The 57,671-nt window shown below is 61.5% G+C and carries 48 protein-coding genes and 1 pseudogene (1 of these 49 cut by a window edge); 11 read left to right on the top strand and 38 right to left on the bottom strand.

Annotated elements, in window-relative coordinates; genetic code table 11:
* Window positions 1-1,157: the 5' portion of an HSP90 family protein gene (locus HGSM_RS04125; protein WP_019147480.1), read on the bottom strand. It extends 784 nt beyond the left edge of the window; the window shows 1,157 of its 1,941 coding nt (coding positions 1-1,157); the start codon lies at window positions 1,155-1,157; its stop codon lies off the left edge, out of view.
* A 521-nt stretch (window positions 1,158-1,678) separates the two neighbouring features.
* Between HGSM_RS04125 and HGSM_RS13590 the strand changes: the two genes are divergently transcribed.
* On the top strand, window positions 1,679-2,281 hold the full coding sequence (locus tag HGSM_RS13590) for a DivIVA domain-containing protein (protein ID WP_195891336.1): 603 nt from the start codon (window positions 1,679-1,681) through the stop codon (window positions 2,279-2,281).
* Window positions 2,282-2,454: 173 nt separating this feature from the next.
* Here HGSM_RS13590 and HGSM_RS04115 read toward each other — a convergent pair whose 3' ends face one another.
* The 4 genes and pseudogenes from HGSM_RS04115 to HGSM_RS04100 form a co-directional block, all read right to left on the bottom strand.
* Window positions 2,455-3,990, bottom strand: coding sequence for a dihydrolipoamide acetyltransferase family protein (locus tag HGSM_RS04115; RefSeq protein ID WP_019147478.1), 1,536 nt, complete (start codon window positions 3,988-3,990; stop codon window positions 2,455-2,457).
* A 22-nt stretch (window positions 3,991-4,012) separates the two neighbouring features.
* Complete coding sequence (locus HGSM_RS04110; protein ID WP_019147477.1) at window positions 4,013-5,041, bottom strand: alpha-ketoacid dehydrogenase subunit beta; 1,029 nt, start codon at window positions 5,039-5,041, stop codon at window positions 4,013-4,015.
* Window positions 5,038-6,192, bottom strand: a complete 1,155-nt coding sequence (gene pdhA, locus HGSM_RS04105; protein WP_019147476.1) for a pyruvate dehydrogenase (acetyl-transferring) E1 component subunit alpha — start codon at window positions 6,190-6,192, stop codon at window positions 5,038-5,040. Before pdhA ends, HGSM_RS04110 begins: the two co-directional genes overlap by 4 nt.
* Window positions 6,193-6,453: 261 nt before the next feature.
* Window positions 6,454-6,837, bottom strand: a pseudogene (locus tag HGSM_RS04100) (VOC family protein).
* Window positions 6,838-7,104: 267 nt separating this feature from the next.
* Here HGSM_RS04100 and HGSM_RS04095 point away from each other — a divergent pair.
* A complete protein-coding gene (locus HGSM_RS04095) occupies window positions 7,105-8,010 on the top strand; it encodes an ABC transporter ATP-binding protein (protein ID WP_040594632.1) in 906 nt (301 codons plus the stop codon).
* Window positions 8,007-9,590, top strand: coding sequence for an ABC transporter permease (locus HGSM_RS04090; RefSeq protein ID WP_019147472.1), 1,584 nt, complete (start codon window positions 8,007-8,009; stop codon window positions 9,588-9,590). Before HGSM_RS04095 ends, HGSM_RS04090 begins: the two co-directional genes overlap by 4 nt.
* Before the next feature lie 31 nt (window positions 9,591-9,621).
* On the opposite strand, the gene HGSM_RS04085 is transcribed toward HGSM_RS04090, so the two are convergent.
* Entirely contained in the window at window positions 9,622-10,278 is a 657-nt protein-coding gene (locus HGSM_RS04085) for a cysteine hydrolase family protein (RefSeq protein ID WP_019147471.1), read from the bottom strand.
* 14 nt (window positions 10,279-10,292) lie between these two features.
* Window positions 10,293-11,396, bottom strand: a complete 1,104-nt coding sequence (locus HGSM_RS04080; RefSeq protein ID WP_019147470.1) for a histidinol-phosphate transaminase — start codon at window positions 11,394-11,396, stop codon at window positions 10,293-10,295.
* A 76-nt stretch (window positions 11,397-11,472) separates the two neighbouring features.
* Here HGSM_RS04080 and HGSM_RS04075 point away from each other — a divergent pair, with 76 nt between their 5' ends.
* The gene (locus tag HGSM_RS04075; protein WP_019147469.1) at window positions 11,473-11,880 is read left to right on the top strand and encodes a phage holin family protein; all 408 of its coding nucleotides are present in this window, start codon (window positions 11,473-11,475) and stop codon (window positions 11,878-11,880) included.
* Between the two features lie 513 nt (window positions 11,881-12,393).
* Here the strand turns inward: HGSM_RS04075 and HGSM_RS04065 are convergent.
* Window positions 12,394-13,383 carry an LLM class flavin-dependent oxidoreductase gene (locus HGSM_RS04065; RefSeq protein ID WP_019147467.1) on the bottom strand — a complete coding sequence of 330 codons (990 nt, stop codon included), beginning with the start codon at window positions 13,381-13,383 and terminating at the stop codon, window positions 12,394-12,396.
* Window positions 13,384-13,489: 106 nt separating this feature from the next.
* Between HGSM_RS04065 and HGSM_RS04060 the strand changes: the two genes are divergently transcribed.
* A complete protein-coding gene (locus HGSM_RS04060; protein ID WP_019147466.1) occupies window positions 13,490-14,080 on the top strand; it encodes a dienelactone hydrolase family protein in 591 nt (196 codons plus the stop codon).
* Between the two features lie 12 nt (window positions 14,081-14,092).
* Here the strand turns inward: HGSM_RS04060 and HGSM_RS04055 are convergent, their stop codons facing one another.
* The 3 genes from HGSM_RS04055 to HGSM_RS04045 all read right to left on the bottom strand — a co-directional run bounded on the left by HGSM_RS04055 (window position 14,093) and on the right by HGSM_RS04045 (window position 16,704).
* Window positions 14,093-15,499 (bottom strand): alpha/beta fold hydrolase, encoded by a 1,407-nt coding sequence (locus HGSM_RS04055; protein ID WP_019147465.1) that lies wholly within the window; start codon window positions 15,497-15,499, stop codon window positions 14,093-14,095.
* A gap of 29 nt (window positions 15,500-15,528) precedes the next feature.
* Window positions 15,529-15,768, bottom strand: a complete 240-nt coding sequence (locus HGSM_RS04050) for a hypothetical protein (RefSeq protein WP_019147464.1) — start codon at window positions 15,766-15,768, stop codon at window positions 15,529-15,531.
* 108 nt (window positions 15,769-15,876) lie between these two features.
* On the bottom strand, window positions 15,877-16,704 hold the full coding sequence (locus HGSM_RS04045; protein WP_019147463.1) for a YwiC-like family protein: 828 nt from the start codon (window positions 16,702-16,704) through the stop codon (window positions 15,877-15,879).
* A 103-nt stretch (window positions 16,705-16,807) separates the two neighbouring features.
* Between HGSM_RS04045 and purB the strand changes: the two genes are divergently transcribed.
* Entirely contained in the window at window positions 16,808-18,250 is a 1,443-nt protein-coding gene (gene purB, locus HGSM_RS04040) for an adenylosuccinate lyase (RefSeq protein WP_019147462.1), read from the top strand.
* 497 nt (window positions 18,251-18,747) lie between these two features.
* On the opposite strand, the gene HGSM_RS04035 is transcribed toward purB, so the two are convergent.
* The 15 genes from HGSM_RS04035 to HGSM_RS03965 form a co-directional block, all read right to left on the bottom strand.
* A complete protein-coding gene (locus HGSM_RS04035; RefSeq protein WP_019147461.1) occupies window positions 18,748-19,899 on the bottom strand; it encodes a class II aldolase/adducin family protein in 1,152 nt (383 codons plus the stop codon).
* Between the two features lie 23 nt (window positions 19,900-19,922).
* On the bottom strand, window positions 19,923-20,807 hold the full coding sequence (gene lsrF / locus HGSM_RS04030) for a 3-hydroxy-5-phosphonooxypentane-2,4-dione thiolase (RefSeq protein ID WP_019147460.1): 885 nt from the start codon (window positions 20,805-20,807) through the stop codon (window positions 19,923-19,925).
* 199 nt (window positions 20,808-21,006) lie between these two features.
* A complete protein-coding gene (locus HGSM_RS04025; RefSeq protein ID WP_019147459.1) occupies window positions 21,007-21,390 on the bottom strand; it encodes a cupin domain-containing protein in 384 nt (127 codons plus the stop codon).
* Window positions 21,391-21,402: 12 nt separating this feature from the next.
* Window positions 21,403-22,962 carry an autoinducer-2 kinase gene (lsrK, locus tag HGSM_RS04020; RefSeq protein ID WP_040594301.1) on the bottom strand — a complete coding sequence of 520 codons (1,560 nt, stop codon included), beginning with the start codon at window positions 22,960-22,962 and terminating at the stop codon, window positions 21,403-21,405.
* Window positions 22,963-22,964: 2 nt separating this feature from the next.
* A complete protein-coding gene (locus tag HGSM_RS04015) occupies window positions 22,965-23,930 on the bottom strand; it encodes a sugar-binding transcriptional regulator (RefSeq protein ID WP_019147457.1) in 966 nt (321 codons plus the stop codon).
* A gap of 59 nt (window positions 23,931-23,989) precedes the next feature.
* Window positions 23,990-25,021: an autoinducer 2 ABC transporter substrate-binding protein LsrB gene (gene lsrB / locus HGSM_RS04010; RefSeq protein WP_019147456.1), complete on the bottom strand. Its 1,032-nt coding sequence runs from the start codon at window positions 25,019-25,021 to the stop codon at window positions 23,990-23,992.
* A 137-nt stretch (window positions 25,022-25,158) separates the two neighbouring features.
* On the bottom strand, window positions 25,159-26,193 hold the full coding sequence (locus HGSM_RS04005) for an ABC transporter permease subunit (RefSeq protein ID WP_019147455.1): 1,035 nt from the start codon (window positions 26,191-26,193) through the stop codon (window positions 25,159-25,161).
* Complete coding sequence (locus tag HGSM_RS04000; RefSeq protein WP_019147454.1) at window positions 26,193-27,218, bottom strand: ABC transporter permease; 1,026 nt, start codon at window positions 27,216-27,218, stop codon at window positions 26,193-26,195. The genes HGSM_RS04005 and HGSM_RS04000 overlap by 1 nt, the downstream gene beginning before the upstream one ends.
* Window positions 27,215-28,735: a sugar ABC transporter ATP-binding protein gene (locus tag HGSM_RS03995; protein WP_040594298.1), complete on the bottom strand. Its 1,521-nt coding sequence runs from the start codon at window positions 28,733-28,735 to the stop codon at window positions 27,215-27,217. Before HGSM_RS03995 ends, HGSM_RS04000 begins: the two co-directional genes overlap by 4 nt.
* Window positions 28,736-29,159: 424 nt before the next feature.
* The gene (locus HGSM_RS03990; protein ID WP_019147452.1) at window positions 29,160-31,430 is read right to left on the bottom strand and encodes a glycoside hydrolase family 31 protein; all 2,271 of its coding nucleotides are present in this window, start codon (window positions 31,428-31,430) and stop codon (window positions 29,160-29,162) included.
* A 7-nt stretch (window positions 31,431-31,437) separates the two neighbouring features.
* A complete protein-coding gene (locus tag HGSM_RS03985) occupies window positions 31,438-32,616 on the bottom strand; it encodes a glycoside hydrolase family 15 protein (protein WP_019147451.1) in 1,179 nt (392 codons plus the stop codon).
* 69 nt (window positions 32,617-32,685) lie between these two features.
* On the bottom strand, window positions 32,686-33,972 hold the full coding sequence (locus tag HGSM_RS03980) for an ABC transporter substrate-binding protein (protein ID WP_230197478.1): 1,287 nt from the start codon (window positions 33,970-33,972) through the stop codon (window positions 32,686-32,688).
* Between the two features lie 261 nt (window positions 33,973-34,233).
* Window positions 34,234-35,133, bottom strand: a complete 900-nt coding sequence (locus tag HGSM_RS03975; protein WP_019147449.1) for a carbohydrate ABC transporter permease — start codon at window positions 35,131-35,133, stop codon at window positions 34,234-34,236.
* Complete coding sequence (locus HGSM_RS03970) at window positions 35,126-36,046, bottom strand: carbohydrate ABC transporter permease (protein ID WP_019147448.1); 921 nt, start codon at window positions 36,044-36,046, stop codon at window positions 35,126-35,128. Before HGSM_RS03970 ends, HGSM_RS03975 begins: the two co-directional genes overlap by 8 nt.
* Window positions 36,043-37,260 carry an ROK family transcriptional regulator gene (locus HGSM_RS03965; protein ID WP_019147447.1) on the bottom strand — a complete coding sequence of 406 codons (1,218 nt, stop codon included), beginning with the start codon at window positions 37,258-37,260 and terminating at the stop codon, window positions 36,043-36,045. The genes HGSM_RS03970 and HGSM_RS03965 overlap by 4 nt, the downstream gene beginning before the upstream one ends.
* Window positions 37,261-37,666: 406 nt before the next feature.
* On the opposite strand from HGSM_RS03965, the gene HGSM_RS03960 reads away from it, so the two are divergent.
* The 3 genes from HGSM_RS03960 (at window position 37,667) to HGSM_RS03950 (ending at window position 40,220) form a co-directional block, all read left to right on the top strand.
* On the top strand, window positions 37,667-38,344 hold the full coding sequence (locus HGSM_RS03960) for a hypothetical protein (RefSeq protein WP_019147446.1): 678 nt from the start codon (window positions 37,667-37,669) through the stop codon (window positions 38,342-38,344).
* A 315-nt stretch (window positions 38,345-38,659) separates the two neighbouring features.
* Complete coding sequence (locus tag HGSM_RS03955; RefSeq protein ID WP_019147445.1) at window positions 38,660-39,511, top strand: PhzF family phenazine biosynthesis protein; 852 nt, start codon at window positions 38,660-38,662, stop codon at window positions 39,509-39,511.
* Between the two features lie 64 nt (window positions 39,512-39,575).
* The gene (locus HGSM_RS03950; RefSeq protein WP_019147444.1) at window positions 39,576-40,220 is read left to right on the top strand and encodes a DUF5701 family protein; all 645 of its coding nucleotides are present in this window, start codon (window positions 39,576-39,578) and stop codon (window positions 40,218-40,220) included.
* Here the strand turns inward: HGSM_RS03950 and HGSM_RS03945 are convergent.
* The 12 genes from HGSM_RS03945 to HGSM_RS13585 form a co-directional block, all read right to left on the bottom strand.
* On the bottom strand, window positions 40,178-41,542 hold the full coding sequence (locus tag HGSM_RS03945) for an MFS transporter (protein WP_019147443.1): 1,365 nt from the start codon (window positions 41,540-41,542) through the stop codon (window positions 40,178-40,180). The genes HGSM_RS03950 and HGSM_RS03945 overlap by 43 nt on opposite strands.
* Window positions 41,543-41,835: 293 nt before the next feature.
* Entirely contained in the window at window positions 41,836-42,696 is an 861-nt protein-coding gene (locus HGSM_RS03940; protein ID WP_040594294.1) for an HpcH/HpaI aldolase/citrate lyase family protein, read from the bottom strand.
* Window positions 42,693-43,913: a CaiB/BaiF CoA transferase family protein gene (locus HGSM_RS03935; RefSeq protein WP_019147441.1), complete on the bottom strand. Its 1,221-nt coding sequence runs from the start codon at window positions 43,911-43,913 to the stop codon at window positions 42,693-42,695. The genes HGSM_RS03940 and HGSM_RS03935 overlap by 4 nt, the downstream gene beginning before the upstream one ends.
* Before the next feature lie 10 nt (window positions 43,914-43,923).
* Window positions 43,924-46,032: an SUMF1/EgtB/PvdO family nonheme iron enzyme gene (locus tag HGSM_RS03930; RefSeq protein ID WP_019147440.1), complete on the bottom strand. Its 2,109-nt coding sequence runs from the start codon at window positions 46,030-46,032 to the stop codon at window positions 43,924-43,926.
* A gap of 2 nt (window positions 46,033-46,034) precedes the next feature.
* Window positions 46,035-46,949 (bottom strand): ribokinase, encoded by a 915-nt coding sequence (locus HGSM_RS03925; RefSeq protein ID WP_019147439.1) that lies wholly within the window; start codon window positions 46,947-46,949, stop codon window positions 46,035-46,037.
* An 8-nt stretch (window positions 46,950-46,957) separates the two neighbouring features.
* Window positions 46,958-48,355, bottom strand: coding sequence for an ADP-ribosylglycohydrolase family protein (locus HGSM_RS03920; protein ID WP_019147438.1), 1,398 nt, complete (start codon window positions 48,353-48,355; stop codon window positions 46,958-46,960).
* The gene (locus tag HGSM_RS03915; RefSeq protein ID WP_019147437.1) at window positions 48,352-49,515 is read right to left on the bottom strand and encodes an ADP-ribosylglycohydrolase family protein; all 1,164 of its coding nucleotides are present in this window, start codon (window positions 49,513-49,515) and stop codon (window positions 48,352-48,354) included. Before HGSM_RS03915 ends, HGSM_RS03920 begins: the two co-directional genes overlap by 4 nt.
* A 105-nt stretch (window positions 49,516-49,620) precedes the next feature.
* On the bottom strand, window positions 49,621-50,916 hold the full coding sequence (locus HGSM_RS03910; protein ID WP_019147436.1) for an ABC transporter substrate-binding protein: 1,296 nt from the start codon (window positions 50,914-50,916) through the stop codon (window positions 49,621-49,623).
* Between the two features lie 130 nt (window positions 50,917-51,046).
* The gene (locus HGSM_RS03905; RefSeq protein WP_019147435.1) at window positions 51,047-51,946 is read right to left on the bottom strand and encodes a carbohydrate ABC transporter permease; all 900 of its coding nucleotides are present in this window, start codon (window positions 51,944-51,946) and stop codon (window positions 51,047-51,049) included.
* On the bottom strand, window positions 51,943-52,908 hold the full coding sequence (locus HGSM_RS03900) for a carbohydrate ABC transporter permease (RefSeq protein WP_019147434.1): 966 nt from the start codon (window positions 52,906-52,908) through the stop codon (window positions 51,943-51,945). The genes HGSM_RS03905 and HGSM_RS03900 overlap by 4 nt, the downstream gene beginning before the upstream one ends.
* A 10-nt stretch (window positions 52,909-52,918) precedes the next feature.
* Window positions 52,919-53,941, bottom strand: a complete 1,023-nt coding sequence (locus HGSM_RS03895; RefSeq protein ID WP_019147433.1) for a LacI family DNA-binding transcriptional regulator — start codon at window positions 53,939-53,941, stop codon at window positions 52,919-52,921.
* A 218-nt stretch (window positions 53,942-54,159) separates the two neighbouring features.
* Window positions 54,160-55,542, bottom strand: coding sequence for a glutamyl-tRNA reductase (locus HGSM_RS13585; RefSeq protein WP_230197477.1), 1,383 nt, complete (start codon window positions 55,540-55,542; stop codon window positions 54,160-54,162).
* A gap of 346 nt (window positions 55,543-55,888) precedes the next feature.
* Between HGSM_RS13585 and HGSM_RS03885 the strand changes: the two genes are divergently transcribed.
* Together HGSM_RS03885 and HGSM_RS03880 are read left to right on the top strand one after the other, a co-directional pair.
* Window positions 55,889-56,983, top strand: coding sequence for an ATP-binding protein (locus HGSM_RS03885; protein ID WP_019147431.1), 1,095 nt, complete (start codon window positions 55,889-55,891; stop codon window positions 56,981-56,983).
* 246 nt (window positions 56,984-57,229) lie between these two features.
* The gene (locus HGSM_RS03880; RefSeq protein WP_019147430.1) at window positions 57,230-57,619 is read left to right on the top strand and encodes an SHOCT domain-containing protein; all 390 of its coding nucleotides are present in this window, start codon (window positions 57,230-57,232) and stop codon (window positions 57,617-57,619) included.
* Window positions 57,620-57,671: the final 52 nt, after the last annotated feature.

The raw sequence follows: 57,671 nt of genomic DNA, 5'->3' as shown, positions 1-57,671 counted from the left end.
ATCTGGCGCAGCGACACGTGGTGCACGGACACCAACTCGGCCAGGGTTTCGGGGCTCTGCTCGGCCTGCCGAGCGACCCACGCCGTGATCGCCCGGCCGATCGCCTCCTGCGTCTCGGTGAGGGCCTCGCCCGCAATGATCTGCTCGCGCGACGCCGTGGGCGTCAGATGGTCCGTGGACAGGACCGCGTGCACGAAACCGGCCCATGTGGGTAGCACATCGGGCACCCGCTCGGCGAGCAGCATGCTGCTGAGGTACATGCGCGCGTTCGCGGCGGCGCCCGGCGGCGGTGCGAACGGCAGCACGTACGCCACGCCGCTCGTGCCCGTGGATGGCACGTCCAGCGGGATGACCGCGAGCGGTTCGGCGCCCAGAATCTCGCGCCCATACCCCGCGACCTCCGACCACTGGTCACGCAGGGGCGCCAGGAACGGCGCCTGCCGCGCGATCCGCTCCGGGCCGTTCTCCCCGATGACCTCGATGGGGATCGGCAGGAACTCTGCGAACGTGGCGGCGAGCTCGCGCACCACGGGTCCGCGCAGGAGATCGTCCCCGCCCGCGCTCTGTCCACTTGCTTCACGCCCCGACTGGCGCGCAGCGTGCCGCGCCAGCGTCACCGTGGTGCCAAACGGCACCAGCTCGCTCTGCTCGGGATCAAGTTCCGTAATCTCGAACGTGCCGTCAAGACGCCCCACCCATTCGATCGCCGGAAATCCTCTGCCATCAGGGGAAATTCGCCGCGATCGCGACAGAATCGAGATATCCGAGGACACCATAAAGCACGACAGCAGCCCAATCCCGAACTGCCCCAAATAACCCTCGCGCCGCAGCCCGATCTCGCTATCCCGCTTGGACGACCGCCCCACCGTGGCCAGCAGCTCCGCTGCTTCGGCCGCGGTTAGGCCGATCCCGTTGTCCTGGAATGTGAAGGGCGTGTTGTTCGTGGCCGGCCGGATTGTGATCCGTGGTTCAACCAGATTTTCGACGAGTGTGGTCACCTTTTCTTGCGCCACACCCGCCCCAGCCTGGTGCGCCGCCGCGATAGCGTCCACGCCGTTTTGGATGAGTTCACGCAGGTACACGCGCGGGCTCGAATAGATGTGGCGGGAAAGCAGTTCGATGACGCCGGACAGGTCCACTTGGAACGGACGAGACACACGGTCCCCTTTGCGATGGATGCTTGCAGGTGAGTTCGAGCGTGCCCGCCCGTAGCTGAGCACGCCTCACCACACTATTGTGCCGGGCACCCCTGACAGTTGCCCGTACCAGACATTGGCGCTGTCGACCCACCACATTCCGCCACCTGACCCCTCCCCCCAGCCCCTCCACCCGCGAGTGCCGCCCATATGCAGCGAGTGCCGTCCAACGCCAGGCCCGGCCCCCACGCGCGAGTGCCGGGTTTTGTAGTCGAGTGCCGGTACGCGGATGCGGCACTCGCCTACAAAACCCGGCACTCGCGGCGAATGGCCGCGGCGCTGAGCGGCACTCGCGGTGAATGGATGTCGGTTGAGCGGCACTCGCGGTGAATCGCCGCACCGCTGGGCAGCGCTCACTCAAGTTAGAGGCACGCCTTCCTTCCCGATATATGCACCGATTCTGCGTGTACCTTTGAAGCATCTACAGGCTCTCGCCGGCACCGATGCCGGCCATCACCTCGCCGGAGGCCACCATGGCTGGAATGACCGCGTCAATGATCCTCAACCAGAAGTTCACAGTGACCAAGTTCCGCGAGGGCTACGACATGAGTGAGGTCGACAGTTTCCTAGACGAGCTTGGGCTGGTCGCCGAGACACGCGAACCCGCCGAACTTGAGGCCAAGCTCCGCGCAATCCCCGCGAAGCGCTTCCAGGTGACCAAGTTCCAGAATGGCTACGACATGATCGAGGTTGACGAGTTCCTCGACGCAGTGGAGGCCGGGTTCACCGAACGTCTGCGGGAGCTGCACGCGGGAGCCGCCTCCGGAACGGGAAGCCTCGGGGCGTCCGGCTCCGAACCCTTTAGCCAGCCCGTCCGAGTCCCGCTCTCCGTCGCGGACCTCCACGAGCCCAAATTCACGGTGACCAAGTTCCGTGAAGGCTACAAAAAGCAGGACGTGGACGACTTCCTCGAGGAGCTACGGCGCAGCGTAGCCCGCGCAACCGCCATCGAACTCCAGAGCATCCCTGACCGGATCCTCAATGCTCAGTTCGAAGTGGTCAAGTTCTTCAAGGAAGGCTACGACATGCTGGAGGTCGACGACTTCCTGGACGCAATCGGTACGAAGGCACGAAACTCCCGCTGACGGGGACCCAACCCAGCACCGGCTCCACGCCACCCCCCCAACGCTGGGCCCCGGCCACCCCAACGTGCGAGTGCCGCCCATATGCATCGAGTGCCGTCGCGCGGGGACGGCACTCGACACCGTTGAACGGCACTCACGGTGAATGGATGTCGGTAGAGACCTGAGACCTCCCGCTAGCCCCAGACCAACCCACGCGAAGGTTCCTCGAGCACGGCAGCCACGTCGGCTAGCGTGCGGGCGCCGAGTTCGCCATCCACCAGGCGGTGGTCGAAGCTCAGCGCGAGCTGCGTGACCCAACGCTTCTTGATCTTGCCCTTGTGCACCCACGGCTGTTCGCGGATCGCGCCGAACGCGAGGATCGCGGACTCGCCTGGGTTGAGGATCGGCGTTCCGGTGTCGATTCCGAAGACGCCCACGTTCGTGATCGTGATGGTTCCGTCCATCATGTCTGCCGCCGGGGTCTTCCCGGAGCGCGCGGTTGCGGTCAGGTCCGAAATACCTTGGGCCAGGCCCTTGAGCCCGAGCCGGTGCGCGTTCTTGATGTTTGGCACGATCAGCCCACGCGGGGTCGCTGCGGCGATGCCCAGGTTCACGTAGTGCTTGTACACGATCTCCTGGTTCTCATCGTCCCAGCTCGCGTTGATCTCGGGGTGCCGGGACACGGCAAGTAACAGCGCCTTGGCGGCGATCAGCAGCGGGGTCACGCGCACATCGGAAAACTCGCGGTCCTCGCGCAGCGCCTTGACCAGCCGCATCGTTTTGGTGACGTCAACAGTGTGGAACACGGTGACGTGGGGCGCCGTGAACGCCGAGGACACCATTGCCTCTGCGGTGCGCCGGCGGACCGACTTCACGGGGACGCGCGTTTGGCGGCCGTCGTGCGTAACCGTTCCAGACGCCAGCCACGGTGAGTCGTCGCCCTCGTAGGTGGTCAGCGCGCGTGCCGACGTGGCAGCCGACGCCGCGAGCACATCCTCACGGGTGATGAGTCCGCCCGGTCCGGTGGGGTCCACCGAGTTGAGCTCGATTCCGAGGTCTCGCGCAAGCTTTCGCACTGGCGGCTTGGTCCGCACTGCCTCATTCCCCGCCGGCTTGTTGACCGTCAGCGAGTCCGCTGCGCCCGTGCGGCGCGGACGCCGCTTGGTGGAGCCGTGGCTGATGCCGTAGCCCACGAGCACGGAACCCGATTCCTCGGGTTCTTCAATTTTCGACGATAGAGCATCTTCCAGCGCCGCTCCACCTTGGGCAGTGGCTGGCGCAGTGGTGGCCGGCTGGGTGGGCTGCGCCAGCAGCTCCGCAGCCTGCGCGGAACCATCGTTCCCAGCGCGTTCGCTGGCGTCGAGTTCCTCCGCCGTGGACTCGTCCAGCGGGGTGTCCTGTGTGGTGAGGTTTTCTGCACCCACCGCGTCGGGCGCTGGAACGGAAGCAGAATCGTCGTTAATTTCAGGCGCCGCGGCGCCGTGTGGGTCGGTGTCCACCACCATGATGATGGTGCCCACATCGATGAGGTCACCCTCTGCACCGATCAGTTCGGTGACCACTCCGGCGAACGGGGAAGGCAACTCAACGAGCGACTTGGCGGTCTCGACCTCGAGGATGACCTGGTTGACGGTTACTGTGTCGCCGACCTTGATCTTCCACTCCACGATCTCGGCCTCGGTCAGGCCCTCGCCCGCATCGGGCATTGGAAAACGTTCGTACGTTGGCATCAAGAAATCCTTGGCTTAGCAATCAGTAGGCGAGCACACGGTCAACCGAATCGAGGATTCGGTCGAGCGATGGGATGTAGTCGTGCTCCAGTTTGGCCACGGGGTACGGGTTGTGGAACCCGCCCACGCGCAGCACGGGCGCCTGGAGTTCGTAGAAGCAGCGTTCCGTGACTCGGGCGGCAACCTCCGCGCCCGGGCCCATGTAGGTGACGGCCTCGTGGACAACCACGCAGCGGCCGGTCTTCTTAACGGAGGCGACCACGGTGTCGGTGTCGAGCGGGGAAATCGCACGCAGGTCGATGACCTCGATGCTCGTGCCCTCGGCAGCTGCGGCCTCTGCCGCGCGCAGCGCGGTGGCGACGGTTGGACCATACGCAACCAGCGTGACGTCAGTACCGGTGCGAGCCACCACGGCCTTGTTCAGGGTGTCGGAGCCGATCGGAGTGGACAGGTCCACTGGGCCCTTCTCCCAGTAGCGGCCCTTGGGCTCAAAGAAGAGCACGGGGTCGGGGCTCGCAATGGCCTCCTGGATCATGGTGTACGCGTCCTGGGCAGAGCCCGGCGAGACCACACGCAGGCCAGGAGTGTGCGCGAACAGCGCCTCGGGGCTCTCCGAGTGGTGCTCGACCGCACCAATGCCACCCGCAAATGGAACGCGGATGACCACAGGAAGGTTCAGACGCCCCTTGGAGCGGTAGTGCATCTTGGCAAGCTGCGTGGTGATCTGGTCAAAGCCAGGGAAGATGAAGCCGTCGAACTGGATCTCGCACACCGGGCGATAACCGCGCATGGCCAGGCCGATCGCGGTTCCGATGATGCCGGACTCGGCGAGTGGCGTGTCCACTACGCGGTCCTCACCGAACTCGGCCTGCAGGCCCTCGGTCACGCGGAACACTCCGCCGAGCGGGCCGATGTCCTCGCCCATGAGCAGGACGCGCTCATCCTTGGCCATCGCTGCGCGAAGGCCGGCGTTGATCGCCTTGGCGAACGGGAGAGGCTTGGCGGAGTTTGGGGCTGGGGCCGCCTGTGGGGCTGGGACGGTCGCGGTCATCGTGCTCCTCCGGAGGTATCCATGAAGCTGGCTTCGTACTGCGCAAACCACTCGCGGTCCTCACGCACCAGAGCGTTGTCGGTGGCGTACACGTGGTCAAAGATGGAGGTGCTCTCGGGCCGGCCAAGTGACTTCACGTAGCCGCGAATGTACTCGCCGAAACCCTCGAGTTCGGCGGCAAGCGCTGTCTCGTCGGTGTCGTTCCAGGCGTTCTCCGACTCCAACAGGGCCTTGACCCGGGCGATGGGATCGCGGTCGCGCCAGTGCTGCTCCTCCTCGCGGGTGCGGTACTTGGTGGGATCGTCGGACGTGGTGTGGGCACCCATTCGGTAGGTCAGGGCCTCGATCAGCACGGGGCCCTCGCCCGAACGTGCGTGGTCCAGAGCCCAGCGTGCTGCAGCGAAGCTTGCCAGCACGTCGTTGCCATCCACGCGAATTCCCGGCACCCCAAAGCCCTCACCGCGGGTGTAGAGCTCGCCCTTGAACTGCTTGGAGTTGGGCACGGAGATGGCCCACTGGTTGTTCTGTACAAAGAACACGATCGGTGCGTTGTTCACGGCCGCGAACCCGAGGGCCTCGGACACGTCGCCCTGGGAGGTCGCGCCGTCACCGAGGTACACCATCACGGCCTCGTCGCCTGCCGCACGACCCACCTTGGCGTCCCGCTGGAGCCCCATGGCGTAACCGGTTGCGTGCAGCGCGTGCGAACCGATGACCAGCGTGTACAGGTGGAAGTTCTTCTCAAACGAGTCCCAGCCACCGTGGTCCACGCCGCGGAAGAGCTGGAGGATCTTGGCCAAGTCCATGCCACGCGTGTGCGCCACGCCGTGCTCACGGTAGGACGGGAAGACCATGTCTGTGGGGCGGAGCGCGTGGCCTGAGCCGATCTGCGCGGCTTCCTGGCCGAGCAGCGGCGCATACAGTGCGAGTTCCCCTTGGCGCTGCAGCGCGGTGGCCTCGGCATCGAAGCGGCGCGCGAGCATCATGTCCTTGTAGAAGGTGCGCAGGTCATCGAGCGTCAGGTCCGAGACCTGTGCGCGCAGGGTCGCGTTCTCTTCAGTGATGACGCGGTGCCCCTGCGGGTCGATGAGTTGCAGTGGCGCATGTTCGTCGGTGCTGCTGAGTCCTGGTGTGCTCAGAAGGTCCGTCATGCGATCTCCTTTTATTGTGGCTTCCCCACAAAAACCGGGCGCGAGCGCCGCCTTGTGAGCAGCTACTCGCTTGGAGATTGCTGGAAGCCTACGAATCCGTAGCCTACGCCAGCGTAACTTACGGCACCGTAGGTTTCATAGGGAACCACTCGCACAACGTTGGGAACGGTTTTTGTAGGTCAACCACAAAGCCGTGGCGACAAAGCGTCACTTTGGCGCTTTTTGGAGACCAGCCGTGGTGCCAAACGCACAACGGCCACCTCAGTCCTCAAAGAGGCAGAACAGGTGACCCACGGGGTCAACCATGACCCGCACGCCCTCATCAAACTGGGTATCTGCCACGCGCGCACCGCAGGATTCCGCCCGCGCTACAGCATCTTCTAAGTCGGAAACCCACAAATCGAGGTGGATTTGCATCTACTGGTGTTCCGCCGCGCTCGGCCAGGTCGGCGCCACATACAGGGGCTCCAACTGGATGGAAAGAAACGACCGCTTCTTTCCCGGCGGCACGAGCATCGCCCAGGTCGGGTCCGAGTGTTCGGAAATTTCCCACCCTAGGAACTCCGCATAGAAGCGCGCCAACTCCGTGGGATCGGGCGCATCGAGAACGGGCGTCAATGCCTTCACAAATCCAAGTTCAGCCATGGATTTCACGCTACCGCCGCCGCCTCACCCACGCACCCGCTGCTCTCCCTTCCCCGCCACCTCCCCATCTCCCCAGCTCCCCAGCTCCCCGCCACCCTCCGCCAACTCTCTCCGGCGGGATAAGACGGGGAACAAGGGCAGGGCGGGGAGTCAGGATCTCAGTGAAGCGCAGCAAACCTAGGACCTCGGCGAATGGCGAGAAAGGCCTAAGATGTGAAGTGTGAGCGCGGGTTCACCGCGAACGTGAAGAGGCTCGTGGAGGAACCCATGACTACGCCGATCATTTCCACAGAGTCCCTGGTCAAGACCTTCGGTGCCACGCCCGCGCTGGACGGCCTCGATCTCGACGTCGTCCCCGGCGAGGTTCACGGCTTCCTCGGCCCCAACGGCGCAGGCAAATCCACAACCATCCGTGTGCTCTTGGGCCTCATCAAGGCCACGTCCGGCAACGTCTCCCTGTTTGGCAAGGACCCCTGGCAGAACGCCGTCGCCCTGCACAGCCGCCTCGCCTACGTTCCCGGCGACGTCGCGCTGTGGCCCAACATGACCGGCGGGGAAACTATTGATTTCCTGGCCAATCTACGAGGCGGACTGGACGAGACCAAACGCAAGGAACTCGTCGAAAAATTCGATTTTGACCCGAGCAAGCGGGGCCGCACCTATTCCAAGGGGAACCGGCAGAAGGTCGCGATTATCGCGGCGCTCGCCAGCAACGCCGAGCTGCTGGTTCTGGATGAGCCCACGAGCGGGCTGGACCCGCTCATGGAGTCGGTTTTCCAGGCCGAGATTCGTGCTGTGCGCGCCGAGGGCCGCACCGTGCTGCTCTCCACACACATCCTGTCGGAGGCGGAGGAGTTGGCGGATCGGATCTCGATCATCCGTGATGGCCGGATCGTGGAGTCTGGCACGCTCGCCCAGATGCGCTACCACTCCATGACCACGGTGCGCGCCACCCTCCCAGAGAGTCAGATTTTCGACGATTCACTGGACTTCCTGCAGGACGTCACCATTGACGGAAACTCGTTTAGCGGGCTTATCAGCAATGATGCGCTTCCGCAGGGTCTGCGGAGGCTGTCGGACTTGAAGGTGCAGTCGCTGACTGTGGCGCCGCCCTCGCTTGAGGACCTTTTCCAAAAGCACTACGAGGGTCCGGACGGGCAGGCCACCCGATGATCGGTGTAAAGCCGCAGGTCAAGCGGATCATAGAGTCCGATCGCCTCAAGATCATGCCATTTGTGGCGATTGCAGTGATGCTCTCAGTGTCCTCCCTGCTGGGATACGCGGTGATCCTGCCGGATCTGGCTGATAGGCAGAACCTGGCCGCGATGATCGGGGCGAACCCCGCGTTCAACATCCTGTTTGGACGCGCCACTGACCTCACTACAACCGATGGCTTCAACGCGTGGCGCATCCTCGCCTTGGGCTCGATGTTTGCCGCGCTCATGACTATCTTTCTGGTCATCCGTAACACCCGTGGCGCGGAGGAGGGCGGGCAGGGTGAGCTCGTCGCCTCGCTCCCCGTGGCCAGGACCAGCAGGCTCGCGAGCGCGCTGATTGCCGCGTCCATCGCGTCCGTACTGCTTGGAACCGTCACCTTCCTCGTCTCCTTGCTTGTGGGAGGCGGTGCGCTGCCCACGGCGCTGATCTGCGCGGGCTTTGCACTGTCAGGAATGATGTTTGCCGGAGTGGCCGGGCTCGCCGCGCAGGTTGGCGCTCAGGCGCCCACCGCTACCGGGTTGGCCGTTGGCCTCCTAGGGATCGCATACGTGGTGCGAGGGTACTCGGATGCGTCAGCAGACATGGAATGGCTCACCTGGGCCTCCCCACTCGGATGGATCTCCGAGACCCGGCCTGCAGGCGAGAACCGCTGGTGGCCGCTCGCCTTGTGCGTACTGTTCATTGCCGCGACCTACACTGCTGCGCTTGCGATGGAGCGCCGCAGAGACTTCGGCGGCGCGCTCCTCGCGCAGAAGCCGGGTCCGGAACGGGCCCGAGGGCTCAGCACATCACTCGTGGGTTTCCTCACCCGCATCAACGTGGGTTCCTGGCTGGGCTGGCTGGCGGCACTAGCGCTCGTGGGCTACATGTTTGGCAACATCGGCGCAACGGTGGGCCAGACACTGTCCCGGAACCCCGCCATGGCCGAGTACCTGGCACGCGGAGCAGTCACCGAGGAGCAGGCCTCCCTGGGGTTCATTTCCATGATCCTGTCGATCCTCGGAATGCTCGCAGCCGTTGCAGGAATTGGCGTGTTCACGCGGATGCACCGCGAGGAAATTGGGCACCGGCTCGAGGTAGTTCTGGCCACGCGCGTGCACCGGGGAACCTACCTTGGTATCACCGCGCTGATTGCCCTCTTGACCACTGGGCTGTGCCTCGTGGTGGCGGGTGGCACCATGGCCTTCGCGGTCTCGCGAGGGGATGCGACGGTGTCCGGTTCGGTGGTGTTCCAGCAGGCTCTGGTGACGATCCCGGCCTCGTGGCTGGTGCTCTCGGTGGGAGCACTGGGCGTTGCGCTGGGCACGCGCACCGCGTTCCTGGGCTGGGTTGCCGTGGTGGTGAGCTTTGCCATCACAATGTTTGGCCCCATGTTCAAGGCGCCCCAGTGGCTGATGAACCTCAGCCCCTACGACCACATCCCGGCCATGGCCGCGACCAACCCGGATCTGGCTCCTGCGTGGTGGCTACTCGGGATAACGGCTCTCGTGTTTGCCGCAGCGTTTGCGGTGTTCCGCAGGCGTGACGTCGCCTAAAGCGGCTAGCCCGCCTAGCAGGCGGACCAACTCAGCCGAAGAAGCCCTGCTCCAGTTCGTCAACGGTCAGGGGCACTACACCGATCGCGACCATATCGCTTATTCGCTCTGGTGTTACCGCGGACGTTGCGTCCGTGACGATGGCGGCGCGGTAGTCCAGTTCGGTCGCATCAAAGAGGGAAGCCCTGGGGCAGTTGGGGAAGTTGCAGCCGGCTACCACCACGGTGTCTACGCCGAGGCCGCGCAGGATCGCATCGAGGTTGGTGCGGTGGAACGCCGACCAGCGGGGCTTCCACACCACAAGCTCTTGCTCACCGATGCGTTGGGCCTCTCCGTTCATGAGTTGCTCGGGCTTGAGCCGAACATCCACTGGGAGAAGGCTGCGGGGGATGTCGGCGCCTTCAGTGTGTGGTTGCACAACCCGTTCGCCGGCGTCGAAGCGCGTCCGGCGCACAGTGTCCACGTCTTCGCCGTGGTAGAGCCGAATTGCGTGGACGATGGGACGCCCCGCGCGGCGGAACACCTTGGTGAGCCTTTCGATCTCGCTCAGCCGGTCTTTGGTTCCAGCAACCCCCAACGGGCCGTCATCAAGGAAATCGTTCTGTACGTCAATAACCACGAGCGCAGCCGAATCGAGGTGTGGGGTGGTGTGCGGATCTCGGTTGGTGTCGAGCATGGTGCGGGTCATCCTTCCTGCGCTAACTACAGCCACTCCTGCGCGAGTTCGAGGAACAGATCGGTTGCTTCCGGTTCGCCAACACTCACGCGGATGCCTTCGCCTGCGAACGGGCGGACGAGCAGACCTCGCGCAGTGCACTCTGCGGCGATGGAAATGGTTCTCTCCCCCAACTGTAGCCAGACAAAGTTGGCTTGCGAATCGGGGATGTTCCAGCCTTGCGCGCGAAGTCCCTCTTGGAGCCGTGTCCGCTCCGCCACCAGTGCATCAACGCGAGCAAAGAGCTCGTCTCGTGCTTCCAACGACGAGATCACTGCCCGCTGTGCCACAAGGTTCACGCCAAACGGGGTGGCCGCCGCGCGGATTCCCGCGGCAACGCGAGGTCGGGCCACGGCGTAACCCACGCGAAGCCCGGCAAGCCCGTAGGCCTTGGAGAAGGTCCGCAGAACCACGACGTTCGAGTGGGCTTCAAGTGCCGCCAGAGCGTCGAGTGCATCATCCATCCGGACAAACTCAAGGTACGCCTCGTCCAACACCACAACGACGTCCCGCGGCACCTTGGCCAGGAACTCCATCACAGCGCTGTGAGTCACGGACGGTCCGGTTGGGTTGTTCGGGGTGCACACTAGGACGACCTTGGTGCGTTCGGTGACTGCCGCGGCCATGGCGTCGAGGTCCAGCTCACCGGTGTCTTTGAGGTCCACAGGCACGCTTGTTCCGCCAGCAACCGACACCACAATGGGGTACGCCTCAAAGGAACGCCACGGGAAGATGACCTCGTCCCCTTGGTCCACCACTGCCTCAAGGATGTGCGCTAGGACCGCGACCGATCCCGTGCCAAACACGATGTTTTCTGAGGTGATTTCACCGCGTGCACGCGCCTTCTCGCTCGCAGTCTCGTTGAGGAACGTGGCCAGCGCCTCCGCGATCTCGGTGTTCCCCATGTCTGGGTAGCGGTTGATCTCAGCTGCTGCGTCTACGATCGCCGCAACCACTGAAGGCAGCGGCGGGTACGGGTTTTCGTTAGACGAAACCTTGTACGCGGACGCACCAACAGGGATGCGGGCGCCGGGCACGTAGGCGGGGAGGGAGGTGATAGCGGACCTGAGTTGCACACGCGAGTCATTCACGGTTTCAGTCTCTCACCCACACAAGTTTTTCGGGATAACCGTTCGCTTTCTGGTCGTGAACTGGCACGATTACTGTATGGATTTTCTCAAACGACTTCTCGTGACCGCCGTGGCGTTCTGGCTCACCACGATCTTCTTGGGTAACCACTTTGATGTGGTCGGCGAGTTCCAGGTGGTCGCAGGCCAGGACTTCATCAACCGCAGCGCCGTGTTCATCACCGTTGCGCTGATCTTTGCGCTGGTCAACATGATCGTCAAACCGATCACCACGTTCCTGTCTTTCCCACTCATTGTGCTGACGCTCGGACTGTTCACGCTGGTCATTAACGCCGCGATGATTCTGCTGACCGCTTGGCTGACCGAGTCCACGAGCTGGGGCATCCAGGTGGATGGTTTCTGGTGGGCTCTGCTCGCCGCCGTTCTTATCAGCTTCATGTCCGCGGTGGGACGCTCGATCCTCGGTCTGGACAAGCCCAAGCGTTGAGTTTCAACCGATAAAGACGCGGTGGGTGGCGGCAAACTTTCATTTGCCGCCACCCACCGCGTTTTTCTGTGGAGACTCGCTAGCGAGCCTCACTTTCAAGGGATCCTTGCGGACAGAGAGTCCCGCTGTCAGAGAGTTTCGAGTGCTCGCGTTGCCTCTTCCGCGCTGAGCTCGCCGTTCATTTGGCGCACCAAAATGTCGAGAACAGACGTCTCGTTTGCGCTCGTATTAGGCGCCCCAATTTTCGACGATTGAGTCGCCCACGTAGCAGAGTGCCGACCCAGCGTGGTCTCGTTACCCGCGTATGCCACCCGAAACTTTCCTTCCAACGCACAGTGAGTGCCGAGGGCGGTCCTGGCAGTGGTCTCCGCCCCTCGGCCTCCCAATAGTTGCGCATTTGCGCTGGTCAGAACATGGGTTGAGGTACCCGGACCCGCGGGAACTTGGGGGCTTCGGGCGAGCGCTTGAGATTCCCTGCCCTGGCTATGGTCAAATCGGACACTCAGAGTGCAACTACTTCTCGCGCATGGCCTCGCCAAAGAGCTCGACGGACTGGATTCGTTCAGACACATCTGCCGCTTGGTGGGTCACAATGATCTCGTCCACCCCGGTTTCGCGTGCGAAGCGTTCGGCCCAATCTCCGGTTTCCTGAGCGGTTCCGATCGCGGTGTACTTGAGCATGTTTCGCACCTGCATTCCCTGCGGGGAATCAAGGATCTGGTCCAAGTCCTCATCCGACAAGGTAGAGGCTATTTCGGGACGCAAGAACATCGTCTTTAATCTCAGGCGCAGCATCTCGCGGAAGATGTCGTGCGCGCGCTGCGCGCTTTGAGAAGCAACTACATTCATTGCCGCGATCGCGTATGGCTGGTCGAGGTGTTCGGACGGGCGGAACTCGCGGCGGTACGCCGCGAGCGCATCGGTCAATGCGGCTGGGGCGAAGTGCGAGGCAAACGCGTATGGGAGGCCAAGCGCGGCCGCTAGCTTAGCGCCAAACAGCGATGAGCCAAGGATGTAGAGCGGGACGTGTGTGCCGCGGCCAGGTGTGGCATTGACGCCCTCGATGAGCGTGGCGTCGTTGAGGTAGCCCTGGAGCTCCTGGACATCCTGCGGGAAAGTATCGGCGTCGTGCGGGGTGCGGCGCAGTGCGCGCAAGGTGTTGAGGTCTCCGCCGGGTGCGCGACCGAGGCCGAGGTCAATGCGGCCCGGGTGGAGTTCAGCGAGTGTGCCGAACTGCTCCGCAATGGTGAGCGGCGAGTGATTGGGCAGCATGACGCCACCGGACCCGAGGCGGATCGTGGAGGTTTGGGTGGCCACGTGGGCGATCAACACGCTCGTGGCCGACGATGCGATCGTCTTCATGTTGTGGTGCTCGGCGTACCACACTCGCTCGTAGCCGGTACGTTCGGCGGCTTGGGCAACACCCACTATCGCGCTGAGCGCGTCCGCAGTGGTCTGGTTCGGGGCAATCGGGGCTAGGTCAAGTAAGGAGTAGCGGGTCATACCGGATGCAACCGGCTGCGGAATGCAGGTATTCCGTGAGGTGCGATGGTAGTCGCTCCCCACTGCACGCAATGCGCATCGCACCCTCACGAGATAGCGTTTCCACATGGCTAACATCGTGTTGTTTCACCACGCCCAAGGGCTGACAGACGGGCTGAAGCGGATGGCCGCCGCGTTTGAACGCGCCGGGCACACCATGTTCGCTCCCGACCTGTATGAAGGCAAGACGTTCCCTACAGTGGATGACGGCGTTGCGTTTGCCGAGTCGACCGGTTTTGACGTGATCAACGCGCGCGCCGATGCGGCGCTGGCTGCAGCGCCGCATTCCACAGCCCCTCATCCACGTGTGTACATGGGATTCTCCATGGGAGCAGAGTCCGCCGCTCGACACGCACAAGCAGATCCCCAGACCGCCGGCCTCATCCTTATGCACGCGGCGATCGATCCGGCGTGGATGCCTTCGCCTTGGCCCGCCGGCCTCCCCATCCAAGTCCACGCGTGCGACCAAGACCCGTGGATGGAGTTCGATGCGCTCGCCGCGCTACGCACCGAAACCGAGAAGAGCCGTCCCGTGGAGGTCTACCTCTACCCCGGCGAAACCCACCTGTTCACCGACGATTCCGTGCCCGAATACAACGCCGTGTACGCCCAGCTTGCCCGGACCCGGCTGCTGAGGTTCCTCGAAGAAGTCAGTTAGCAGCTGGGCCAGCTAGTTCGACCCTGGCCTTCGGGCACGCAACAGTTGAGGGTATTCACCAAAAGGGGTCTCGTATAGAGAGGTCTCTACCTTCGCCCCGGGTCGCCACAAATAGCTGCTAATCCTTTCAGAGACGTCCTGCACTTTCATTGAGTTCCGGTTTGCCTGCGCATAGACATCTGCGGCGACCTCAACATCATGGGGTCCTCCCTCTTCTGGCTTAGTCACATTGCCCCGGACCGTGACGTGGTTGCCGTTACCTCGTGTGATTTTTCCATCGAGCTTAGGAACCCCATCCTTGTTGTTCTCGATGTTTAACGTGGTCACGCTACTGGGCATCTTGAGGTTGGGGACTGGGGATTCAGAAGTGACAACCGCCTTCACGTTATAGCGACTCTGATACGTGGGTAACGAAGCAATCGCGCTGGCAATGAGCCCACCTTGACTGTGTCCGAAGAGAACGATGGGATCCTGAGGGGAAACCCCAGCCGCCTTGAGCGCTGCATCGACTGCTCTAATACCGTCGCTCTCGTCTCCAGCGAGAGTATCCAGCGCCGAGCCTAAGTGCATTGCGGAATCTTTTCCGTAAGGCCCCCACTCCTGGGTGCCAGGAATCAGCGCGACCCAGCGAACTGTTCCATCATGATCGGTCATCTTGGTTACTTGGATCTTGTCTTTGTCTTCGCCCTTATACAGGGAAATAAAACTCGCAAACAAGTCCGAAGGCGTCCTAAGGATTTGGGGTTTTACCTGGGATATCGTCTGCCAGGCAGGGCGGAAATCGGGTTTCCGGGATGGCTGGAACCACTCCATCCTCTTGACGTCTGTAAGAAAGGGAAGAAGAGCGCCGTAAACGGCGGTATTCACCTTGCTCTCGAGGGCGGGGAAGAGATACTGGTAAAGCCTCCACGAACTGTCGTATAGAGCAGTACCGAAGCGCGTGCCCCGCCCCAACTGCTCGCCGCACTTCCCTGGGCGCGGAACAAACTGGTACACAAATGGATCGGACCACGTCAGGGTAGTGTTGCCCCACACCTCAGAAACTCTCGTGTCCGAGCGCTCGTACTCTTGGATGGCCATGCGCACAACTTCACGGATGCTTTCCGCGCGCACAGACAGCTTTCCCACCCTGTTCTTGAGTTCCGACACACTCCTGCGCAGGCTGTGCATCCACTCGATCTGCTGAGGTGTGGGGTAGTCCTGCGCCAAGGTTTCGGCATCGCTCAGTTCGCGCCTGCGTGTCCACGCGTCGCGTTCTAGATCAGCCCATTCGGAGAGCAGAGCTCCAGAGAACACGTCGAGTGCCCGTTCAGCCAGTTGCGCACTATCCAACGCCTTGGAGAGCGTGGCGGTGACTCCGGCGAGCACATCTGAGTCGAAGCACAGCCCTTTGCCCGCAAAGACCTCGACCCCGTGCACAGTGGCACCCGATTGCTTGGGGATTTCCGCTAGAACGGGATTTCTGAGAACAGCGCCGAAACTTCCCTTGAGATCGCCTGTATCTCCTGGCGTAATAACTCCGTTTCCCTGACCGCCTGCCATGTGTCCTCCCGGAACGTCTGCGAGTTCGGGGAAATCCAGGCTTCGGAATCCGCACTTGCGCGGCGCAGCGCCTCGATCGACTCGCGCAGATGACCGCCGGCAGCCTCAAGCTTCAACCGGGCATCAAGCCCTCTTGTTGTCCACATGGGTCCCCCTTGAATAAGAAATCAACAGGGACAATCAGAACCCATCTCCCGAGCCGCACACCCACGGCCATGGAAAATACCGATCAAACCGGTGATAGCGGCGAGGCACTAGAACGTGTGGGAAACCGCGAACAGCAAGATGCCTGCAAGGGCAAGAGAGGCAAATACCTCGCCCACCCCAACCTGCTTAGGCGTTGCCCGAGTCCGCGGCACCCACACCGCCCGGACCGCGAGCGCCACAAAGAACGCCGTCAACAGGACCGTCCCAAGCACGGAGGCGCTCTCGCGCCACTGCGAGACGGTGAGGTGGAGGACTGACGGAAGCAAGATCGTCGTGAAGTGATAGGCGTAAGACGCCAGGAGGTAGCGGCGCGAGCCGCGTTCCCGGATCACCGTTTTGACGTATAGAACGGTGCCAAAGAAGTACGTGAACACTATCGCGACCAGGCACAACGTGGCGGAAGCGAAGGCGACCTCGGGGTGCGCGCCGACCTGCGCTGCCACTGGCAGCATGAGGCAGGCGGCCGCAACGGTGAGGAGGTCGTTGAGGAGTGAGCGGTCGCGCCTGCGGTAGGAGCACCACAGCGAAATGGCGAGGAGCGGGGCGAACGCGGGCGCCCACCACAGAAGGGCAGGTTGGAAGGCAATGGTGAGGCCGCCGGCGAGGGCAGTTGCGATCGCATAGGCGCGCAGCGGCGGGACGTACTTGGATTTGAAGTGTGACTTGAACCAGAGACCCGCTGCGAAAAACGCAAAGTAGCCGAGGAACCACGCCACCGCGAGCAGGAGATGGAGTGGGCGAAACCCGGAGACAGCGGCGCCGATGACCAGTGGCATCGCGAGCATTGCCCACGCGCCGTGCTGGTCGGGGACCCAGCCGGGGGTGCGGCGGCGTCGCTTCTTGGGCTGAGTCTGAGACTTGGTATCGTGTGCCACGCCTTCATCCTGACACACGGCTTGGCGGTGTCAGAATCAGGTGACTGGGCGTCAGATCCGGACGCCCGAGCACTCCCCCGCGCAATCGTGAAACAATAGCCCCATGGTCAACCCAACTCCACGCGTAAGCTTTGCTGCGATCTCCCCCGCAATTGCCCTTGGACCACTCGATGGACGCTACCGCGGCGCGGTTGCCCCACTGGTCGACCACCTCTCGGAAGCGGCACTGAACCGCGAGCGTATCCACGTCGAGGTCGAGTGGGTTATCGCCCTGACTGACGGCCAGGTCGTCCCCGGCGCTCCCACGCTGAGTGACGCCGAAAAGGCCTACCTGCGCTCAATCGTCACTGACTTTGGCGCGGAGGGCATCGCCGAGCACGCCGAGATCGAGCGCACCACCGTGCACGACGTCAAGGCTGTGGAGTACTACATCAAGCGTCGCCTCGACGCTGCGCCGTCCGTGCTGGGCGAGGACACCGTTCTGCCTTCAGTGTCCGAGTTGGTGCACTTCCGCTGCACGTCCGAGGACATCAACAACCTCTCCTACGCCCTTATGGTGAAGGGCGCCGTGGAGAACGTGTGGCTGCCAGCGGCCACTGCCGTGGTTGAGCAGATCAAGGGAATGGCACGCGAGCACAAGGCTGCCCCGATGCTCTCCCGAACGCACGGTCAGCCTGCCACGCCAACCACACTGGGCAAGGAACTCGCCGTGGTCGCCCACCGCCTTGGCCGCCAGCTCCGCCGCATCGCGGCATCCGAGTACCTAGGCAAGCTGAACGGCGCTACCGGGACCTATGGCGCACACGTTGCCGCTGTTCCCGGCGCCAACTGGCCCGTGATTTCGCGCGACTTCGTGCAGGGCCTTGGCCTCACCTGGAACCCACTGACCACACAGATCGAATCGCACGACTGGCAGGCGGAGGTATACGCCGACATCGCGCGCTTCAACCGCATCCTGCACAACCTAGCCACCGACGTGTGGACGTACATCTCGCTCGGATTCTTCAAGCAGATCCCCGTTCCTGGCGCCACCGGCTCGTCGACCATGCCGCACAAGGTCAACCCCATCCGCTTCGAGAACGCAGAGGCCAACCTCGAAATCTCGAACGCGTTGCTCGACGTCCTCGGCGCCACCCTGGTCGAGTCCCGCATGCAGCGCGACCTCACCGACTCTTCTGGACAGCGCAACATCGGAACCGCGTTTGGCCACTCGCTGCTCGCGATCGACAACGTAGCCAAGGGCCTCGACCGCCTCGCCGTGGACGAAGACCGCCTGCGCGCCGACCTCGACGAGAACTGGGAAGTCCTGGGCGAGCCCATCCAGTCCGCCATGCGCGCCGCCGGCGTTGCGGGCGTCCCAGGAATGGAAAACCCATACGAGCGCCTCAAGGACCTGACCCGCGGCCACCGCATCGGCTCCGCCGAGATGATCGAGTTCGTCCGCGGCCTCGGGTTACCTTCCGATGTCACCGAGCGCCCCGCGGCGCTCACGCCAGCCACCTACGTTGGCTTGGCTGAGCAGCTGGTGGACGAGTACTTGGTCTGATCTATTTGGGCGGGCGGCCGCGCTGCGGGGCCCGCTCTCCCGGCCATTCCCCGCCTTGTCCGCCCTACCCCTCTTTTCATCGAACAGATGATTATTCATCCGTTGGGTGATGAACGGATGAATAATCATCCGTTCGATGAGGGACCTGGATGGATCTATGGGTGCTTGAGTACCAAAACCTGATTCACGACGATCCTGCCGCCTCCCAGCGGCAGGATCGTATGTGTTTGGGGCGCGTAGGATCACCGCCCTCTACGTTCACCTCGCAGCTGCAAGCTGTAGTAGCGCTACGCATTCCTCCCCGTTGGAATTTTCCACTTCGCGGATCATTGCAGGTGACAGTGCCGCTATTTCGCGGCAGCTCTCTCACGGTCGAACTTTCCCTCCGCTGAAAACACTCCTGCCCGAAAAAGGGTGGTCTCAGGCGTACACACGTAGTTCGCCTGAGACCACTCCTTCATGAGATTGACCGAGATGCGCATCGATTGATCAAGGACCTATGCTTTGCGGATTTTCGCTTGCTCTAGTTCCCAATACTCAATATCAAATGACTGAGACTCTGAAACCGATTCGTAGCGGCCAAGCAACTCAGCTGCGGAAATTATCCGAGCTGTATGTCTGTAGATGTCGGCTGCGATTGATGCCTCATCGCTGGACCGTCCGATGCCGACGAGTCCTACCCCTCGAACAAGCGCAACACGCGGCAACGGATCGAGCATGACAAGTTTCTCCTCGTACCGTGCTGATTGCCGCTCAAAGTACTCTCGGTATCTGTCTACAAAACTGTCAGCGTCCACCCCTACCATCGGCCATCGTTTGGTTCGAATGACATGTTCAAGCGTGGCACCCCCTCGTGCCGTAATCTCTGAGAGATCTGGCCGCGCTAGAAACTCATCTATTTGCGGTGAGCTCCTGATGTCGAAATAAACCTCCCCGTCATGGAGGCTCTGTAGCGCTGCACGGAGCGACCCTAGTTCGGCAGAATCGTTCCTCTGAGTTTCATCAAGGTCATCTTGGAAAAGCACACCCGTCTTCGCGGAAATATAGCGCTCTGCCTGCTGCACAAGCTCTTCGTGAACCTCTAGTGCTTCAGTTGCAGTCTCAGCGAAAGTAAACAATCCATGGTGGTCTTGGACAATTGCTCGAGGAATCTGACCACCGGCCAGTGCAGTGCGAATGGTTTTAGCCAGTTCGAAACCTGGCATCGAATAGGGCAACCGGAGGATGTCACTTCCGAGCGCGACGTCTACGAGATCATCTTGAACCCCTGAGATATTTGTCAGAGTAACAATTGCATCGGCGTGCGAATGTAATACAAACCGGTGAGGTAGAAAGTTATGGAGTAGAGCCTCGATCGACGGTGCAGCGCCCGGCTCAAGACGTGCCTTGCGATAACCAGCGACGAGCTCAGAATCACTCATATGCTCACGTTCAAGCATCACGTCTAGATGAAAGCGATTGAGCGGCGCGAGCCCCTTTGCCTCGAGAGTGGCCAAGTTGAAGCCCGAGGCCTTGATGAACAGAACATCATCAGTCTTGACGGAGGTGTTTCCACCGCCGTGCAAGGTCATGTACGGGTTTGACCCCAGTACGCGCGAGGCAGTTGCGCACTGCTCGACGAGTTCTTGCACGGCTAGTGGAAACCTCATACCTACTCCTTGTAAATGACCCTTTAGTCTTCGAGACCACCGGACAGGTCACGGTACATCGTGTGACCGTCTGCGGCACCTAGCCCGTCGTGAACCACGGCGTTGACTGCCTGGATCATCGCCGACGGGTTGCCGCGCTGGAAGATATTGCGACCCATATCAACGCCCGCCGCACCCTCGTTAATCGAGTTGTGTGCCATGGTCAGCGCGTCGAGGACTGGGAGCTTCTTGCCGCCCGCAACGATGACTGGCACGGGGCACGCTGCGGTGACTTCTTCGAAGCCAGACTCACAGTAGTACGTCTTGACCATTTGTGCGCCAAGTTCCGCCACCATACGGGTAGCCAGACCAAGATAACGCGCATCGCGAGTCAGTTCCTTACCTACAGCCGTCACACCAAGAACTGGGATTCCCGCACGGAAGCCCTCGTCCACCAGAGTGGTCATGTTCTTGATCGACTGAGTCTCGAACTCACCGCCTACGAAAACCTGCACCGCAACAGCCGAGGCGTCGATGCGGGCCGCGTCATCCATAGACATAGCGAGCTGCTCGTTGGACAGTTCCTTCAGGATGGAAGGTCCACCACTGGCACGTACCACGAGTGGGGTACCCGCCCCAGCCGGAATGAGAGAGCGAATAATTCCGCGCGTCGCCATGATCGCGTCGGCGTGCTTTGTCAGAGGGACAATGTTCAGGTCCACGCGCTCAAGCCCCGAAGTTGGGCCCTGGAAGTATCCGTGGTCAAAGGCCAGCATGACGGTCTTGCCGTCTTCGCGGAAGATGCGTCCGAGTCGGTGGCGCATACCAAAATCAAGTTGGCCAGCGCCCTTCACGTGGAAACCCGGAGTTTCCTGCGGCTTTCCAATGCCAAAGTCCTTTGCGTTGATGTTGCCTTCGAGATCAGCCATTGATCTACCTTTCGTTGATTTTCTGCCTGTTTTTGGGTGTAGCGGTCTACGCCTGCGCGCTTTCGGCGAGCGCAGAGCCGTGATTGAGGAGTGTTAGTGAGCCGGCTTTCTCGCGGCTCCTTGTGTTGTGAGAGGTGAGGTGACTCTTACTGAGACTCTTGCTTGAGCAGAACGCTGGGGCAAAACGCCTCCGCGAGAACTAGCGGCCTGGGGCCAGCTCTGGCAGTGGCTCACCCGGGGTCCACGGAACCTGGACCCCGTCGTTCGGGTCATACGGCGCCTTGATGAAGAGAGCCCTAAAGACACTGTCGGAGTTGTTCACAAAATAGTGCTGCTCGCCTGGCTCCATCTGGAAGACATCACCCTTGGTGCAGGTATAAGACTCGCGTCCGTCCACCCACAGAGTGGCCTCTCCCTCGAGAACCACGAAGGTCTCCTCGATGGCAGCGTGATAGTGGTTTACTGCGTCGTCGCCAGGGTGCAGTTGGCATACGCCCAGGTCCGTGCGAGGTCCGCGAATCGAATAGCCGGGACCGTAGGTGCCAAAGCGGTATTCGATCTCGTCCAAGTGCTTCTTGATCATGGTTAGGTCCTTTCAGGCGCCAGGTGCACGCCACAGTGGCGAGGTCACGCCGGCATTGGCTAGTTCGAGTTGAGCTCCATACGCTGCGCGCCAACGATCTTTGACCTCGTTGTACTGCTCATGGGCGCTCATGTTTGCGCTGACGGTGTGGCTCCACGTGAGCCAGCGCGAGGCTACTTCCGCAGGTGTGGTCCCTTCGAGCACGGCAGAGGCAGCACACGCTGCGGTCCCCTGTGCCGTAGCCTCCGTGACGGCCGGGATCTGCAGGTCTTTGCCGAGCACGTCCGCCGTGATCTGCGACCAAATGAGCGAGTTGGCGGCGCCTCCAGCGAAGGTCACCGGCTCGGAATCATTGATGGGAGCGAACGACGACACGAGTTGGAGGTTGGCGTCAGACACAATGGCGGCGTTCTCCAGCAGGGAACGGAACATTGCGGCACGAAGGCGCGGTCCGCCCTCCAACCCCAAGTTCAAGAAAGACGGCGCTGCGTGGGTCCAGCGGTCGTAATTCATGACGTCCGAGAAGATCGGCACGACCGAACCTGACCCAATGGGTATCTCAGCAGCCAACTCACACAACAGGTCCAGTGGGTTTCGGCCCTGCTCCTTGGCAGCTGCAGTTTCCTGGACGGCGAACGTGTCCCTAAACCAGCGCACCGCAGTACCCGGGTGGAACGCGATAGCCTCGGCCTGCCACACGCCCGGAACCGCCGCCATGTTCACGCGAATCTTCATGTTCGGATCCGCAACGGGAGCACCTAGGTTCACGTTCAGTTGCCAGAAGGTGCCGGCGGTCAGTAGCACCTGACCCGGCTTCGTGAGACCCAATCCGAGTGCCGCGAGTTGCGCGTCTCCGCCTCCCACCACCACAAGAGTGTTGGTGCCGAGGCCGGTCTGGGCCGCCACATCCGGACGGACCGTACCCACCACCGAACCGGGCTCAAGGACCTGCGGAACAAGATCGTCGCGAATCCCGGCACGCACCGCAAGGCGCGGGTCGACATCACGCGAAGCCATCGCGAGCAAACCAGATGTAGAACCATTTGAAGGCTCCATGACCCGCGCCCCAGAAAGCCGGAAGAGCACCCACTCACTGAGCATCAGCACCGTGTGCGCACTCTCGTAAACGTCGGGGCGGTTCTCCTTCAACCAGAGCAGTCGAGGCTGCGCCGCGAGCGCCGGTGTCTGGCCGCTCAGCGCATAAAGTTCCTCGACGACGCCTTCCTGAGCAAACAGGTGGGAGACCTGCTCATTGGCCCGTGAGTCAACGTTGGCGCACGCCCAAATCTCTGTACCCTGCGCATCAAGGACCACAAAACCCTCCCGCATCGCGGAGGCAGATACAGCCTTGATGTCAGAACCGGAAACTCCCGAAAGGCTCAGGGCCTCTTCGATGCACTCGACCATGAGCGCATAGTTTTCATCGGTGGTGAAGGCCATCGACCCCGGCACGCCGGGCTCTGGTTTGTGCTCCCACGAACGCTGGGCTATTTGAACAAGTTGGCCATCGAGCGTGAAGATCACTGCTCGAATGGAGCCAGTCCCAGCGTCGATTGCCATGACGTGACTCATGACTACTCCTCTTCTATGAGCTTTCTAGCGATGGCTTCGGTGGTCACCAACACATCGAGATAACCGCCCTTAAGCGCACCGCGAATTGCCGCAATCTTGCTCTCACCTGCAGCGACGCCAATAACGTTTGGGATTTTGCGTAAGTCGTCGAGCGAGATCCCAATACGGCGCTTGTGGATGGGAAGGTCAACCACTTCCCCCTTAGCGTCGTAATAGACTCCCAGGATGTCTCCGACGGCTCCTGCTTCGCGCCCCAGGTCAAGCTCGTGTTCAGTGGTGTAACCCAGCTGTGCGATGGTGGGGGCGCCCACCATGCCTCCGATACCCACGATTGCGTGATCAGCGGTTTTGGCCAGGCCAAGAACCCGCTGGACCTCAGTTTCCTTCAAAAGCGCTGAAGCTAACGCCTCACTCGACGCAACGATCGGCGTGGGAAGCACGTGGTCCGCGGGCGCATTGCTCGACGCATTGCGCACCCGTCGGAGCGTGTTGACGTACGCCCCAACACCACCGGTCAACGAGACTGTGGAGACCCTGCTGGCCACGTCAGAACTGACGCACCGCATCGTCTGCTGCACCGTGTCTCCCCACCCCATACCAAGGACGTCATCCGCCTTGAGGTGAGACTGCAGGTACTGCGCAGCTCCCCTACCCAGCCGCGCGTTGATCTGCCCTTGATCCACAAGGTCGTCCTCGAGCGTGGGCGGAACCAGTGCCTCACGCAGGCCGAACTTCTCCTTGAGGAGCCGCGCCAGTTGGAACGCCTCGTAGTGATCCGAGTTGATCGTGAACGTGACGATCCCGGCCTGACGGCACCTCTCAAGGAGTCGTCCTGCACCAGCACGGGAAATCTGCATTCGCTTAGCAATGTCGTCCTGGGTTAGCTGATCTACGTAGTAGTACCAAGCCACTCGCAGTAGTTGTTCCTCAGCGACCCAATCCTTCAGGTCTGCTACGCGCTCGCTCATTGTTCCCCGCTGTCGTGGTTATTGAGGGTGCGGGCCAAAGGCCCGCACCCATCTTCCTACTAGAAATCAAAGTCCTTGATGTTGTCGGCCGTGAACACAACACGCTCTGGCATCAGAATGATTCCGTTGCCGTCTGCTTCATAGTCGTACCCCTGAACCGAGTTAGGCGAAACCTCGACGCTACCGAAGCCGTCAACGTCGAACTTGTCGCCTACGTTGAGCTCTTCACCATCAAGGAGCTTTTTGGCCACTGCTACCGAGAGCTCACCCTGCTTGGTGACGTCCCACAGAGCGAACCGGTCGATCGTTCCGTTCTCCACGTAAGGAGCCATGACGTTTGGCGTTGAGAACCCAACCACGGTCACGTCCTTGCGTCCAAGATTTTCCAGAGCCTGCGCGGTGCCTGGAAGCGCGTTGGCGTCAGGGCAGAAGATGATCTTCAGGTCAGGGTTGGCGTTCAGAAGAGCCTCTGCCTGCTGGACTGCGAGTTCAGTCTGGTTCTCGGAGAAGACGGTGTCAACGATCTCCCACTTGGTCTCCTTGCCGATAATCGACTTTGCAACCTCAGCCCACTGGTTCTGGTCCGTCACGGTTGGGCTGGAGTAGTGGAATGCGACCTTGACTGCCTCGTCCTTGGAGTAGTCCTCGGCGCCCATTTCCACGAGGAGGCTGCCGAGCTGGTCAGCGGTTCCCTGGGAGATGTAGTGCGAGCGGCACTCTGGGTTGGTGTCGGAGTCCCAGGTCAGAACCTTAACGCCCTGGTCCATTGCCTTCTTGAGGGCCTGGCACAGACCATCAGGCGAAACTGAGGACACGATGATCGCGCCTACACCCTGCTGAACCTGGGTGTTGATGAGCTCAACCTGCTTTGCCACCGATCCTTCGGGCGATCCCACGTACTCGACGTCGAGTTCGTACTTCTTGCCGGCTTCAACTGCGCCGGCTCCACCACTTTCGAAGAAGCCCACACCGGTGAGCTTCGGGATGAAAGCGACCTTGTTGCTGCCTGCTTCCCCACCATCTGTTGACGAGCATGCGGCCGTCAGGGCGAGGACTGCGGCGGCTGCCGCGAGCTTGGAAGCGATCTTCATTGATTCTTCTCCTTCATGTTCTGAGCTGCGCGACCTGGTTTCCTTCGGCACTTCCGAGAGGTCCGCGCAGCCTTGTAGATATCGGCTTGGGCGCCGTTGCGACAGCTAGTCCAACAACGCTGTTCAGCGACTAAGCGTCAACTCGATGCAACTGGTGCAGCTTGTGGCCGCGGCGTTGCAGCTTGCTTCTTGACCTTCTGGTTTTTGATTCGTTCTGCGACGTGGTGGGTCCACCAGCGAAGACTTGCCACGAGGACGAGAGCGGCGCCCGTTGCTACGGACACTTCAGATTCACTCAAGCCTGAGAAGCGCAGACCTTGTTGCAGGTAACCAATCACGAACGTTGCGATGACAACGCCAACGATGGTTCCTTCTCCTCCGTACATGGAGACTCCACCAATCACTACGAGGGTGAGGACTGGCAGAAGAACTTGGGCGCCGATGTCGGCGCGTGCGGATGCTACATAGCTGGTCATCAGAACCCCGGTGATTCCGGAGCCGAGGGCCGTGAGGCCGTAGGCGAGGTACGTGACTCGCCGAATGGGAAAGCCCGCGTAGGTCGCAGCTTTGGGGTTCGCTCCCAGCAGGCGGGCTTGGCGGCCGAACGTGGTGCCGTGCAGGATGAATGCGAACACCCCTGCGATCACGGCGAAGATGATCAGCATGTTGGGGATGCCTGCGATGTCTCCGTTGGAGATTTGCACGAACGAGTCCGGCATTCCCGAGATACCCTCGAACGCAGACACGTTGGCGAGACCGGAGATTCCGATGGCCATCCCTGCGAACAGGAACTGCGTGCCGAGGGTAATAACCATGGGGTTGGCCCCCGTGGACAGGATAAGAGCGGCGTTGATGACGCCGGCAACGAGTGCGGCCAGGATCCCGATGAACGCAGCCAGCCAAATGTTGAGCCCGTTGGAGAAACACACGCCGGTGACGATCGCGGTGAGTGAGACCATGGAGCCGATCGAGATGTCGATGCCGCCTGTCATCATGACTATCGCGAGTGGTAGCGCAATGATGCCGAGGTAGACGAAGTCCGATGACGAGCTAATCAGACGGTCTAGGTTGAGGAAGCGCGGGTTGAGCATTCCGAAGATGAGGATCTGTGCGATGAGTACAACGACGAGCGCGCCTTCCCACCGAAACAGGTACTTTTTCAGGTTCTGCATCAGAGCGCACCTCCTGCGTTGACAGGGTCATTTGAGATTTCTTGGGGTACGGTCTTAGCCCTCTGGTATCTGGCTTCGAGCCGTTTTCGTTCCATGCGCTTGCCCACCTGGGAGTCGGCAAACAGTGCGATGAGCAGGATTGCGCCGATCACCATGTCGGACCAGAAGCCCGGAACTCCAAGGAAGGAGAGTGAGCTGGTTGCAGTGGTGATGAACAGCGCACCGAACGAGGCTCCAAGGATGGTTCCCACGCCGCCTGTGAGCGCGACTCCGCCGATCACGGCTGCCGCAATCGCACGCATTTCGATTCCCATACCTGCCTGGTTGGAGATGGATCCGATCTGGGCGAGGAAGACGAGGGCGGCCATAGAAGCGAAGAGCCCAGAGGCCGCAAACGCGGTCACCGTCATGGTCTTGGTGGGCACGCCGATCAAGTGGGCGCCCTGAATGTTGTCGCCTGTGGCGTAGATCTTGCGGCCAAAGGATGTCTTGGCGAGCACGAAGCCGAGGACCACCAGGATGACGATGGTCATCCAGACGAAGACCGGGATCCCGAGCAGCGTTGCAGTTCCTGCCTTCTTGTACTGCGAAGGGATGTTTTCGACTGAGTGTCCACCGGTGATCATGAATGAGATTCCTCGGTAGGCGCCGAGGGTGCCGAGCGTCATCACGATGGATGGAACCCTACCGATCGATACGCCAATGCCGTTGATTGCTCCTAGCGCAGCGCCCAATACGAGGGTAAGGAGCACAACCAGAGGGATCGGCATTCCGTTCTTCAGCAGAAGGCCTGCGACGATTCCGGAGAGCGCCATCGTGGAGCCCACAGACACGTCAATGTTGCGCGTGATGATGACGACGGCGACTCCGGCGGTCAGGAGCGCCAGTATGACGGTCGAGTTGGCTACTCGTGCGAGGTTCGAGAATGCTACGAACGATGGCTGCGCGATTCCGATGATCGCGATGAACCCGAGTGCACCGATTACTGTGATGGATTCACGGGACTTCAATATGTGCTTGATCATGCTGACTTCTTGCTGTCGTGGGCACCAAACGCAGCGTCGCGAATGTTGCCGAATGAGATGTCTTCTCCGGTAAGTTCGTCCGTGACGAGCCCGTCCCTCATGACGAGGACTCGCGTAGACAGAAGCTCAATTTCCTCGAACTCTGATGAGATGAGCAGGACAGCTAGACCCCTGTTAGCGAGGGTTTCAACGAGTCTGTAGAGATCGGCTCGTGCAGCGACGTCGATGCCTCGAGATGGCTCATCAAGGATGATGACCGAAGGTTGTGCGGCGAGCGCCTTTGCCAGCGATACCTTCTGCTGGTTTCCACCGGAAAGGTTGCCTACCTTGCGCGACAGGCTGCCTTTTTGGAGCGAAAGGTCACGCGCGAACGTTTCGGCCGAGTCCACATCTTTGGCGCGGTTGATTACGCCGAGGGTGGAGATCCGTTCGAGGATGCCAGAGGTTGTGTTGTCCACGATGCTTCCGAGAAGGAACACTCCGTGTTCGTGTCGGTCTTCTGGGACGTAGCTCAGACCGAGACGCAGAGACTTGTTTGGTGTCCTCTTGGAGTAGTCCTTCGAGTTCAGGGTGACCTTTCCGAGCCCCTTGCGGACGCCGTAGATAGTCTCGGCGAGTTCCGTACGCCCTGCCCCAATAACTCCAGCGATCCCAAGTACTTCCCCTGGGTAGAGGTCGAAGGAGACGTTGCAGAAGCCGTCGCCCGTGAGTTCTCGCACTTGAAGGGCTGGCTCAACGTTGGCTACGGCTTGTCGCGTCTGCTTTTCGTGGATGGCCACGGGTTGTCCCTGCTGAGGCACCATTGCGGCGACGAGTTCCGCGATGGATGAGTCCTCTGTGTTCTTCTGGAGCACGGTGACGCCATCACGCAACACGGTGACTCGATCGCAGAGTTCGAAGATCTCTGCCATGCGGTGTGTAACGTAGAAGATTCCCACGCCATTTTGCGCGAAGTTGCGCAGGTGTGTGAACAGCCGCTGAGCTTCTTTTGCGGTGAGTGATGAGGTCGGTTCGTCAACGATGAGGAGGTGCGCCCCGCGTAGTACGCCGCGGATGATCTCGACGAGTTGCTGGTCGGAGATCGACAGGTCGCTTGCGCGAGAGTCGAGGTCGATTGTGTCGCAGAGCGATGCGGTGACTTCCGCGATCTTGCTGCGCGAGACTTTGAGATCTCCGAGTGCGAGCGAGATGTTCTCGTGGACGGAGAGGTTTGGGAAGAGTTCTGGTTCCTGGGGAACTAGGTACACGCCGTTTGCGTGCGCGGCCCTAGGCGAGAGGTTTCGTACCTCGTTGCCCGCGATCGTAATCGTGCCACTGTCCGGGGTTTCAACGCCCGTCACGATCTTCATGAGGGTGGACTTGCCAGCCCCGTTTCCTCCCACTAACGCATGGATTTCTCCGGGCTGAAGGTCAATGGTGACGCCTTTGAGCACGGCGATTCCGCCGAAGGACTTCCAAATGTTTTCCAGCACAGCAACCGGCTGCGCTCCATTGCCGTCAGTTCTACCTTGAACCACGTTCCACCTCTCAACTGCACTGTTGTGAGCATGTGCTCAGTAATTGAGCATCTGCTCACAGCATAGGCATAGTTGCGTGTCGTGGCAATAGTTAGCGCGCAAAGATTTCCTGCTCGGACCCCAAAACCCCTCCACAGCACGCTCCGAACAGGCCTCCGCACCACCGCGCGGGCCGCGGAAACACGGCGGAGAGCGGTCCCCATCCGTACCGGACCAAAGGCCCTCCACACCGCGCTCAGATCTCACTAAATTAAGAGCCAAGAACCACACTCGGCGCATCCCTTACGGGATGCCCGCCGATTTTCGACGATTGTGGCTGGGACGCATGAGCGTCAGGAGAGCCAGCCACAATCGTCGATAAGCACAGGGCGGGAGCCACAGCACACGCTGTGGCTCCCGCCCTAGTTCTCTGCCCGTGAGGAACTCACTTACCAAAGTATCCGCGCACGGCCTCCCACCTGTCAGCCTTGGCGAAGACTGGAACCTCAAGCATCGTGTAGTCACGCGATACAAACTGACCACCCTCGTGCACCTGCCCGGTGAACACGTCCACCCACTCGCCAGCAGGAAGATACGTCTCCACGTCATGTGCGTCAGCAAAGAGGATCGGGTTCACAAGGAACGCGTCACCAAACATGTACTGCGTCTCGTGGTCCCAAATGTTCGGGTCGCCCGAATAATCGAAGAACAGTCCACGCATGAGCGGCACATCGGCTGCAACACAAGCATCCGCCTGCGCCTTCACGTAAGGAACCAACGCGGTACGCAGCTTTGCAAAGTAGCGGAACTGGTCCACAACCTCAGGAGTCGAGTTCGATTCCGCCACATACCACGGTGTGCGGTCACGCAACGGACGCTGGTGGTGGTTGAACTCAGAGTGGTACTGCATGATCGGCATGAACACCGAGGCCCCAGTTGCGCGGATGTAGAGCTCCGAGTCAGGAACCGGACCGGAGAACCCTCCAAGGTCCCAGCCCCAGTACAGGATTCCGCACGAACCGGCAGTGATACCCGCGACAACGGAACTACGGAAAGCCTGCCACGTCGAGTTTTCGTCCCCAGCCCAGAACAAGCCATGCGCCTGCGAACCGGTAAAGCCTGAACGAGAGAACGTTACTGGAGCCTTTCCTACAGACCGTAGGAGGTCACCAAACGCGCGAGCGTAGTGCACGGGGTACAGGTTGTTTCCCTCGTCGCCCTTGCGTCCGTCGCCATACTGAAGGTCGTAGCCCCAAGCATGCTCGCCGCCGTCGGTCTTGAAACCATCAACGTCGAAGTCTTCTACGAGGTAGCGGCGCTTTTCGGTCCACCAATCCCGCCCTGACTGGGTAGAAAGGTCAGCCATGAGCGCCTGCGGGAACCACCAACCACGGTTGTGGTACGGGGTTCCATCAGACTCTAGGATCGCGTGGCCGCCCTCGACCATAGCGCGCCCATCGATGAGCACCTGCGAGTCCTCGGGAACGGACTCGCCCAGGTCATACGAGGTTTTCTGGAGCGGGATCTGCCAGAGGATCACCTTGATTCCGCGTGCGTGAAGCTCGTCGATCATCGCCTTCGGGTTAGGCCACGCGCCTCCCTCTTCAAACGAGAAATCTTCCGCCTTGTGCGCGGATCCATCGGCGGTCACCGCATACTTGGCATCACGCCAGATGGTGATTCCCTCCTCGTCAGACCACGCCTCAATGACAATGACTCCCACAGGAATGTCGAGGTCACGGTGAGAGTCCATACGCTCCATGACAATGTCTTGGGTGTTCCACTCGTTGCCAGAGGCCCACAGCTCAAAGATCCACTCCGGCATCTGCTCTGGGCGCCCGGCGGCATCCAGGAATGCAGAGAGAACTTCACGCGCAGATCCGTCCATGATTGCTACGTTGAGCGATTCCTCTTGCGTTCCGCCCAGAGCAACTTCAACGACCATGGTTTCGGGAGTTGATGCCGCGACGTCGTACCACGATCGGCGGAGGGTCTCCACGTGGAAGCCCCAGCCTGAGCCACCAATCACATGCGCAAACGGCATCGGCATGTACGTGCGGTGGTGCTCACCCTGGCTCTTGTACTGCTCAAACACGACCGCGTCGAGCGACTGTCCGCGCTGATCCACGTAGTCGTAGCGTTCGCCAAAGCCCACAACGTGTTCGCTGTCTTCAAGGCGCAGCGCAAACCGGACCTTGAGCAAACCTTCGGCATTGGACTGCCACTGCACGGAGCCTGGAACGAGCTTCGGGTGGCTCACTGCGCCATTGACTGTGAACGATCCGCGCGCTTCGTCCGCGTCGTCGACCCAGCGCGTCGGGGACACAGCGAACTCTGCCGTTTCGGCCACATCGGCGCCCTGATTCGCGACGATCCGGTACGTTGCGCTCTCTCCCTGCGCCAGTCCCGGCACAGTGACCGCCCACGAGCCGTCGGACTCGAGCTGTGCCGCCTGGGCTGCGGCGAGGTGGCCGTCGCCGCCCGCTAGCGCGGCGGCGTCAGCGGCGTTCGGAACGAAGGGTGCGAACGCAATAATCTGAGTCTCCTGGCCAGAGACCGTGTAGTGAAGGTCGACCGAAACATCGCCGTCCGCATCAACAACTGCACCTATGGTGAAGGGCTGGCCCTCTGCTGGGTGCACTGGGATGCGCTGATCCGCAGACGTCGCGTACGGGTGCTCAATGCCGTGAGGGCGGTGGGTAACGTTGAGAGTCATTGCGCTATCAAGCCTTTGTTTCGAGGAGTCCAAGAGAATCAGCAAGGGTGAGGAACATACCGTGCGACCACAGCAGAGGAGTCGCTGCCGGACCCCACTTTTGGATCCACTCCTCCTCATGCTCTGGATAGTTCATGTGGGTGTTGACTTGCTCAGGCATGTCGCCGTTTTCGAGCGCCTGGCTGGCCACCCACACGAGATAGTCCGCAGCGGACTCTAGGTCGCCCGATGCAGCCTTGTTCCAAGCCACAAGGCAGCTCAACAACAGCCACTGGCCTCCGCCAAAGAACACGTCCGCGCGGAACCGGTGGACTCCACCGTAAACGGAAAGGTCTCGTTCCACTGCGTTAATGGTGTTCGCAGCGAGGACAGAATCAACCCCCAAGACACCGAAGGGAACAACGCACGCGGCAAGCGAAGCATCGACCGTGTCTGCGCCAATCCACTTAGACAGATGCTGTGCGGACGCATCCTTGGCCCGACCCGAAATAACGGCCTTCGCAAGGATGAACTCTCGGACCTGGGTGGCAAGCCCAACCGCGCGAGAAGTGCGCTCATCATCGAGCAGATTGCCTCTAGAAACCGCCGTAAAGCCCGCGAACAATGCACCAAGAGTGGAGGTGTGGACAGCCTCGGAGTGCTCCTCCCACCAGTCATAACAGTTCATGTTCCAGAACTCAGCCGCGAAGTCGAAGGCAACAGCCATGCCAGCTTCCCATTGAGCTGGATCAACCCGGTGGCGCGAAGCGTGCTCTCCAACCTGCCACAACCACATGCCATAGCCATCAGTTTGGAAATCCCACCACGGGTCAGACCCATCGGCACCGTCAAAGGTGAAGCGCGTGGGGAGCATATCAGCGAGCGGAATATCCTCACCTGCCTGGTGGCGGACAACCAAAGCATCAACCTGCTCGCGGCGGGCAGACAACGTGGTGTTCACCCAGTCGTGGAACCCGTTCACCGAGTCGACGTCTCCGAAGCGAGACATACCCTCCGCAATGAACGAGCCATCGCGCAACCAGGAGTACCCCTTGTACGCGGAGAACGTGGGGCTCGCCGGGTACGCACCGTTAGGCTCCTGAAAACCCCGAATAACCTCAGCGCTGTGCTGGATGAGAAACTCCAGCCGCTCATCGGTCAGGCCTCGCGCACGCAAGTGATCACGTACGTGGAAAGTTGATGACATGTCTGCCCTTATCTGTATTGCTCACAAAATAGGGTGCGGGGGCTGCGCGTCCCCCGCACCCTACGGGAATTACTTGATGACGTTGTTGATGCGCTCTTGCGCGTCCTTGAGGGCAGTGGCCACATCCTTACGGCCGGCAGCCGCGTTGGAGAGCTCCTCACCCACGATGTCCTGCATCTCCTGCTGCTGGACGACAACCGGAGGCATCGCAATTGCGTCGAGCGAGTCAATTACCGCCTGGCGGTTTGCAGGAGGGGTCTGCTCTAGGTAAGGCGCAAACAAGGCGTCGTCAGCAACAGGGGGAAGCTCCCACGCCTTCTCCAGGCGCAGATCAACCATTTCCTTGGACGAAGTCAGGAACTCGACCCACTTGGCCGCAGCCTCAACATTCTGCGAAGTCGCGGACACAGCAGCGCCGTTAGCAAACAGTGCAGACGCCTTCTGTGCGTCCCCTGGCTCCACCGCGATGTCCCAGTTCAGATCCTCGACCTCGGCAAGCCCGCCGAACATCCAGATTCCGGAGTGCCACATGCCGAGCTTGCCCTCCTTGAACAAGTTGGTGTCAAAGTCGGGAGTTCCGGCGCCATCCGCCTCGGTAGGCATAGAAGTCCCGGACTTCTCCACAAGCCACTTCGCCGCAGCCTCGCCCTCAGGCGTCGCGATGGTTGCCGCCGTACCGTCCTCGTTCAGGAACGATCCACCAGCCTGCTCAAGAGCCTTGTAGAACTCGTGGAACGAGATCGGCTGGTAATCTCCCCAGACACCTGCCGCCTTGTCCGTGATGGCCTCAGCCGCCTTCTGCTCGTCCTGCCACGTCCAGTCAGCGGTCGGATAGTCCAGACCCGCCTTATCAAAGAGGTCCTTGTTGTAGAACAGGACCACATTGGAGAACGACACCGGCAAGCCAAGCTGCTTGCCATCGTGCTGGAACGCCTCAAAAACGCGAGGGCTGTATGCGGCAGCATTCGAGACAGGAATCTCCGCGAGCGCACCGGACGCTGCATACGTCACGAAGTTCTCGTAGTTCAGTTCAAAAGCATCCGACACAGTCTTGCCGGCAACCGCCGTCTGCAACTTGGTGAAGTAGTCGTCATACGGCAACGTCTCGATCTGAACATCGATGTCAGAGTTTGCCGCCTCAAAGGCCGCCTCGATAGCGCCGAGAGTCTCCTCGTTGCCACCGTTAGCGGAGAAGTTCATGTACCGCACGACAGTCTTTGGGTCGCCTCCCTCAGATGGGGCGGCCGTCTCCTGCTTGGTTGCCGAACCCTGAGAGCACGCCGACAGAGCGAGAACAGAGAGAGTGGACAAAGCCAACAGCTTCACCGTGAATGGCTTCGACATACGTAATGCCATGGTGTTTCCTTTCAAAGTCGCCGCCTCAATGCGGCATACAGGGGGTGGAGAAGAAAGAATTAACTGGTAGATGGGCACACTGGTTCTGCGCGATCGACTCACGCGGAGCGAACCAGTGGATGTAGTAGGGGCGAGGAACCTCGCTCCGCTCGATTCCTACGATGCTCGAGCTCACTTCAGACCTATTCCCATGACGAGCCTGCACGCTCGCTCTCGCATCCGCAGGAACCTCGCTCCGCTCGATTCCTACGATGCTCGAGCTCACTTCAGGCCCGTGTGCGACATTCCTTCGATGATGTGCTTCTGCGCGAACAGATAGATGACCGCGATGGGGATGATCGACATGACCGAGCCAGCCATCACCACATCCCACTCGGTGGTGTACTGCCCCTTGAGTGTTGCCAGACCCAAAGGCAACGTCATGAACTCCGGAGACCGGATAACCACGAGGGGCCACAGGAAACTGTTCCAGCTGCCCATGAATGCGAACACGGCAAGAGTTGCCAAGGACGCTTTGGTCAGCGGGAGGATCATGGTGGAGAAGATCCGCAGGTGACCGGCACCATCCAGAGTCGCGGCCTCGTCGAGGTCACGCGGAATCGAGTCCATCGCCTGCTTAACCAAGAAGATTCCAAAGGCAGCCGCAATGGTTGGGGCGATAAGCGAGAGGTACGTGTCGTTCAGTTTGAATTCCGTCATCTGAATGAACAACGGAACAACGAGTACCTGCATCGGGATCATCATGGTTGCGAGATACAGGGCAAAGACAACGTTCTTTCCCCTGAATGCGATTCGCGAGAACGCGTAAGCGGCCATGGACGAGGTCAGGAGCTGAAGCACTGTGGTTGCAATCGCAATAAACAGTGAGTTCGCAATAATCCGTCCCACGGGAAGCGAATCGAAGAGCTTCCGATACGCGTCAAGGGTTGGGTCCTTCACCAGCAGGCTCGGGCCAGACGCCAAGGTCCCGCTCGGAGTGATGGACGTGACCACCGTCCACAGGAAGGGGAACAGCATCATGATTGCGCCGAGCACAACCAACGCGTGGAGAACCAACGACCTTCCGCTAAGTCGGCGCGATGAGGTCACTTTGTCTGCCTTGCTTGATGAGTGCGCTTGTGGCGCACGGGTTGACTGAGTCAGCACAGTCGAATCAGGCATTGTGTACCCACCTCTTCTGACCGACTAGTTGGAACGCGGTAACGAGCATGATGAGCAAGAACAGAATCCACGAGAGCGCAGATGCTTCTCCTGCGCGGCCATACCTAAATGTCAGGTCATAGATTTGGCCGACGATGACCTGGCTTGAACCGGATGGTCCGCCGCCGGTCATCATGTAGACCTGATCGAACACTTGGAAGCCGTTGATCAGGGAGATAACAATGACAAAGAAACTCGATGGGGAGAGCAGCGGGAACGTAATGCGCCAGAATCTCTGCCAGGCATTAGTGCCGTCCATCTTCGCGGCCTCAAGAACGTCCCCGGGCACGGCCTGCAATCCCGCAAGCAGGATCACCATGACGAAGCCAAGATCCTTCCATGCCGAGGCGAGGATGACCGAGGGCATCGCCCACACAGGGTCGGTCCACCAGCCTGGTTGGGGCAGGTTGAGGAAGCCAAGCACTTGGTTGACCAGACCGTTGGATGGATTGAGCAACCACTGCCAGACGAGGGCCACGACTACCCAGCTGGTAATGACCGGAAGGAAGTATGCCGAACGGAAGAATGCTCGCCCGTAGATTTTCTGGTTCAGCAGGACCGCGAGCGCCAGTCCGCCGAAGTAAACGATCGGCAAGTACCCGGCGATATACAGCAGGGTGTGACCGATGATGTCCCACGTTTGGTCCGAACTCAGGAGCTTGGAGTAGTTTTCCAAGCCCACCCACTTCATGTCCGAAATGAGGTTCCACTCGTGCAGTGAGATCCACAGGGAACTGATCATCGGGCGGAACACAAAGATGGCGAGTGGGATTGCGGAGGGCAGAAGGAAAAATGCGAGCCAGCCGTAGCGCTTCCAGTCCGTCTTTTTCTTCCGCGTAGCGATGGGTTCCCACGTGTGTGCAGCGCTGGTCATGCTCCAACACCGGCTTCCACGGGTGCGCTCAGTCGCTCACGGACGAGTTTGCCTTGCCCGCCGGAAGTGTTACGGGCGTCGAACGGCGCTGCGAGCACGAGAGCCGCGGCACCGAGCGCCCACTTGTCGTCCGCCCACGACTCAACGATGTATGGGAGGTTCGACCGAGCTGCCCACTGGCCTGAGCGGAATCCCTTTTCGAATCCGGGCTGCCAGAATTCCCAGGCGGCAATGCCTTCGCCCAGCAGGACAACGATCTCTGGGTCAACGGTGTGCACCACGCCCGCGATCGCGCGTCCGAGCATGTAGCCAGCACGTTTGAAGATCTCCTGTGCTTGGTCTGACCCGCGAGCGGCGAGGTCTAGGAGGTCTTCGAGGTTTTGCTCCTGCGAAATCAGACCGTGCTCGCGTCCGGTTGCTTCGAGTGCTTTCTGTCCAACGAGCGCCTCGAGGCATCCGTATGCTCCGCAGTCGCACAGAGGGCCGTCGATGACAGCGGGAACGTGTCCGATTTCCCCGGCTCCTCCAGACGCGCCTCGGTGCAGTGCACCGTCGACGATGATGCCGCAGCCGATGCCTCGTCCGATGGTGATGGTCAGGAACGATGAGTATTTTTGGCCAGTGCCGTAGAGGCGCTCGGCAACGGAGAGTGCATTGACGTCGTTCTCAACGAGTACCGGAACACCGAGGCGCTTTCGCAGGTATGGCCCCAGTTTGACTTCATTCCAGCCCAGAGTTGGGGCGATGACGGTGCCCGACTCTTGGGAATTCACACTTCCGGCAATTCCAACGCCGATTCCGAGGAGCTTCCCCTCGTACCGAGCCAATTGCTCTTCGAGTAAATCACCAAGCACGTCGATCGCGTTGTCTGCTGAGGCGTTGTACGGGTGGGTGTGAGCCTTGATGATGTCGCCGTCGGCCGCAACTTCAACAATCTGCACGTGGGTCGAGGCGACCTTCACCCCGATTGCCCCTCCAGCGTCCTGTACCAGTCCGATGAGCCGGGCTGGTCGTCCACCCGCGGACGGAACCGAGGCGCGCTCTTCGATGAGCTCGCGCTCTATGAGGCTCTTGGTCACTTGGGTGACGGTTGCCGGGGAGACATCGAGCATTCGCGCGATGTCTGCGCGCGACACTGCGCCGTGACGACCCAGCAACGCGAGGATCGCCGAGGGTACGAGGTCGCCGTTGGAGGAGACTGTAGATCGAACCACGTTCCAACACCTTTGTTCAGTACTAAATTTAGTCCTAAATTAACGCGGTCTTGGGCCGCTGTCAAACATGCATTTCAGACGCCCCCCGCCCCTGACCCAGCGGTCCTAGATTCTTGCGCCAGCCAATCCCAAGCGACAGGCGGCAACATCGGGCACTTAGAGACGTGGCGACAACACGGCGGAACATGCCCTCAAGAGCCTGGAAAAGCAGCCCAACACAGGACCCACACCCAGCAATGCGGCGACCCGCAGAACGTCTCACCTTCCGGCCTCCTGGTGCCGTTTTGGGCGTTTTCAACCGCTTGTTTGTTACAGATTGTTAAACGTTGACCTGGGACCATGGACCTAAAACGTTTTAGCCCCTAATCTGTGAACCAACTCACCTTTAGTTGAACGGAGAACCCCCGTGTCTCAACGCATTATCAACGCAGGCAATGCCCGCACTTCCCGCCCAACCCCGCTGCGCGTTGTGGCCGCACTCGCCGCTGCCGCAGCCCTCGCCACACTCACCGCATGCGGTCCGCTTCCTTCCGAGGGCGACGCCCTCCCTGGATCCGATTCCGCGCCAAAGGGCGAGTCGGGCAGCACGGTCGACACCTCGGGCATCGAGCCGCTCGTCACCCCGGTCCCAACCTGCAAGGACTTCACCGGCATGCTCGGTTCAATCGTCCAGGGCCTGACCCCCAAGCAAGGCGATTTTGAGAAGCGTTCATTCTCGGGCGGCGCAGAGGTCGTTGAGTGCAACTGGGTCAACGAGGAGTACGTAGCCAAGAAGGACGGCGCCGGAGTCCTCACGTTCGAGATCCGCTCCGCCAAGATCAATGCCGAGGCGTACATCGCCAAGAACGATGCGGCTGCACTCGCAATCGACGGCGCGCCAAGCGTTTCAGAGGGCGGCAACTCGTTCGCTATCGAGTCTGCGGTCACCCCAGACTCAGTAGTCAACTCGGACGGCGTCATCTCCGTGTTCGAGGGCATGACTGTTCTGACGAGGCTCGACGCCGAGGAAGGCTCGACCCTCGCCCCAACCGTGTTCCAGGCGCTCGACGCCCACGCCGCGCTGTTCAAGGCCCTCAAGGGCTGACCTAGCTGGCGCAATGAGCACTGTCCCGGCCCCGAACTCCCGTTGGAGTCCGGGGCCGGGCTGTTTTCTGGTGGTGCGAAATGGGTACGGGGACGGGAGCGGCACGCTTCTCCGATGTATGCGCATCTCACCGATGTATGACTCGCAGCCATACATCGGTGAGATGCGCATACATCGACAGCGGGGCCACCCACCACCACCCCACCACCACGCACCCCACTTCTCCCCGTTCTCCAAGGCGCCCATTCCATGGCACAATTTAGTGCCCGCGTTTCACATCATGGACAGCCCGCATTCCCCGGAGCAGGGAGCAGCATGACGACCTACCGTTTCACCCAAGTCGACGTATTCGGCACCGGCCCGCTCAGCGGCAACCCGCTGGCCGTGGTCCACGACGCCCACGGGCTGACCAGCGAGCAGATGCAGGCGTTCGCGCGCTGGACCAACCTTTCGGAAACTGTGTTCTTGCTGCCCGCGACCAGCCCAGACGCCGACTATCGCGTCCGAATCTTCACGCCGCTCGAGGAACTGCCCTTCGCGGGACACCCCACACTCGGCAGTGCCCACGCATGGCTCACCGCCGGCGGAAGTCCGCGCCACAGCAGCGTTGTGGTGCAGGAATGCGGCATCGGCGAGATCCCTATCCGCGTTTCGCCGGAATCGTTGGCGTTTTGTGCTCCTCCGCTGTCCCGTTCCGGGGCGGTGGATCAAGGCACGCTCGAGCGCATCTTCGACGCGCTTTCTTTAACCTCCCGCGACGTGGTCGGCAGCAACTGGATCGCGAACGGCCCCAACTGGATCGGCCTGCTGCTGCACAGCGCCCAGGCTGTGTTGGATCTGAGCCCCGACTTTGACGCGTTGGGCGACTTGGAGGTGGCCGTGATCGGCCCGTACACCAAGGGGTCGGCCGAGCGTCGCGCGGGGATCGACTACGAGCTACGCGCCTTCGTCCCCGGCGTAGGCATTAACGAGGATCCCGTCACCGGCAGCGCGAACGCCGGCATGGCGAGTTGGCTCATCCCTGCGGGCAAACTCCCGCCAAAGTACTCGGTCCGCCAGGGCACCGTGGTGGGCTCGGATGGCCGCCTGCGCGTGGAGTGTGCCCAGGGTCAGATGTGGGTGGGCGGTGCCGTCCGCACCGTGACCTCCGGGACCGTCGAACTCTAGCGCCGGAATTTTCGCGCCGGCTCCTTGGTTAAGTAGGTTCCGGCCACCCCATGCAAGGAGCGCAATGCCCGTTTTTCCTGCCCTGTCTACCCAGATCGATCGTCTAGTTGAGTTGGGGGCGCCCGCTCGCGCGGGCCTGTCCGAGGCCGATTTCCGCGGCCTCGCCGCGGACATTGACCCCACTATTTTCGACGATGGAGCAGCTCTCGTTGTCCTGTCACCCACGCTGGTCCCGGCCGCCGCTGTGGCTGACCTCCTGACACTCAACGGCAAGCCAGGATTCGTGGTCGTGGACATGACAGACCTCCACGAGTTCGTGAACATTCCGGGCCTTGTCCGCCCCGAGACCCCGCTGTACGTGCTCACGGGAATCGACCGAGGGGACGACATGGCCAATTGGTCTCCCGATGAGGCGCTTCCGGAGATCCTCGGCCGCGAGCGCACTCCCCTCACCGTCCATGAGGGCATATCGTGGCTGCTCCAGCGCCCCGAGGACCTGGAGCCAAACAAGTGCTTCATGACCATCGGGTCACGCAAGCGCAAGGACGAGGCCGGAAAGAAGCTCGACTCGCGGACCCCGGCACTGTGGATTTCTGGTGGCACAGGCCGCGATGGCAAGGAAGCGAAGGGCGCACCCAAGGTCGGCTGGTGTTGGGCCGGTAACCGTCACACGTGGTTGGGTTTTGCCTCGGCTGACTCTGCAGTGTGAGCCGGTTCGCCGGCAGACTTGGGTGAGCGGGCTAGGGACCTGACCAGCGGAAGCGCAAGCAGCAGGCCAATGCCCGGGATGAGGAAGGCTAGCCCAAGTCCTCTGCCTTGTGCGATGAGCCCGAGCATGACTGCGCCGATGAGCGCCCCAAAGTAGTTGAACAGGTTCACACGGGCGATGATCTCGTCCGAGCGGCCAGGCAGGAGGTTCCCTGCGGCGCTGAATGCGAGTGGCACGAGGGCACCTGCCGCAAGGCCCGTGAGACCGAACCCAAGGATCGCTGCCCAGACTGCCGGGACGAGTGCAACCACGACGGAGCCGAGTGCGCCAACGATGATCGAAATCTTGGCGAGCATGGTGAGTCCGATGCGCTGCTCTAGCGCGTCCGTGACGAGTCGCGCGAAGAGGACCGCGCCTTGGTACACCGCATACGCGAAGGGCGCGATGCTTGCGGCCGCGCCAAGCCCCTCCTGCATGTACATGGTTGACCATGCAGAGACGGAGGAATCCATGACGTACGCCAAGAAGACAATCATTGCCACGGCCGCGTAGATAGCGAACCGGATCTTGTCGCGGTCTATCGCGCCGTGTCCGGTAGCTCCCGTGGCACCGACGTCTGCGGTCGCGACTTCCGCGGTCGCGGCCGACCCAACGCCGCTGGCACCATCTACTTCAGCACCAAGCGTTCCAACTGTGTGCCCCTGCGCGGGCGGCCTTCCGGTGACCGTGTCCCGCACCTCGAGCGTACGGGACGCCACCAGAGCTCCCACCACGTCCAACACGGCAACCGTGGCGAGTGCCATGAACACTGAGCCGTGCAGCGCGATCGACGCGGAAACCAGCAGGGCTCCGCAGATCGTGGCGGCCGTGGCCACGGCGTAGAACCTGCCAAGAAGCGCCTTCCCGGCACGCTTTTCCACGCGCACACCCTGCATGTTCTGGGCGGCGTCCACCATGCCAAGCCCCACCCCAAACACGAACACCGCGCCAAAGAACACCGACAAGGCTGGGGCAATGGCCACAGTAAACAGCGCCGCAGCCTCAACGCTCAATCCCCACACCGCGGCGGCCCGGCTAGAGGCCCGCACCGCCACCGCGTTTGCCACCACAGACCCCACGGCCGCTAGAAGCACGGTCACCAGCAGAACGAGTGACACAGTCATCTCGCTGAGCGACCATTTAGAAGAGAAACTCGGCAGAGAGGTCATGATCGTGGCGTAGCCCAGCCCTTGCACTAAGTAGACAACGGCGGCGCCAAGGATGTTGTGGGAAAGCGGGAATGCTGAGGTGCGCTCCAGCGACCCCGGCTGGACATTATTCATGCGTGCTCCTACCTGCGACATTGCAGGTTATCGGCCGCCATGCGGGGTGGCGGCGCGTGCGAACGCGAACAACTGCTCGGTGTACCCAGTTAAGCCCTAGGCGCCTGCTTGCGCAACCATTGGTTCACGGCCTGGAGCGCTAGTTGGACCCATCCCCTCTCCCCCTCCCATCGAACGGATCAATAATCATCCGTTCGATGAGGAAAGTGACGGTGGGGCGTACCCCGGTCTCCCCGGTCACCCGTGCAGCCCACTCCGCGCCAGTCCCGCCACCCAACAGGCATTATTGGTCACTATGCCAGTTGTGAGAGTGCCACAGTGCGTTTAGCTAGTTGCACCATTGCGGCGTCGAGGAAGGTGCCGTCCGCTAGGACGGCCGTCCCGGAGCCCGCATCTTGGGCGTGCCCGAGGGCCGCGATGACTGCGCGTGCGCGCTCGATCTCGGCTTCGCTGGGCATGAAGGCCGAGACAATCGTGGTGAGTTGCTTGGGGTGGATCGCCGTTCTCCCGAGCATCCCGAGGGCCTTGCCTTCGAGACAGGAGGCCGCCAACCCGTCAAGGTCAGATACGGACGCATAGACGGCCATGGACGGTGGCTCCAGTCCAGCGGCTCGGGACGCGTAGACCACGCGTGAGCGGGCATACTCGAGGCCCTTATCGCCCTGAATACCCAGTTCGGAGCGCAGATCAGCCTCTCCGAGGCTGAGGCCCGCCACCTGCCGGTGAGCCGTGGCCAACGCCAGCGCATTTTCCACGCCAAGCGCGTTTTCTAGGAGCAGGAACACCGGCCGTTCGTCCACTTCCTGCGCGATGGAGACCACTTGTTCCGCCGTGGTGGCCTTGGGAATGCGCACCCCTACGCTTGCGGGAAGGCCACGGACTAGGGCGAGGTCCTCTGCATGCCACTGACTGCCGCGGACGTTGACGCGCACCTGCAGCGAAACAGAGCGTCCTGTGCTCGTGAGGTACCCCTGTGGACCGAGTTCAGCGTCAGCGAAGAACGAGGCCAGGTTGGCGCGCGCCTCGTCCTTCCTCCCGGCGGCCACCGCGTCTTCGAGGTCGAAGATGACGGCGTGAGCGCCGGATTCGAGCGCCTTAAGGAATCGCTCTGGCTTGTCTGCGGGCGCGTAGAGGAGGGTGAGCGGCACACTCATTTGACCGCTCCGCCCTGCCTCAGCGCATCGATCTGCTCTGCGCTGTAACCGAGTTCTTCCAGTAGTTCGGTGGTGTTCTGGCCGGGTGCCCGCCCCGTGAACCGGATTGCACCCTCGTTCGTTGGATTGCTGGAGAGCCTGAAGAGCGGTCCTTGCATTGCCATGCGCCCAAGGTCGGGGTCGTCCATGTACCGGATAGTGCCGATTGCCTGAAACTGCGGGTCGTTGACAATGTCTTCAGGCTCGTAGATTGCCGCAATTGCAGCTTGGGCTTCCTCGAATGCTGCAACAACCTCGTCGCGGTTACGTTGAGCAATCCAACTTCCCACGGCCTCGTCCAGCTCGTCGGCGTGCTGCGCGCGCTGCGCACCCGTGGCAAACCAGGGTTGGTCAATGAAGTCCGGGCGACCCACGAGTGTCATGACTCGTTCGGCGATGGATTGGGCCGACGTCGAGACTGCTACCCACTTGCCGTCTGCCGTTTTGTAGGTGTTGCGCGGGGCGTTGTTCGCGGAGCGGTTTCCGGTGCGCGGCTGGCTGTCGTGGAGTTGGTCCCAGCGCGTGATCTGCGGGCCCAGTACGCCGAGCATGGGTTCCACAATTGCCATGTCGATCATCTGCCCCTTGCCCTGGTTGGGGCCGGGCACATCTCGGGCGTGCAGCGCGGTCATGATCGCGTAGGCGCTGGCCAGCGAGGCTATTCCGTCTGCTAGCCCAAATGGTGGGAGTGTGGGAGGGCCATCTGGTTCACCGGTGGATGCCGCGAAGCCGCTCATGGCTTCGGCGAGGGTACCGAACCCGGGCCTGCGCCGATACGGTCCCACTTGGCCGAACCCGGTGATGCGGGCCATCACGAGGCCCGGGTTCACTGCGGCGAGGACGTCATAGCCGATCCCCCATTTTTCCAGGGTGTCCGGCCGAAAGTTCTCTATAAGGACGTCTGCCTTAGCAACGAGTGCCTTCAGGACCTCCTGCCCCTCGGGCGAGTGCAGGTCAATCTGAATGGTCTCTTTGTTCCGCCCCAGGGTCTTCCACCATAGGTTGTGTCCGTCCTTGGCGGCGCCATGTCCTCGGGAGGGATCCGGGCGCAGTGTGTGCTCGACCTTGATGACGCGTGCGCCAGCGTCTCCGAGGTGCATGGCGGCCATGGGCCCCGCGAACAGGGTCGAGACGTCGAGCACCACGATGTCGCTGAGGGGCAGGGTGTGGTTTGTCATCGTGTTTTCCTCAGTTTTCGTTGGTGGCTAGTGGCCACGCGCAGCGGAACCCAATGTTCGCGCTGCGGGCCATGCCGAAGCCTGGGAGCAGGTACTTGGCAGAGAACTCGGGCTTTCTCACGCCGCCGTCGAAGTACCACTCGGAGTCGGTGATGAGGTAGTCCATTCCGCCCTTGAGGAACACGAACCGCGAGCGGCCGTCGCTGTGTTCGGAGTTGGTCAGGTTCCAGACGGCTGGGGTGAGTCGCTGGAAAGAGCTCTGGGCATCGCCTGCGGTTGCGCGGGCGTTCTGGGCTGCGATCTGCCATTCGTCTTCGGTGGGAAGGACGCCGGACGTCCATGCGCAGTAGGCGTGGGCGTCATCCAGGAGCACGTAGGTCACGGGCTGGTCCTCGGTACCTGCATTGGGCTGCCCGTACGGGGTTCGGGTTGATCCCTTGTCCCAGTGGGCGAGGAAGCTCTGCTCGGTGCGAGGCGTGTATCCAGTTGCTTCGAGAAAGGCGAGGAATTCGGCGTTGGTGACCTCCCTCGAGGCAACAGCGAGGGGACGCGGCACGGTCACCTCGCGTTCGAGGGTTCGCACGTCGTGTAGGCGGGGCGGAAGTGGCTTCCATTCGTTCACGTACGGAGCGCCTTGATACATGCCGGTCTCACGCATTCGATACTCCACAGTCAGGGTGTACTCGCCTGCGTCCACACGCACATGTGCGGGGATGGCGTCAGGTGTGTGTCCGGACGGCTCTGGCGCACTCGCCACGCGAAGAGCGCGGCGGTGTTGGAATTCGGCGTTCTCGGTCCACTGCACGGCCGATACCTGCGCCATGATGTCGCGAGCTTCAGCCTCCCACGCACGGCAAACACGCAGAACACCTCCAATCGAGTGCGCTGGGATCGTCACGGGGCTGCTGGGTGTGTCAAGCTGTGCGCCCGTGGCGAGGTCAAACCAGAGATCGTCTGCCCATGCGGTTGCAGAGTCGAGCGCTGGTCCCGCGTCCGTTGCAGCAGCGGTCTCGCACAGTAGTGGCCCGGAGTAGGTGTGCGTTCCACGGTTGACGGCTGTCCACAGGGTTGCGTCCCCGGTGTGGAAGCGGGAGGCGAACACGCTCGCTTGGTGCGCGGGGCTGGCAAGTGGCGCGAGCGGCATCCATTCACCGTCCACCAATACGCGGCTCATGCCGCGCAGGGTCGGGAGCATGCGGCGTAACGTGGCGGCGTCGCGCTGGTTCCAGCCGACCCAGACGCCGAACACAATTTCCCAGGTCATTAGACCAACGCCGTTGATCCACGCGGACTGGAGTTCTTGGCTGTGGTCTCTGTTCCAGCGGCGGATGTGGTGCTGCATGTGCTTGCGTTCAAACCAGTGGGCTCGTAGGACTCCTGGGATGTCGGAGTCTGCAAACCACTGGGCCCAGGACAGGGAGTGGTCGGTGACGCGTGCGAGCGGGAGCTTGGATTCGCCTTCGAGCGCGATCCCCGGGCGTGCTTCTTCTAGAGCGGCAACGAACTGTGGGTTCGCTTCCTTCATGGTGTCGAGGAAGATTCCGTCTGCCTCGAGTTCCTTGATCAGCGCGGCCAATTCGGTCACGTCGTCGCCAGAGCGGCGGGTTTCGGTGTCCCAGGGGTTGTAGTCCACGAACACTCTGACCCCGCGGGAGTGGAAGTAGTCCACGAGCTCTTTGAGTCCGGGGACCCCGCGGTAGTAGTCCCACTGGTTGCGGTCATCGATGCCAATGACCGGGTATGCGTGCCACAGTACGACTCCGTCGAATCCGCCCAGTCGCTCGGTGGCGTCGGCGAGGAGCCTTTCCGGGGTGAATGCCATGGCTTCGGCGTCATAGAGCAGTTCGTCCCAGAGCCACACCTGTGCCACGGTGAAGCAGCTTTGCGCCCAGGTCGCCTCGGCCCGGTCGTACATTGCCGGGGAGTAGTCCAGGCGCTGCGCGGCTTCTTCCCTCCAGCGCGTTATCTGTGCGCGCCACGCCGGCCACTGGGCGGGGTCGGCGGGTGGGACAAAGATTTTCACATCGTCGAGCACGCTCAGGTCCGCGTCGGCGCCCATTGGGACGTCGGTCGGCTTGTCGATTGGCCTGGGAACGAGTGGGTTGAAGCCGTTGTGCATGGTTACTTTCCGTCAAAGTGCGTGGCCCAGAACGCGGGTGTGTCCTCGCGCTGTGGCACTGAGTCTTGTGCGCCCTTGGCTTGGACGGCGAGTGCCGCCGCGCTGGACGCGCGCTGCATTGCAATGAGTGGTGTGTTTCCGTGGGCGAGTTCTGCGGCGAGGACTCCGCAGAACGTGTCGCCTGCCGCGGTGGTGTCGACCGCGTCGACCATGACCGCTGGCACGGCTATGGTCTCCCCGTTGCGGGTGTGCAGTTCGCTGCCCGCTCCGCCGAGCGTGACCAGCACGGCGGGCACGCGCTCGAGGAGCGCGGCGAGCGCTTGGTCCATGGTTGCGTCGGGCGCGTCGGCCATGATGAGCGCTTCGTGCTCATTGACGACGAGTATGTCGACTTGGTCCCACAGGTTCTGTGGGATGGGGACAGCTGGGGCGGCATTCAGGATGAAGGTCGCCCCTTCTGCCCGTGCTTCCGCGGCTGAGGCTACGGCTCCTGGCGGCACTTCGAGTTGTGCGAGAAGCACGTCGGCGCCTCGGATAGCCTCAAGCGCTCGGCCAACCGGGGCATCCACCTGTGCATTCGCGCCGGGGATGACCACAATTGAGTTTTCGCCGCTGGAGGACACCGTAATCAGGGCCGTCCCGGAGGGCCCGTCCACGCGTTCAATGTGTTCGGTGTCTACCCCTGACTCGTTCAGAGATCGTGCCAGAATGTCCCCATCTGGGTCTTTGCCCAGCGCCCCCACCATGAGGGTTTTGGCGCTGCCTGCGCGAGCGGCGCCAACGGCCTGGTTGGCGCCTTTTCCGCCGCCGTTGCGTATGAGCGAGTCTCCAAGCACCGTTTCGCCGGGGGCTGGGGACCGATCCACAAAGGCCGTGATGTCCATGTTGATGGACCCGAAAACAGCAACCGTGTTCATGACTTCTCCTACCTACTGGCCAGCGCGATGGTGTCGTTTACTAGTCCAGCAAACTCTCGGGGCGACCCGCCAGGCATGGAGGTCACGACCGAACCATTGAGTGGGGCGATCCACTTGCGTGGCAGGCCTGACTCCCCATTCAGTGCGCCCATAACTCCTCCCACGGTGGCTCCGATGGAGTCGGTGTCCCATCCCGCAGCCACTGCGAGAGTGATGGCAGCCTCGTAGTTGCCCTTACTGAACGTGGGGGCGCAGGCCCCCGCGGCAGCATTGTTGAGGGTGTGCACCCAGTGCAGGTGGCCGTACCGCTCGTGGAGTTGGTCCAGCGCTGCGGGCACCGAATCGGCGCTTCGTCCCACTTCGGCGCCAAATCTCACCGCGTGTGCGAGCGCGCTGTCTGCCGGGATGACTGCCAGCCCGGCGAGTAGCACCAGCTCCACTGCGCGCGCGATCTCTGCCTCGCTGGGTCCATGAACCTCAACTGATACCGCTGCCGAGGCCATGGCAGTGGCCCACATTTCACCGTAGATGCCGTTACGGGTGTGCGAGAGCCGCGCATCGGTCCAAGCCAGCCGGGCCGCCGCTCGCGGGTCACCTGGGCGGGACCATCCAAAAGCGTCTCCACGGATTAGGGCACCGATCCACTCCCTGAACGGGTTGAGATGCATGGCGGTTTCCGGCACCGGCCGCGCATCGAGGATGTTGCGGTATGCGGCGCGCTCAGCTGTAAAGACTCGCCCTCCAGGCAGGTTGTTGAGCCACGCCGTTGCTACGTCGTCGGTAGTGAAGTCCATTCCGTACTCGGCCATGATGGCAAGCCCCAGGATGGGGAAGTTCATGTCATCATCTTCGGGCATGCACGTGATGTTCTCCTCGAGCGAGGTGGGTGCACTCCGGCGGTTCCACGGCCACTTCTCGTTCACGTGGGCGGGCAACCCCTGTGCCGTGAAGTATGAGTTCAGCGGCCACCGACCAGTTGCCCGAGCGATTGCCTCGATGCCTGCACGTGGAATCTTCTCCACGGGTTTGCCGAGGAGACAGCCAGCGGCCCGGCCCAGCCACGCACCGGAAACACGGTCATGGAACTGAGCAGAGTTAACGTCCACTGCGTCGATCGCGGGCGGCTCGCCTGCGAGTGCGATGATCGCGTCGTACTCGTTGGGTTCGTGCGGGTGCGGGGCAGGAGCGAGCGCGTCGAGCTCGGCCAGCAAGGCTCGGGCGAGTTTCCGCATCTCCTCACTCGCAGCCACGGGTCCCGCGCCGCTTACTGGCGCTGCAAGGTCTCCTCCCGCTTCCTCCCAGCGCCGCGCGATGTCGGCGAGCGCATGCTCGTCTTTGCCCTCAACTGCGGACTGAACAAGCTCGTGGGGAAGCAGGTCCTCGGGCTGGGCCCAGGTCAGCCTCATGCCAACTCACTCAAAAGGGAAGTGGCTACGTCGAGCTCAGCGCGAGTGCGCTGCGCGTCGTCGGTCAGGATCTTGGTGGTCACGTCAACCAGCACGTCGGCCACGGCCCCCACGTCAATCTTGGACGCGGTCTCAACAGTCTCAATCCACTGAGGAGGAATGACGTCCATGCCACCCATCGCTGCGCACACCGAACCCGCCATGGTGGCAATGGAGTCCGCGTCGCGCCCATAGTTGGTGGCCCCCAGGACCGACTTCTCAAAGTCGCCGTCGTGCGCCAACACCAAAGCCAACGCAACGGGAAGTTCTTCAATGGACTTGGTGCGCGAGGCCCTCCGTGCGTCCATTGCTGGCTCACGGTAGGTGTCGCCCACGGTGTCGTAAGGCTTGATCGCCTCACGGAGCCTCTTGTTAAGCTCCCATTGATCCTCGATCACACCGTCAACACGAGCCTGCTCAACTACATCACGTAGCGCCACCAAAGCGGCGCGCGTACCGTCATGCGCCAGCGCAACACACTCGTCGTAAATTGATGCAGCGGTAGCGCCGGGACGCAACCCAGCTGCCACACTCGCCGCAAAGATACCGGCCGCTTCGCGGCCGTAAGACCACTGGTGCGTGCCCGCAAGATCGATGCCCTCGAGGTAGGCAGCCCGCGCGTTGCCCGCGTTCACCACACCAACAGGGGCCATGTACATCGCGGCACCGCAGTTCACAATGTTGCCCACACCAGCCTCACGCGGATCTTGGTGTGCGTAGTGGAGCTTGGCCACGATCCACTTTTCTGCCAAGAACACGCGCTGGAGCAGCGTTCCCTCCGCATCAAACTCCGGGATCCAGCGAATCTCGTTCATCATCTTGGGCACTAGGTATGTTGCAATGTCGTACGCATCCAAATGGCGCCCCGCCTGTGCATATACCTCAACCAAGGCATGGGTCATGAGGGTGTCGTCGGTGATGTGGCCGTCACCCTTGTAGTACGGGGCAATGGGACGTGCTGTCTTCCAGTTCTCGTGGAACGGGCCAACGATGCCCGTGACGGGACCACCGTGGCGTTCATGGATTTGCTCGGGCGACCAACCCTCAATCGCGCCCCCGATTGCGTCGCCCACAGCGGCGCCCTTGAGTACGGCATGGATTCGGTCCTGTAGCCAGTTCACGTTTCTCTCCAACAGCAAAAGGAAGTAATGGGGTGGTGCCTAAAAGGTGCCTCAAAGCAGAGGCGGCCGAAGAGCCTGGGCCCTGCGGCCGCCTCCCTTGGTTGATCAGCGGGAAACCTGTTCCCAGCCTGCGTTGAGCTCGGTGCCGAGTTGATCGATGTCGATCTCCTGCGCCAAGAACTTCTGGAAGGCCGGCGTAGCTACCGTTTCCTTCCATTGGGTGTACTTGTTGACAAACAGGAATGGAGCCGAGGTGAGGTGGTTACCGGACTTGAGGGTCATGTCCCAGCCGTCCTCGCCCTTGGTCTCGGTTGCAATGACCTCACGTGCAGATTTCGACGCTGGGATCAAAGCGTCAGCCTGGTTGAGCTTTGCCATGTTCTCGCCGGAGGTGAAGAACATGACGAACTCTGCTGCCGCGTCAACGTGCTCAGAGTCGATGTTGACCGAGATGGTCTGAGGGTTTGCTGCCTGGTCTGCGGACGTGGTGCCCTCAAGTGGAGGAAGAACGATCCAGTCGAGGTCTGCAGGTGCGTCCTTGACCATGTTCGCTGCCTGGAACGAACCCTGGACCGTCATTGCAGCCTTGCCGCCGTAGAAGGTAGCGAGAACTTCGGAACCGGACTGGGTCAGGGAGACCGGGTCGATGGTCTTGTCGGTGAAGGCCATCTCTCCAATGCGCTTAGGAACTTCCAGTTCACCAGCACCGATACGGATGGTGGCGTCGTCGCCGGTGCCCTCGAAGTACTTGCCGTCAAAGCCAAGTCCGAGGCTCATGAAGGTAGCAGTTGGGCTCTTGAGGCCCCATGCCAGACCGAACTGGTCTGCGGTGGTGGTCTTCTGGGCCATCTCACGCAGCTGGTCCCACGACATGGTGTCCCCGGTTGGGATCTCAACTCCAGCTTCCTCAAGGAGCTTCTTGTTGGCAAACACCATGTACGACTGCATTTCGGTGGGTGCCGCGATGATCTTGCCATCCACGGTCACGGAGTCCCACACGCCCTGGTCTACGTCGCTCTTGACCTCGTCTGGGATGTGTTCGGTCAGGTCTGCGATGTATCCGTCGGCTGCGAACGGGATGATGCTCGCGGCCTCGTAGTGGATGATGTCGGGAGCTGAATCACCGTTGAACTGCGTCACCAGCTTGTCGTACACGCCATCCCAGCCCGCAGGAACGATCTCGACCTTGCGGTCTGCGTTCGCTTCGTTCCAGGCAGCCACGATTTCCTCGGTAGCAGCAATCGCGCCAGGCTGGTCGGACAGGGACTGGAACGTCATGGTGAATGGTGCGGTCTCTTCGCCTTCGTTTCCTCCGTTTCCTTCGTTGGAGCTGGAGCAAGCGGTCAGGAGAAGTGATGACGCTGCGATGAGTCCGAGGGCGCCTTTGACACGGAGCTTCATTTGAGTTTCCTTTCGGTGATTACGGTTGGTGTCGCTGTGTGTTCTTCGATCGGTACCGGCCGGTTGCGCGGTGGCGCGTTCGGCGCGGTGATACGTGCGGTTCCACGTTGGTGCGGGAAGGACGGGGCCGTTAGCCCTTGACCGCTCCCGCCATGAGACCGCTTGCCAGCTTTCGCTGGAGCAGGGCAAAGAAGATGATGCTTGGAATGGTTGCGAGTACCGCGCCGGCAGCCAGCGGGCCTAGTGCGACCTTTCCTTCACCGCCAACGAACATCTTGAGGGTGATCGGGAGCGTGTAGTTCTCCGGTGACTGGATGAGGACCAGTGCGAAGAAGAACTCGTTCCATGCGGAGACGAAGGAGAACATCGCGGTTGCGATGATTCCTGGCTTGAGGAGGGGGAACACGATTCCCATTAGCACCTTGAGTCGGCTTGCTCCGTCCATTGCTCCTGCCTCTTCGAGGTCCACGGGGATGCTCTGGACATAACCCTGGAGCATCCAGAGAGCAAACGGCATGGTGTAGGTGGTGTAGACGAGGATTAGGCCCCACAGGTTGTCCACCAGTCCCACCTGCTTCAGGATCAGGAACAGCGGGATGATGATGAGGATTACTGGGAAAACCTGGCTGACGAGGATCCAGCCCGTACCGGCTGCGCGGATCTTTCCCTTGAATCTCGCCAGCGCGTATGCGCCAGGCAGGGACACTACGATCACCAGAATGGTGGTGGCAATCGCGACGAAGATCGAGTTTCCGGCCGAACGCACGAGACCTTGCTTCTGGAGTGCTTCCGAGAAGTTGGAGAAGTGGAAGTCCTGCGGGATGAGGTTGGCGGTGAGCGAATTGAGTTCACCGGAGGACTTCATCGACGCCGAGATCAGCCATAACAGCGGGAAGCCGAGGAAGATCAGGTACAGGGCGAGTGCCAGGTACTGCAACACGCGGATGGTCAGGTGCTTACCGGAAAGCTTGGGCTTGCGGTCTTTGCGCTCAGGTGCGGTTGCCGGCGGGTTGAGGGTTACGGCGCTCATTTGATCTTGTCTCCCTTGAACTGGGTCCACAGGTACACTCCGAGGAGCGCAACGACTACGAGAACCAGGAGGTCACCCATCGCGGCTGCGTAGCCGATGTTGCGGTTCTTGAAGGCTTCGATGTAGGTGAAGAGCATCGGGAGCATGGTCTTTCCGCCCGGTCCACCTTCCGTCATGACGTAGACCAGACCGAATGAGTTGAAGTTCCAGATGAAATTGAGCGATGTGATCGAGGCGATGATTGGCTTGAGGCTTGGCAGCGTGATGCTGCGGAACACGAGCCAAGCGTTTGCGCCGTCGACCTCGGCGGCCTCGTTGAGTTCCTCCGGAATCTGCTGCATTCCGGCGAGCAGAGTGATGGTTGTCTGGGGCATACCCACCCACACACCCACAACAATGACTGCGGGTAGCGCAGTGGAGAAGTCGCCCAACCAGTTGATGTCACTGGGCAGTCCCATTGATCCGAGCACGGCGTTGAGTGGGCCTGCGTTGGGGGAATAGATCATCTTCCACATGATCGCCACGACCACGGGCGGCATGGCCCAGGGCAGCAGTGCCAACAGTCGTGTGAAGCCTTGGAACTTGAGGTTTGAGTTCAGTAAGAGCGCCAATCCCATGCCTGCCAAGAGTTGCAGGATGGTCACTGAGAATGCCCAAATCATTCCGATTTTGAACGATTCCCAGAAGTATGTGTCCGACATGAGGCGAACAAAGTTATCAAACCCAATGAACTGGGTTTCATGGTTGCGCTTCAGGGTGTTATCCGTGAAGGCCATGAATATTCCGATGAGCAGAGGTGCCACCGAAAAGAGGATCACTGGAATCAGCGACGGGATGACGAGCATGATCGCTTCTCGTCGCTGCGCCTTGCCCACTCCGCGCATCTGGGGCTTACGCGATCTGTGCGTTGCCTTGGATGCTACAGAGTCGGCTGACGGCGTTGTCAGCTCACTGGTACTCACTGGTGTTCCTTTACTGGTTGTCCGGTAATGAACGAGGTTGGATTGTTGATGCTCGAACGGTCAGTTCAGGCAACACGGTGTGGTGACTCGCCTTGCGGCTGGGCTCGTTGATCCTTTTGAGGAGGAGTTGGGCCGCGAGCCTGCCGCGTTCTCGGGATCCGAGGCTCACGGAGGTCAGAGGCGGGTTGAATGTATCTGCGAAGTCTGTGTCGTCGATGCCGATGACTTGGAGGTCGTCAGGGACGGTGAGGCCTCGCTGCGCTGCTGCACGGATTGCACCCATTGCGAGGAGGTCGTTCGCGGCCACGATTGCGTCGATTTTGCGGCCGCTGGACCCGGCGCGTTCAAGAAGGGTGCGAGCCGCTTCGTAGCCGCCGGCCACAGTGAAGGCTTCCGCGACGGCCGTCAGGCGACTTCCGGGTACGGCCCTGTCGAACCCGCGTTGGCGCACTTGGCCTGGTGTGGTGTCGAGTGGACCGTTGATAAATCCGATGCGCGTGCAGCCGTTCTCCGTGAGGTGTCGAACGGCGAGCTCTACACCGCGGGCCGAATCGGTCTTGATTGTGTCGACTTTCTGGCTGGGCCCGAAAGCACCAATGACGACCACCGGCACAGGCGATTCCTCAATGGCTCTCGTGAGTTCCTCGGTGATACGCAATGGGCTAATGATTAGGCCATCGGCGAATCCGCGTTTAAGGTCGTGCAAGATTTCGACCGTCTCTTCAGGTGTACTACCCGTATCGGACACGAAGAGCCTGATCCCGTGCTGGGATAGTTCCGATTCGATCGCGCGGAGCATCTCCACGTAGACAGGGTTACCGATGTCGTCAACAGCAAAAGCAACTTGGAGTTTGCGGCCAAATTTAAGCGATCGCGCCGTGGCATCGGGAACGTAGCCCAACTCCTGTGCTGCCTTGCGAACCTTCTCCGTGGTCTTCTTGCCTGCTCCTTGACCGCTGAGCGCCCGTGATGCTGAAGCGAGAGAAACTCCAGCGTGTTGCGCTACTTGAACCAGCGTGGGTCGCTCTGCCACGTGTTCCCCTCCCCTCATCATCGAGTCTCGAGTGCAAAACTGGAAACGTTTCCAATTTTGTTTGTAACACCCTCTCACTGAAAAAGGGGGCTGTCAACCGTTCTGCAAATCATGGGAGGAACTGCGGGATACTATGGCACCTTAGGCCAACTACTCACACTCTTGCCAACCTGCTGCCTTCTCCGGTTTGATCCGTGAGGCCACACACGAGGGGCACTTTAGATTTTTCCTTGAGCACCCAACACACGCCGGTGCATCTCCGCGTTCAGTTCCCTTGCAGCGCGCCTTCCAGCTTCCGCTCGGTCAACACCGCGACCAACGAGTCCCACCACGCGGGCCTCGCGCTTGCGCGCGAACTCCTCAACCACAGCGGTGACCGCCGCGTCGGCGGTGCGCATGTCCTCGCGTTCCGCGTACTCCGCCAGCCCTGCTGCAAGCACCGCTTCCGCCTCTCGCAGGACCTCCTCGGCCGCGGCCGGCGCGTTCGCCCGGACCGTGGCGAGGTCGATGAACCCCACTCCCGCCATCCCCGCGATTCTCGGGTCCGCGTCCCTATGCAGCGCCAAATCCACCACTACCAGCGGGCGCGCCGCTCCTTCTGGGCCGTCCGCCGCCTCGGCGCTCGCGCGTCGTGCCGCCGCGATTGCCGCTACATCGAGCACGTAACTTATCGACGATTGCTTCGCCACCTCCCCGGCCCGGTCGTGGGCTGGGTGGTGGGCAGGATCGTCGAGAATCGGGGACGTAGGTGACGGAGAAGGCGGCGTGCCGCCGCGGTGACCACTGCTGTTCCCCGAGCAGGCGACCACGACGTCGGCGTCCGCGATAGCGGAGGGCAGGTCCGAGGCGGGAGTGATCTGGTGCGAGACGGCAAACGCGTGGGCGCGGCCGGAGCCGGAGTACACGGCGATATCGCGGACGCCGCGAGCGCGAAGCGCGGCCACCGTAGCGCCGGCGTACGCACCCGTGCCCACCACGAGGACGGAGGCGCGGGGCCAGGGCGGAGAAGCCTGGCTCGCGAGGTCGAGAGCAACTGATACGACGGAGCGGCCGTCGCTGGACAGTGCCGTGGAGGATGCGATCGCCTTGGAGGTGCGCAGGGCGCGCTGGAAGAGACGTTCGAGCGGGCCGGTGGTGAGCTGGTCCACGTGCGCGGTCCGGAGCGCTCTACGAACCTGACCTGCAATTTCGCGCTCACCCACCACTAGGGAATCGAGCCCTGACGCCACGCGGAACAAGTGCGCTGCTACGTCCGGGCCGGTGTGCACGGTGAAGGCCCGCTGGGTGAGGGAATGCGGGAGGGAGGATGCCTGGGAAATGAGTTGGGTGGCTGTGGCCGTTGCGGCCGCAATGGACGAGGCTGCGGTGACAGGTGCAGCAACGCGGGCGGTGGAGACTAGCGCGCTTTCGGGCACGCTCGCGTCGAGGTCAACATCTAGGTAGACCTCGAACCGGTTGCACGTGGAGAGCACCACGCAACCGCGGTTTCGCGCGCTAGCGGCCACGAGGGACTTGCCCAGGGTGTGGGTGTCTCGAGTGAGTTGCTCAAGCAGGTCGAGGTCCAGATCGTGGTGGCTTGCAGTCATAGAAATCAGTGCCACGGCCCTTTGATTTAACCACTGGGGGCAGCCAAAACGGCAACCCGCGAACACCTACTAAGACGCCGTAAACACGGGTAAACCATGGGCGCTGGCACCGAGCACTCCCCCCTGCCCCCAACACCCCACCGCACACCCCCGCACCCCCCGCACACCCACAGCACACCCACAGCACACCCACCGCACATCCACCGCACATCATCGAACGGATGATTATTGATCCGTTCGGCATCCAACGGATCAATAATCATCCGTTCGATACAAGCGCCACATATCCGGTCATGCACAATTGATGATTTCTCGCGGCGCCCCCTCCACCCAGCCCCAAGGCAGTGGCACCGTTGAATCCATGAACACATTGCCGGTTGGTACGCGCGTTGATGCCCCTGATTCCCCCATGAACCTCAAGGCCAAGGGGTTCAACCGACACACTTTTTGGTGCGGGCAGAGCGGGTCCGGGAAGACCTACGCTTTGGGTGTCGTACTGGAGCAGCTCGTCCTCAACACTGAACTTCCCATCCTGATTCTTGATCCCAACTCCGACTTCACCAAGATGCGCGAACTGCGTGACACGGTCCGTCCAGAGGATCGCGCAGCACTCGAGGCCAAGGACATCCGCGTCTTCCACTCCTCCAGCGATCAGAAGCCCCGCCTGCACACGAGGTTCACCGAGCTCAGCATGAAGGCAATGGCAGGCGTGCTCAAGATGGATCCGATCAAGGATGCCGAGGAGTTCAACGCACTCCTGCACACTGAACCCGACCGCGCCACGTTTAACGGCCAAGAGTTCCTGCGGGAACTTCTGCTTTCCGGGGACCCCGCACGCCAAAAGCTGGCCAAGCGGATAGACAACCTGCAGGTACTGAACTGGGATGTGTGGGCGCTGTCGGAGTCCAACATCACGGACACGGTTGCGGAGCGGCCGGACGTGACCGTTGCCGACCTGGGCGGGTTCGAGGTTGCCGATGAATCCAAGACCGCGGCCCTCGCAATCCTTGAGGCCCTGTGGAGGCGCCGCAACGAGCGCCGCCCCATCCTCATCGTGATCGACGAGGCGCACAACCTCTGCCCGGCAGAGCCGAACGGCCCGCTCGAACAGGCCCTTACCGACCAGCTCATCCAGATCGCTGCGGAGGGCCGCAAGTTCGGCCTGTGGCTGTTGCTCTCAACGCAGCGTCCCACCAAGATCCACCAGAACGTGCTCTCGCAGTGCGACAACCTTGCCCTCCTGCGCATGAACGCACCTCGCGACTTGCAGGAGATCGAGTCCGTGTTCGGGTTTGCCCCTGCGGAACTGATTCGCCGGTCGTCCACGTTCACCCAAGGTCAGGTTCTGTTTGCGGGAGGGTTTGTTGAGGAGCCGACTGTAGCCCAGATGGGCTTGCGCCTCACCGCCGAGGGCGGAGCGGACGTCAAGGTCCCCATCCCCGACATAACCGTCTAGCCGAACTCACGCCGCCTCCGCGCGTGCACCACCCGCAACAACGCTCACACCGCCACAGGCCACGCCAAACCCAACACCACGCACGACCAGAGGAAACGCCCTCATCCTCAATTAATGATTTTGCGGGCACTTCCAGCGGTCCCTAGCACGCACGCCCAAGCGCGGTGTGAGAATTCAAATATCGGGCCCGAACGGTGCGCATCCGCGCCCGCAGGCGATGGCCCCAACGCTCGCGAAAGGATTCCCATGAGTTTCCTCAACTCCCTATGGGACGTAGTTTTGATGTTCTTCTGGGCTTCCATTTTCATTGCCGCTCTCGTGGTCATGTTCATGGTGGTCACGGACTTGATTCGGGACAAGAATCTCAGCGGCTGGTGGAAGGCGTTATGGATTCTTGCCCTAATCTTTGTGCCTGTACTGACGAGCCTCGTTTACCTCATCGCACGCGGCGACGGCATGGCTGAGCGCTCCGTCAAGGAAGCCAACGAAATGCGTGACAAGTCGGAGGAGTACATCCGGTCCGTGGCTGGCAAGTCTCCTGCGGAGGAAATCGCATCGGCTAAGGCTCTGCTTGATTCCGGCGCCATCACTCCCGAAGAGTTTGGTTCGCTGAAGGCTCGCGCCCTAGCTGGCTGATCCTTCCACCTCCCTCTCTTCATCGAGAGTATTCCTGAGCCCACTCTCATCT

This window comes from Timonella senegalensis JC301 (genome assembly GCF_000312125.1).
Lineage (GTDB): Bacteria > Actinomycetota > Actinomycetes > Actinomycetales > Cellulomonadaceae > Timonella > Timonella senegalensis.
The sequence above is the reverse complement of the archived record's forward strand: the minus strand, read 5'-3'. Positions and strand labels throughout refer to the sequence as shown.

What these genes read in the sequence shown, in the direction of transcription:
- HGSM_RS04025 (WP_019147459.1), bottom strand. Translation starts at nt 21,390, where the DNA reads ATGATCAAGAAGCACTTGGACGAGATCGAATACCGCTTTGGCACCTAC.
- HGSM_RS03980 (WP_230197478.1), bottom strand. Translation starts at nt 33,972, where the DNA reads ATGGCATTACGTATGTCGAAGCCATTCACGGTGAAGCTGTTGGCTTTG.
- HGSM_RS04095 (WP_040594632.1), top strand. Translation starts at nt 7,105, where the DNA reads ATGACTACGCCGATCATTTCCACAGAGTCCCTGGTCAAGACCTTCGGT.
- HGSM_RS03970 (WP_019147448.1), bottom strand. Translation starts at nt 36,046, where the DNA reads ATGACCAGCGCTGCACACACGTGGGAACCCATCGCTACGCGGAAGAAA.
- HGSM_RS03930 (WP_019147440.1), bottom strand. Translation starts at nt 46,032, where the DNA reads ATGCACAACGGCTTCAACCCACTCGTTCCCAGGCCAATCGACAAGCCG.
- HGSM_RS04065 (WP_019147467.1), bottom strand. Translation starts at nt 13,383, where the DNA reads ATGACCCGCTACTCCTTACTTGACCTAGCCCCGATTGCCCCGAACCAG.
- HGSM_RS04050 (WP_019147464.1), bottom strand. Translation starts at nt 15,768, where the DNA reads ATGTGGACAACAAGAGGGCTTGATGCCCGGTTGAAGCTTGAGGCTGCC.
- HGSM_RS03920 (WP_019147438.1), bottom strand. Translation starts at nt 48,355, where the DNA reads ATGAGGCTGACCTGGGCCCAGCCCGAGGACCTGCTTCCCCACGAGCTT.
- HGSM_RS04090 (WP_019147472.1), top strand. Translation starts at nt 8,007, where the DNA reads ATGATCGGTGTAAAGCCGCAGGTCAAGCGGATCATAGAGTCCGATCGC.
- HGSM_RS04075 (WP_019147469.1), top strand. Translation starts at nt 11,473, where the DNA reads ATGGATTTTCTCAAACGACTTCTCGTGACCGCCGTGGCGTTCTGGCTC.
- HGSM_RS03945 (WP_019147443.1), bottom strand. Translation starts at nt 41,542, where the DNA reads ATGAATAATGTCCAGCCGGGGTCGCTGGAGCGCACCTCAGCATTCCCG.
- purB (WP_019147462.1), top strand. Translation starts at nt 16,808, where the DNA reads ATGGTCAACCCAACTCCACGCGTAAGCTTTGCTGCGATCTCCCCCGCA.
- HGSM_RS03990 (WP_019147452.1), bottom strand. Translation starts at nt 31,430, where the DNA reads ATGACTCTCAACGTTACCCACCGCCCTCACGGCATTGAGCACCCGTAC.
- HGSM_RS04000 (WP_019147454.1), bottom strand. Translation starts at nt 27,218, where the DNA reads ATGATCAAGCACATATTGAAGTCCCGTGAATCCATCACAGTAATCGGT.
- HGSM_RS03985 (WP_019147451.1), bottom strand. Translation starts at nt 32,616, where the DNA reads ATGTCATCAACTTTCCACGTACGTGATCACTTGCGTGCGCGAGGCCTG.
- HGSM_RS04085 (WP_019147471.1), bottom strand. Translation starts at nt 10,278, where the DNA reads ATGACCCGCACCATGCTCGACACCAACCGAGATCCGCACACCACCCCA.
- HGSM_RS03880 (WP_019147430.1), top strand. Translation starts at nt 57,230, where the DNA reads ATGAGTTTCCTCAACTCCCTATGGGACGTAGTTTTGATGTTCTTCTGG.
- HGSM_RS04035 (WP_019147461.1), bottom strand. Translation starts at nt 19,899, where the DNA reads ATGAGGTTTCCACTAGCCGTGCAAGAACTCGTCGAGCAGTGCGCAACT.
- HGSM_RS03950 (WP_019147444.1), top strand. Translation starts at nt 39,576, where the DNA reads ATGCCCGTTTTTCCTGCCCTGTCTACCCAGATCGATCGTCTAGTTGAG.
- lsrF (WP_019147460.1), bottom strand. Translation starts at nt 20,807, where the DNA reads ATGGCTGATCTCGAAGGCAACATCAACGCAAAGGACTTTGGCATTGGA.
- HGSM_RS03935 (WP_019147441.1), bottom strand. Translation starts at nt 43,913, where the DNA reads ATGACAAACCACACCCTGCCCCTCAGCGACATCGTGGTGCTCGACGTC.
- HGSM_RS04060 (WP_019147466.1), top strand. Translation starts at nt 13,490, where the DNA reads ATGGCTAACATCGTGTTGTTTCACCACGCCCAAGGGCTGACAGACGGG.
- HGSM_RS03905 (WP_019147435.1), bottom strand. Translation starts at nt 51,946, where the DNA reads ATGAGCGCCGTAACCCTCAACCCGCCGGCAACCGCACCTGAGCGCAAA.
- HGSM_RS03885 (WP_019147431.1), top strand. Translation starts at nt 55,889, where the DNA reads ATGAACACATTGCCGGTTGGTACGCGCGTTGATGCCCCTGATTCCCCC.
- lsrK (WP_040594301.1), bottom strand. Translation starts at nt 22,962, where the DNA reads ATGAGTCACGTCATGGCAATCGACGCTGGGACTGGCTCCATTCGAGCA.
- HGSM_RS04110 (WP_019147477.1), bottom strand. Translation starts at nt 5,041, where the DNA reads ATGACCGCGACCGTCCCAGCCCCACAGGCGGCCCCAGCCCCAAACTCC.
- HGSM_RS04115 (WP_019147478.1), bottom strand. Translation starts at nt 3,990, where the DNA reads ATGCCAACGTACGAACGTTTTCCAATGCCCGATGCGGGCGAGGGCCTG.
- HGSM_RS03975 (WP_019147449.1), bottom strand. Translation starts at nt 35,133, where the DNA reads ATGCCTGATTCGACTGTGCTGACTCAGTCAACCCGTGCGCCACAAGCG.
- HGSM_RS04005 (WP_019147455.1), bottom strand. Translation starts at nt 26,193, where the DNA reads ATGCAGAACCTGAAAAAGTACCTGTTTCGGTGGGAAGGCGCGCTCGTC.
- HGSM_RS13590 (WP_195891336.1), top strand. Translation starts at nt 1,679, where the DNA reads ATGACCGCGTCAATGATCCTCAACCAGAAGTTCACAGTGACCAAGTTC.
- HGSM_RS03910 (WP_019147436.1), bottom strand. Translation starts at nt 50,916, where the DNA reads ATGAAGCTCCGTGTCAAAGGCGCCCTCGGACTCATCGCAGCGTCATCA.
- HGSM_RS03955 (WP_019147445.1), top strand. Translation starts at nt 38,660, where the DNA reads ATGACGACCTACCGTTTCACCCAAGTCGACGTATTCGGCACCGGCCCG.
- pdhA (WP_019147476.1), bottom strand. Translation starts at nt 6,192, where the DNA reads ATGACGGACCTTCTGAGCACACCAGGACTCAGCAGCACCGACGAACAT.
- lsrB (WP_019147456.1), bottom strand. Translation starts at nt 25,021, where the DNA reads ATGAAGATCGCTTCCAAGCTCGCGGCAGCCGCCGCAGTCCTCGCCCTG.
- HGSM_RS03940 (WP_040594294.1), bottom strand. Translation starts at nt 42,696, where the DNA reads ATGAGTGTGCCGCTCACCCTCCTCTACGCGCCCGCAGACAAGCCAGAG.
- HGSM_RS03925 (WP_019147439.1), bottom strand. Translation starts at nt 46,949, where the DNA reads ATGAACACGGTTGCTGTTTTCGGGTCCATCAACATGGACATCACGGCC.
- HGSM_RS04015 (WP_019147457.1), bottom strand. Translation starts at nt 23,930, where the DNA reads ATGAGCGAGCGCGTAGCAGACCTGAAGGATTGGGTCGCTGAGGAACAA.